General features: G+C 63.9%; 44 protein-coding genes (1 of these 44 running past the window's edge). 28 read left to right on the top strand and 16 right to left on the bottom strand.

From position 1 onward, the window contains the following. A protein-coding gene (locus tag C9F12_RS20625; protein WP_108450057.1) for a retention module-containing protein crosses the window boundary here: on the top strand, positions 1-3,443 show its 3' portion. It extends 3,265 nt beyond the left edge of the window; 3,443 of the gene's 6,708 nt are visible here — the last part of the coding sequence; its start codon lies beyond the left edge, outside the window; its stop codon occupies positions 3,441-3,443. 190 nt (positions 3,444-3,633) lie between these two features. Here the strand turns inward: C9F12_RS20625 and cobO are convergent, their stop codons facing one another. Both cobO and C9F12_RS20615 read right to left on the bottom strand, forming a co-directional pair. Further along, the gene (gene cobO / locus C9F12_RS20620; RefSeq protein ID WP_108450056.1) at positions 3,634-4,239 is read right to left on the bottom strand and encodes a cob(I)yrinic acid a,c-diamide adenosyltransferase; all 606 of its coding nucleotides are present in this window, start codon (positions 4,237-4,239) and stop codon (positions 3,634-3,636) included. Between the two features lie 77 nt (positions 4,240-4,316). Then, the gene (locus tag C9F12_RS20615) at positions 4,317-5,879 is read right to left on the bottom strand and encodes a RimK family protein (RefSeq protein ID WP_108450055.1); all 1,563 of its coding nucleotides are present in this window, start codon (positions 5,877-5,879) and stop codon (positions 4,317-4,319) included. 317 nt (positions 5,880-6,196) lie between these two features. Here C9F12_RS20615 and C9F12_RS20610 point away from each other — a divergent pair, with 317 nt between their 5' ends. The 4 genes from C9F12_RS20610 to pepN all read left to right on the top strand — a co-directional run bounded on the left by C9F12_RS20610 (position 6,197) and on the right by pepN (position 10,641). Beyond that, on the top strand, positions 6,197-6,817 hold the full coding sequence (locus C9F12_RS20610; protein ID WP_108450054.1) for an N-acetyltransferase: 621 nt from the start codon (positions 6,197-6,199) through the stop codon (positions 6,815-6,817). Positions 6,818-6,844: 27 nt separating this feature from the next. Next, positions 6,845-7,330, top strand: coding sequence for a YajQ family cyclic di-GMP-binding protein (locus C9F12_RS20605; RefSeq protein ID WP_108450053.1), 486 nt, complete (start codon positions 6,845-6,847; stop codon positions 7,328-7,330). Positions 7,331-7,503: 173 nt separating this feature from the next. Then, entirely contained in the window at positions 7,504-7,884 is a 381-nt protein-coding gene (locus C9F12_RS20600) for a YbaN family protein (protein ID WP_231498735.1), read from the top strand. Between the two features lie 123 nt (positions 7,885-8,007). Continuing rightward, positions 8,008-10,641, top strand: a complete 2,634-nt coding sequence (gene pepN / locus C9F12_RS20595) for an aminopeptidase N (protein WP_108450052.1) — start codon at positions 8,008-8,010, stop codon at positions 10,639-10,641. Between the two features lie 112 nt (positions 10,642-10,753). Here pepN and C9F12_RS20590 read toward each other — a convergent pair whose 3' ends face one another. Both C9F12_RS20590 and C9F12_RS20585 read right to left on the bottom strand, forming a co-directional pair. After that, positions 10,754-11,047, bottom strand: a complete 294-nt coding sequence (locus C9F12_RS20590) for a hypothetical protein (protein WP_045992573.1) — start codon at positions 11,045-11,047, stop codon at positions 10,754-10,756. Positions 11,048-11,360: 313 nt separating this feature from the next. After that, entirely contained in the window at positions 11,361-12,983 is a 1,623-nt protein-coding gene (locus tag C9F12_RS20585) for a cation:proton antiporter family protein (protein WP_205254743.1), read from the bottom strand. A gap of 258 nt (positions 12,984-13,241) precedes the next feature. On the opposite strand from C9F12_RS20585, the gene yegS reads away from it, so the two are divergent. Both yegS and C9F12_RS20575 read left to right on the top strand, forming a co-directional pair. Then, positions 13,242-14,171 (top strand): lipid kinase YegS, encoded by a 930-nt coding sequence (yegS, locus tag C9F12_RS20580; protein ID WP_045993797.1) that lies wholly within the window; start codon positions 13,242-13,244, stop codon positions 14,169-14,171. A 448-nt stretch (positions 14,172-14,619) separates the two neighbouring features. Next, a complete protein-coding gene (locus C9F12_RS20575; protein WP_108450051.1) occupies positions 14,620-15,180 on the top strand; it encodes a hypothetical protein in 561 nt (186 codons plus the stop codon). A 299-nt stretch (positions 15,181-15,479) separates the two neighbouring features. Here C9F12_RS20575 and C9F12_RS20570 read toward each other — a convergent pair whose 3' ends face one another. Further along, positions 15,480-15,686, bottom strand: a complete 207-nt coding sequence (locus C9F12_RS20570) for a cold-shock protein (protein WP_045993796.1) — start codon at positions 15,684-15,686, stop codon at positions 15,480-15,482. A 357-nt stretch (positions 15,687-16,043) separates the two neighbouring features. Here C9F12_RS20570 and C9F12_RS20565 point away from each other — a divergent pair, with 357 nt between their 5' ends. Further along, positions 16,044-16,469: a TM2 domain-containing protein gene (locus C9F12_RS20565; protein ID WP_045993795.1), complete on the top strand. Its 426-nt coding sequence runs from the start codon at positions 16,044-16,046 to the stop codon at positions 16,467-16,469. Beyond that, positions 16,469-17,122, top strand: a complete 654-nt coding sequence (locus C9F12_RS20560) for a LysE family translocator (protein WP_108450050.1) — start codon at positions 16,469-16,471, stop codon at positions 17,120-17,122. Before C9F12_RS20565 ends, C9F12_RS20560 begins: the two co-directional genes overlap by 1 nt. Before the next feature lie 157 nt (positions 17,123-17,279). Here C9F12_RS20560 and C9F12_RS20555 read toward each other — a convergent pair whose 3' ends face one another. Continuing rightward, positions 17,280-19,223, bottom strand: coding sequence for a transglycosylase SLT domain-containing protein (locus C9F12_RS20555; RefSeq protein ID WP_108450049.1), 1,944 nt, complete (start codon positions 19,221-19,223; stop codon positions 17,280-17,282). 260 nt (positions 19,224-19,483) lie between these two features. On the opposite strand from C9F12_RS20555, the gene C9F12_RS20550 reads away from it, so the two are divergent. From C9F12_RS20550 to htpG, 3 genes are all read left to right on the top strand, one after another. Then, positions 19,484-19,840, top strand: coding sequence for a YkvA family protein (locus tag C9F12_RS20550; protein ID WP_045993792.1), 357 nt, complete (start codon positions 19,484-19,486; stop codon positions 19,838-19,840). Positions 19,841-20,036: 196 nt separating this feature from the next. Continuing rightward, positions 20,037-21,056 (top strand): PaaI family thioesterase, encoded by a 1,020-nt coding sequence (locus C9F12_RS22985; RefSeq protein ID WP_240184312.1) that lies wholly within the window; start codon positions 20,037-20,039, stop codon positions 21,054-21,056. Between the two features lie 261 nt (positions 21,057-21,317). Continuing rightward, positions 21,318-23,222, top strand: coding sequence for a molecular chaperone HtpG (gene htpG / locus C9F12_RS20540; protein WP_108450048.1), 1,905 nt, complete (start codon positions 21,318-21,320; stop codon positions 23,220-23,222). Between the two features lie 117 nt (positions 23,223-23,339). Here the strand turns inward: htpG and C9F12_RS20535 are convergent, their stop codons facing one another. Then, a complete protein-coding gene (locus tag C9F12_RS20535; protein ID WP_108450047.1) occupies positions 23,340-24,245 on the bottom strand; it encodes a tetratricopeptide repeat protein in 906 nt (301 codons plus the stop codon). Then, positions 24,245-24,745 (bottom strand): hypothetical protein, encoded by a 501-nt coding sequence (locus C9F12_RS20530; protein ID WP_045993789.1) that lies wholly within the window; start codon positions 24,743-24,745, stop codon positions 24,245-24,247. The genes C9F12_RS20535 and C9F12_RS20530 overlap by 1 nt, the downstream gene beginning before the upstream one ends. A 370-nt stretch (positions 24,746-25,115) precedes the next feature. On the opposite strand from C9F12_RS20530, the gene pflB reads away from it, so the two are divergent. Further along, on the top strand, positions 25,116-27,392 hold the full coding sequence (pflB, locus tag C9F12_RS20525; RefSeq protein WP_108450046.1) for a formate C-acetyltransferase: 2,277 nt from the start codon (positions 25,116-25,118) through the stop codon (positions 27,390-27,392). Positions 27,393-27,480: 88 nt separating this feature from the next. Further along, positions 27,481-28,224, top strand: coding sequence for a pyruvate formate lyase 1-activating protein (gene pflA / locus C9F12_RS20520; protein ID WP_108450045.1), 744 nt, complete (start codon positions 27,481-27,483; stop codon positions 28,222-28,224). 126 nt (positions 28,225-28,350) lie between these two features. Here the strand turns inward: pflA and sstT are convergent, their stop codons facing one another. From sstT to trpB, 3 genes are all read right to left on the bottom strand, one after another. Next, positions 28,351-29,571 (bottom strand): serine/threonine transporter SstT, encoded by a 1,221-nt coding sequence (sstT, locus tag C9F12_RS20515; RefSeq protein WP_108450069.1) that lies wholly within the window; start codon positions 29,569-29,571, stop codon positions 28,351-28,353. A gap of 455 nt (positions 29,572-30,026) precedes the next feature. After that, complete coding sequence (gene trpA, locus C9F12_RS20510) at positions 30,027-30,854, bottom strand: tryptophan synthase subunit alpha (protein WP_108450044.1); 828 nt, start codon at positions 30,852-30,854, stop codon at positions 30,027-30,029. Between the two features lie 25 nt (positions 30,855-30,879). Continuing rightward, positions 30,880-32,127, bottom strand: a complete 1,248-nt coding sequence (gene trpB, locus C9F12_RS20505) for a tryptophan synthase subunit beta (protein WP_108133831.1) — start codon at positions 32,125-32,127, stop codon at positions 30,880-30,882. A 321-nt stretch (positions 32,128-32,448) separates the two neighbouring features. Here trpB and C9F12_RS20500 point away from each other — a divergent pair, with 321 nt between their 5' ends. From C9F12_RS20500 to C9F12_RS20475, 6 genes are all read left to right on the top strand, one after another. Continuing rightward, positions 32,449-33,390 (top strand): LysR family transcriptional regulator, encoded by a 942-nt coding sequence (locus C9F12_RS20500; protein ID WP_108450043.1) that lies wholly within the window; start codon positions 32,449-32,451, stop codon positions 33,388-33,390. Between the two features lie 195 nt (positions 33,391-33,585). Next, positions 33,586-34,578 carry a GTP cyclohydrolase FolE2 gene (gene folE2 / locus C9F12_RS20495; RefSeq protein ID WP_108450042.1) on the top strand — a complete coding sequence of 331 codons (993 nt, stop codon included), beginning with the start codon at positions 33,586-33,588 and terminating at the stop codon, positions 34,576-34,578. Between the two features lie 520 nt (positions 34,579-35,098). Beyond that, positions 35,099-35,575, top strand: coding sequence for an oxidoreductase (locus C9F12_RS20490; protein ID WP_045993782.1), 477 nt, complete (start codon positions 35,099-35,101; stop codon positions 35,573-35,575). A gap of 24 nt (positions 35,576-35,599) precedes the next feature. Further along, on the top strand, positions 35,600-37,864 hold the full coding sequence (locus tag C9F12_RS20485; RefSeq protein ID WP_045993781.1) for an ATP-binding protein: 2,265 nt from the start codon (positions 35,600-35,602) through the stop codon (positions 37,862-37,864). Between the two features lie 103 nt (positions 37,865-37,967). Then, on the top strand, positions 37,968-38,462 hold the full coding sequence (locus tag C9F12_RS20480) for a molybdopterin-dependent oxidoreductase (RefSeq protein WP_045993780.1): 495 nt from the start codon (positions 37,968-37,970) through the stop codon (positions 38,460-38,462). A 6-nt stretch (positions 38,463-38,468) separates the two neighbouring features. Next, positions 38,469-40,805 (top strand): ATP-binding protein, encoded by a 2,337-nt coding sequence (locus C9F12_RS20475; protein WP_052704432.1) that lies wholly within the window; start codon positions 38,469-38,471, stop codon positions 40,803-40,805. Between the two features lie 54 nt (positions 40,806-40,859). On the opposite strand, the gene C9F12_RS20470 is transcribed toward C9F12_RS20475, so the two are convergent. Together C9F12_RS20470 and C9F12_RS20465 are read right to left on the bottom strand one after the other, a co-directional pair. Continuing rightward, positions 40,860-42,119: a threonine ammonia-lyase gene (locus tag C9F12_RS20470; RefSeq protein ID WP_045993779.1), complete on the bottom strand. Its 1,260-nt coding sequence runs from the start codon at positions 42,117-42,119 to the stop codon at positions 40,860-40,862. Between the two features lie 125 nt (positions 42,120-42,244). Then, a complete protein-coding gene (locus C9F12_RS20465) occupies positions 42,245-42,946 on the bottom strand; it encodes a gamma-glutamylcyclotransferase (RefSeq protein WP_045993778.1) in 702 nt (233 codons plus the stop codon). 295 nt (positions 42,947-43,241) lie between these two features. Between C9F12_RS20465 and C9F12_RS20460 the strand changes: the two genes are divergently transcribed. Continuing rightward, positions 43,242-43,682 carry a YtoQ family protein gene (locus C9F12_RS20460; protein ID WP_045993777.1) on the top strand — a complete coding sequence of 147 codons (441 nt, stop codon included), beginning with the start codon at positions 43,242-43,244 and terminating at the stop codon, positions 43,680-43,682. Positions 43,683-43,889: 207 nt separating this feature from the next. Here the strand turns inward: C9F12_RS20460 and trxA are convergent, their stop codons facing one another. After that, positions 43,890-44,213 carry a thioredoxin gene (trxA, locus tag C9F12_RS20455; protein ID WP_045993776.1) on the bottom strand — a complete coding sequence of 108 codons (324 nt, stop codon included), beginning with the start codon at positions 44,211-44,213 and terminating at the stop codon, positions 43,890-43,892. 334 nt (positions 44,214-44,547) lie between these two features. On the opposite strand from trxA, the gene cysB reads away from it, so the two are divergent. Then, positions 44,548-45,519: an HTH-type transcriptional regulator CysB gene (gene cysB, locus C9F12_RS20450; RefSeq protein ID WP_045993775.1), complete on the top strand. Its 972-nt coding sequence runs from the start codon at positions 44,548-44,550 to the stop codon at positions 45,517-45,519. Between the two features lie 122 nt (positions 45,520-45,641). Here cysB and C9F12_RS20445 read toward each other — a convergent pair whose 3' ends face one another. Beyond that, the gene (locus C9F12_RS20445; RefSeq protein ID WP_231498732.1) at positions 45,642-46,382 is read right to left on the bottom strand and encodes a phosphoadenylyl-sulfate reductase; all 741 of its coding nucleotides are present in this window, start codon (positions 46,380-46,382) and stop codon (positions 45,642-45,644) included. Between the two features lie 467 nt (positions 46,383-46,849). Next, positions 46,850-48,220: an aminodeoxychorismate synthase component I gene (gene pabB, locus C9F12_RS20440; protein ID WP_108450041.1), complete on the bottom strand. Its 1,371-nt coding sequence runs from the start codon at positions 48,218-48,220 to the stop codon at positions 46,850-46,852. A gap of 221 nt (positions 48,221-48,441) precedes the next feature. Here pabB and C9F12_RS20435 point away from each other — a divergent pair, with 221 nt between their 5' ends. The 6 genes from C9F12_RS20435 (at position 48,442) to C9F12_RS20410 (ending at position 57,006) form a co-directional block, all read left to right on the top strand. Further along, positions 48,442-49,179, top strand: coding sequence for a GntR family transcriptional regulator (locus tag C9F12_RS20435; RefSeq protein ID WP_045993772.1), 738 nt, complete (start codon positions 48,442-48,444; stop codon positions 49,177-49,179). 28 nt (positions 49,180-49,207) lie between these two features. Next, the gene (gene prpB / locus C9F12_RS20430) at positions 49,208-50,101 is read left to right on the top strand and encodes a methylisocitrate lyase (protein WP_045993771.1); all 894 of its coding nucleotides are present in this window, start codon (positions 49,208-49,210) and stop codon (positions 50,099-50,101) included. A gap of 75 nt (positions 50,102-50,176) precedes the next feature. Further along, positions 50,177-51,304: a 2-methylcitrate synthase gene (gene prpC / locus C9F12_RS20425; RefSeq protein ID WP_108450040.1), complete on the top strand. Its 1,128-nt coding sequence runs from the start codon at positions 50,177-50,179 to the stop codon at positions 51,302-51,304. A 161-nt stretch (positions 51,305-51,465) separates the two neighbouring features. Further along, positions 51,466-54,057, top strand: a complete 2,592-nt coding sequence (gene acnD, locus C9F12_RS20420) for a Fe/S-dependent 2-methylisocitrate dehydratase AcnD (protein WP_045993769.1) — start codon at positions 51,466-51,468, stop codon at positions 54,055-54,057. Continuing rightward, on the top strand, positions 54,057-55,259 hold the full coding sequence (gene prpF / locus C9F12_RS20415) for a 2-methylaconitate cis-trans isomerase PrpF (RefSeq protein ID WP_108450039.1): 1,203 nt from the start codon (positions 54,057-54,059) through the stop codon (positions 55,257-55,259). Before acnD ends, prpF begins: the two co-directional genes overlap by 1 nt. Before the next feature lie 265 nt (positions 55,260-55,524). Then, on the top strand, positions 55,525-57,006 hold the full coding sequence (locus tag C9F12_RS20410) for a bifunctional 2-methylcitrate dehydratase/aconitate hydratase (RefSeq protein WP_108450038.1): 1,482 nt from the start codon (positions 55,525-55,527) through the stop codon (positions 57,004-57,006). Positions 57,007-57,671 lie beyond the last annotated feature (665 nt).

The raw sequence follows: 57,671 nt of genomic DNA, 5'->3' as shown, positions 1-57,671 counted from the left end.
CCAGCCAGGGTACCGCCAGCGACGCTGTGCAGGACGCCTTCAGCGTGGTGGTGACCGACTCCGACGGTGACGCCAGTGATCCGGCCACCCTGACCATCGACATCAAGGATGACGTGCCCGAGGCCAAGGATGACACCGCCGAGACCGATGAGAACCAGCCGATCACCGTCAATGTGCTCGACGGTACGGCCGGGGGCAAGGATATCCCTGGTGCCGATGGACCGATCACCATGGATATCGACAGCGTGAAGCTGGAGAGTGGCAGCGGCACCATCAGTGGCGTCGACACCAGCGGCAATATCACCTTCACGCCAGCCAATGGCTTCGAGGGTAACGCGGTGATCCGCTACAGCATCCGAGACGCCGACGGCGATACCAGCACCGCGACGCTGACCATCACCGTGGACTCTACACCGGAGGTCGAGATCAAGCCCACGCCTCCGCAAGGTGGTGCTGCAAATCAGGTGGACGAGGCGGGTCTGAACGACGGTGGCAGCCAGGCGTCGACCAACCTCGAGACCACCAGCGGTGAGATCAATATCGATACCGGCAACGACACTCTCGAGTCGCTGAAGATCAAGGACAAGGATGGCACCCCGGTCGACGTGACCGGTGGCGGTACCGTGCAGGGCAACTACGGTACGCTGACGGTGACCACCTCCGGTGGCAACTACACCTACAGCTACACCCTGGCTGACAATACCGAAGACCATTCGACCCAGGGCACCGCCACCGACGGAATCAAGGACGACTTCGCGCTGGTGATCGAGGACAGCGACGGCGACGTCAACGATGACGCTGTCCTGAGTATCGCGATCAAGGATGACGTGCCCCAGGCGTTTTCGAATGCGGAGCACGCTCTGGAGGATGGCAGCGGCACTCTGGATTTCGGGCCCAACGTCGGAGCCGATGGGGTCGGGGAGGTAGTCTTTGCCGCCGCCCTCGACGGTCAGCCGGCGACCGATAGCCAGGGCAACGCGCTGCGGGTGGACGGCAAGCCGCTGAACTACCGTTTGAGCGCCGACGGAACGACGCTGTACGCCGAGAGTGCCGACGGTGCCGAGGACGGCTTCAGCGTCACCCTCAACGCAGCAGGTGATGGCTACAGCGTCGAGGTGATCGGTGCGATCACCAATGGCGAGGCGTTCGACTCAAGCCCGGCAGATGCCCAGACGATCGGTGACTACCTGGCCTTGCACGCCGGTGATGACGTCGCGGTCAACGACCTCTTGCTGTCGGGAACGACCGACCAGGATAGCGACGGCCGTATCGCTCTCGGTACCGACGGGACCCTGCGCATCGATGCGCTCAAGGGCGTTACCGCTTCCGGGGCGACGCCCGAGTGGCAGGACCACGTTGGCCTGACGAGCTATTCGCAGAAGGTCCATGTGACCAACGGTGTCACCGCCGCTCTGTTGCTCTCTGCCGTCGTGTTCGATGCTGAAGGCGCAGGCAGCGGTGATCCAGGGGCGACCAGCGGTGCCGCCATGGATCTCAGCGTCGATGACGTCAAGGTGTTCGACGTTCGGGGCGTGGATGTCACGGTAAGGGTGTCGTTGGTCGATACCGGCGATGGCATTGAGGTCGACGGCTTGAAGGATGGCTGGGAGGTGCGCCTGAGCACCGGTGACGATCGCCCCTTCGAGGCGGTCTCCATCGAGGCGCAGCAGAGTGGCAGTGAGTCCCCTGGCGATCTGTCACTGGGTGACATCAACCATCGCAGCGGCGAGCAGCGCGAGGACTTCGAGGTGCCCCTCGGTCTGGTCGGTGTCGATGGCGACGGGGATAAGCTCGAGAGCACCCTGACCCTTAACGGAGAGGCGCCGGATATCCTGTACGTGGATGACAACGAAGGCAGCGAACAGGCCGGTGGTGATGGCGACGACGTGCTGATCGGCGACGCCGGCGGGGTGACCCAGGCGCAGCCGGAGAATTACAACCTGTCACTGATCATCGACAGCTCGGGCAGCATGGGCAATGCTTCCGGTTCCAGCGGCAAGACGCGCATGCAACTGGCCAAGGACGCCTTGAACAACCTGCTGGAGCATCTCCAGACTTACGGCGGCACGATCAATCTGCAGATCGTGGACTTTGACTCCCTGGTTCGTCCTGGAGTCAATGGCGCTGGCCTGTCGGTCAACTCGCTGATCATCGAGGACTTCGGCCCTGGCGATCTGGCCCTGGCCATGGCATATATCGAGGCCATGGTGGCTTCAGGGGGCACCAACTACGAGGCAGGGTTCAACGAATCCGAGACGTTCTTCGAGGGAATTGCGGGCACGACCTCTGGCTACAAGAACCTTGCGCTGTTTTTGACCGACGGTGAGCCGACTTACCATGTCAATAGCTCAGGTGGCTTCAGCGGCCCCGGAGGCAACAACAGCACCGCGGTGATGACGCAATCGATCGCCGCCTTCAATGACTTGGTCGCCAATGATGTCGAGGTTGCTGCCATCGGCATCGGCAACGGGATCAACGAGGAAACGCTTGAGTACTTCGACAATAGCCAGGTTGACGGCACTGGAAGCCTGACCATCAGCGGTACGACCTTCAATGATTCGGTCGGCCAGGTGCAGATCGTCAACGACGAGGACGGTCTCAACAGTGCCATCCAGGAAGCCGCAGGAGGGCTTCTGCCACTTGGCGATGACGTCCTGTCGGGCGGAGGCGGCGACGACATCCTGATCGGCGATGTGCTCAACAGTGACCATCTGGCCTGGACGAATACCGACACCGGTGAGGTCTTTACCGCGGGCGGGCATGACGGTCTGGGCTACGAAGGGCTCTACGAATACGTCAAGTGGGGAGTCAATGGTGGTACCGAACCCACCGATGGCGAAATGATCGGTTATATCCGGGACAATCTCGATGACCTGATTGACGAGTCGCGTGATGAAGGCGGGATCAACACCCTGGACGGCGGCGACGGCAACGATACCCTGATCGGCGGCGCCGGGGGGGATACCCTCCTTGGCAGAGAAGGTAATGACACCCTGGTTGGTGGCAAGGGCAACGATACGCTCGATGGCGGCGCGGGCAACGATACGCTCGATGGCGGCGCGGGCAACGATATCATCGATCTGGGCACCGGTGCCGATGTGGTCGCCTGGAATGATGGCGACGCTGGGACCAGTGCAACGCCTGCCAGTGATGAGATCAATGACTTTACCCTGGGAGACGTCGGCAGTGACGCCGAGTCCGATCGCCTGGAGATGTCGGATCTACTCGATGGAGCGACCGAGGCAAGCGTCAATGACTACCTCTACGCCGAGGAGGACGGTAGCGGAAATACCGTGTTGTACGTGAAGAGCGACGGTGGCATCGGCAATACAGGAGGCGATGCCGATCAGGTCATTACCCTCAATGGCGTCGACATGGGGGGACAGGACTCGGCGACCTTCCTGCAGCAGATGATCGACGACGGCCAGTTGCAGGTGGAGTAGCAGGTGGAGTAGCTGGGCAGCGGTCTCCCTCGGCGCACCCGGGGGAGGCCAACGCCGGTCCGGGGCGTCCGGTCTCGGCGAACAGAGCCCGGCTGGCGTCGGGCTCTGTGTCGTCGAGACGAGCGGCTCTTGTGGCACGCGGCGCTAGGCGCCTATCGTGGCACGGGACGCGTGCCGGAGTTGGATGTGGTCAGAAGTCGATGCCGCGGCGAGCCTTGAGGCCATCGGCGAAGCCGTGCTTGACCTCCTGCATCTCGGTCACGGTGTCGGCCATGGCAACCAGTTCGCGATGGGCGTTGCGCCCGGTGATGATGACCGTCTGCTCGGCAGGCCGGTTGGCGATGGCCGTTTTCACGGTGTCGATGTCCAGGTAGCCGAACTTGAGCATGTAGGTGATCTCGTCGAGCACCACCAGATAGACCTCGGGGTCGGCCAGCATGCGGCTGGCCTCCTGCCAGACCTCGCGGCAGGCCTGGGTGTCCGATTCGCGATTCTGGGTATCCCAGGTGAAACCGGTGGCCATGATCGCCACCTCGAGGTTGTCGTCGGCCTCGAGTCGGTCGCGTTCTCCGCACTCCCACAGTCCCTTGATGAACTGCACCACGCCCACCCGGTAACCGTAACCCAGGGCGCGGGTAACGGTGCCCCAGGCGGCGGTGGTCTTGCCCTTGCCGTTGCCGGTAAACACCAGCACCAGCCCGCGTTCCTCGTCGGCGGCGGCGACCTTGGCGTCGACGTGGGACTTGAGCTTCTCCATGGCCTTCTTGTGTCGGGTGTTTCTGTCCTGCTCGCTCATGCCGGCTCCCGCTGTCTGGTCAAAAGCGCAGGGTAGCCGAGGCGGACGCTGGCGTCAGCCCGATACGCTTGCCGACATCAGCCGGGGTCATTGGCAGGCAGGCTCTGGCGTCCCGCCTGGGGCGACGCCGTGTTGGCCGAGCGTGCCTGTCGGCGCGCCTCCATGCGCCTGGCGAAGACCTCCATCAGGCGATCGTAGAGCGCCGCACCCAGCACGCTGTCCTCGATGCCCGCATCGATGTTGGGATTGTCGTTGACCTCGATCACCAGCACACGGTCGCCGACCTGCTTGAGGTCGACACCGTAGAGGCCATTGCCGATCAGCCGGGTGGCCTTGAGCGCCGCACGCAGCACGGCGGCCGGCACCTCGTCGATGGGGTGGCTGCTGAAGCCGCCGCTGCGGGTGCGAGAACCGGAATGATCGTAGATCTGCCAATGGCCACGGGCCATGTAGTAGCGGCTGGCGAACAGCGGAGCACCGTCGAGCACGCCGATGCGCCAGTCGTATTCGGTAGGCAGCCATTCCTGCAGCAACAGCAGGTCCGAGCTCTTGAACAGGGTATCGGCTTCCCGCGCCAGCGATTCGCTGGATATCACCTTGACGATGCCACGGGAGAAGGCGCCATCGGGGACCTTCAGCACCCTCGGGTAGCTGAGACCCTGCGTCTGCTCGAGGAGACGTGCTCGATCCGAACGCTTGAGCAACAGTCCCTCGGGAGCGGCGACCCCCCGGGTGCGAAGCAGTTCATGCAGATAGACCTTGTTGGTGCAGCGCAGAATGTCCTGGGGCGCGTCGATGACCACCAGGCCTTCGTGTTCGGCACGTCGGGCCATGCGCCAGGTGGGGTGGTCGAGGGCGGTGGTCTGGCGCAGAAACAGAGCGTCGAACTCGGCCAGCCGGGCGCTGTCGCGATGGGTGATCAGCGAGACATTGATGCCCTGGCGCCGACCGGCGCGGATAAATTGCTTGAGAGCGCCCTTGTTGCTGGGCGGCAGGTGTTCTTCAGGGTCGATCAACATGGCCAGGTCGAAGCGATAGCGCCTCCGCGCCCTGGGGGTACGCCAGATCTTCAGCGAATGGCGATTGAGGGCGCGAGCGAAGGCGTCCTGCTCGTCTTCATGAAGCCGCCCAAGCGCAAGCGGACGCAGCCGCACCAGTCGATAGCCCTGGGCGGTGCGATTCAGGCGCGCCTCCATCAGCGGACAGGGCAGGCGCTCGAACAGGCGGCGGGCGACGCGTGCCAGCAGGGGCTCGACGCATTCGCCGAACAGCACCCTGAAATGGACGTCATCGCCGAGTCGCTCGACTGCAGCGGGCCGGCTCAGCTCATCGAGCAGTCCGGTAAGGCCCTCGAGCTGCATGTCGGTGGTCGACTTGCGGCGCAGGGAGTTGAGGGTATCGACACTGGGGATCACTCTGGCGCCTCGCGCCTGGGCGAGCAGCGAGACATAGTAGCCTCGGCCCAGGTAGCCGAGGTCGGAACACAGGTTGATGACCTGTGCGCTGGTGGCGCCCGAGGTGGCCTTGGCATCGGCGATGTCCGCGGCGTCGACATAGTGGTCGGCGTCGATCACATCGTCACTGGGGTGGTAGGGCTGCCAGTCGCGCTGGCGGTCGACAACGATACGCAGGGCGCACATCGCAAGAATTCCTCGGCAAGGGGCGAGATAGGGGCGACACAAGGGGCGAAACTGGGACGAGACAATGGCGGAGCAAGGGTGAAGCAAGGCCGAAACAAGGTGATAGCCCGAAGCCGGAGGACACCGCACGAGTCGGGGTAGAGGTCAGGGCCGACGGTGGCAGGATGCGCCTGGGTTGGCGGCAAAGCAATACGGCAAGAAAGTGAAAAATATTCATTCTGTCGGCGGCTGACAGCGGCGTGTGGGCCAGACAGAATCAACAGATAACACACGTCGCCCGAGTCGGGCGTCGGGCTGCCGAGACGGGACCTCTCACTATGCCACTTGCCTTGCGTTCGGCCACCCCAAGCGATCTCGATGCCCTGGAGGGACTGGAGAGTCGCGGTTTTTCGGGGGACCGCTTCACTCGTCGCCAATTGCGCCACCTGCTCCAGCGCGCCCATGGGCTGACCCTGATCGCCGAGGACGCCACCGGCCCCGTTGTGCCGCTCGGCTACGGTACCTTGCTGTTTCGTCGCAACAGCCGCGCAGCGCGCCTCTATTCGCTGTGTGTGGCCCCCGAGGCGCGTGGCCAAGGAGTGGGCAAGGCCTTGCTCGAGGCGCTCGAGCGTGATGGGCGCAAGCGTGGCTGCGAGCGCATGACGCTGGAGGTGCGGGCCGACAATCGTGTTGCTCTCGGCCTCTATCGACGGGCGGGCTTTCGCCTGGCTTGCTGGCTCGACGACTACTATGAGGATGGCTGTGCCGCCTGGCGCATGGTCAAGTCGCTGGGCCTGTCTCGAGAGCAGTCTGCCGTCGTGCCTCAGGGTTCACCGTCCGTGGCAGCTCCAGCGACATCTTCGGCGCCGTCTTCTACACCACCTTCCGAGCCGTCCTCCGTGACATCCGGGGAGGACGCGGTAGTGACACCCTGCGGGTCGCCGTCGATGGTAGACTAGCGTTTTTGTCAGCGGAGCAGAGCGAGCATGCCCTCTTTCGATATTGTGTCCGAATTCGATCGCCACGAAGCCCAGAACGCCGTGGACCAGGCTAACCGTGAGGTTCAGGGGCGCTTTGACTTTCGCGGTGTCGACGCCGGTTTCGAGCTGTCCGATGAATCCGTGGCGTTGCACGCCGAGGTCGACTTCCAGCTCAAGCAGATGCTCGACATCCTGCGCAACAAGCTGATCGCCAGAAGCATCGACCCGCGCATCATGGACGTTCAGGACGCTGAGCTGTCCGGCGTCAAGGCGCGTCAGACGGTCGCCCTCAAGCAGGGGCTGGAGCAGAAGGAAACCAAGGACATCGTCAAGCGCATCAAGGACTCGAAGCTCAAGGTCCAGGCCCAGATCCAGGGCGACAAGGTACGCGTGACCGGCAAGAAGCGCGATGACCTGCAAAGTGTGATGGCACTGCTGCGCGGTGATGAGGGCCCTGATCTGGCGCTGCAGTTCGACAATTTCCGCGACTGACGGATCGGCGGCTGACATGTCTCTGTTGCCTGCATCGTGAGGCGAGTGGCCCTGCGGATTCGGCAGGCTACTGGCCTTATAGCGGCGTCCGATTGGCCTCGTCGCACCTGCTGCGTTTCAATAAGTGAATTCTTGACCAATTGGCGTGGCGAGTGCGCCGCCGGAGTTCGCCCTTGATTTCCACCACCCGTCGCCTGGCCTGGCAGTTGCTGGCCTGGACCAGCTTTGCCCTCGGTGTCATCGGGGCCTTCGTGCCGCTGCTGCCCAGCACCTGCTTTCTGCTGGTGGCGGTGTGGGCGGCGTCGAAGGGGTCGCCGCGGTTCGCTCGCTGGATTCGCAGTCATCCTCGGTTCGGCCCTGCGGTGGTGGCCTGGGAAGAATCCGGTGCGATTCCCCGTCATGCCAAGTGGATGGCGCTGGCGATGCTGTCACTGTCGGTGGTGGTGCTGTTGATCACGGTATCACTGTGGTGGTTGAAGCTTGGGTTGACCGTCATGCTGATAGGGATCGCCATCTGGATCGTGACCCGGCCCGAGCCCGCTTCTTCGTCCTGACGTCTGCCGCCCTGATCCGTTTCGCCTGATGGTTCCGACGTGCTCCGGGTCGCGCCGGTTCTTTGAGCCCGGCACGTCCGTACCCGTACAATATTGACGACTTTTCTGATTGGAGCATCCCCGATGTCCGACCCCCAGCCGATCCATCTGAGCGACTATCGTCCGCCGGCCTACCTTGTCTCACGCACCGAGTTGACCTTCGACCTGGCGCCTGGCACCACCCGCGTCAAGGCACGCCTGCATCTGGAGCGTCATCCCGAGCGCGAGGCGGGTGCACCGGTTTGGCTGGATGGCGAGCAGCTTTCGCTCAAGGCCATCGCCATCGATGGCCAGCCGCTGGAGGAAGGCGAGTACGAACTGACCCGCAAGGGACTGTCGATTACCGGTGCGCCGGAGGCGTTTGTTCTGGACACCGAGGTCGAGATCTCGCCCGAGGACAATACCGCGCTATCCGGCCTCTACCGTTCCGGTGGCATGTTCTGCACCCAGTGCGAAGCCGAAGGGTTCCGCCGCATCACCTTCTACCCGGACCGCCCGGACGTGATGGCGACCTTCTCGACCACCGTGATCGGCGACCTGACCCGTGAGCCGGTGTTGCTGTCCAACGGCAATCCGGTGGAGCGGGGAGAGCTGCCGGATGGCCGCCACTTCGTGACCTGGGACGATCCTCATCCCAAGCCCGCCTACCTGTTTGCGCTGGTGGCCGGTGACCTGAAGAAGGTCGAGGACCGCTTTACCACCATGAGCGGCCGCGACGTCACCCTGCAGATCTGGGTCGAGGAAGAAAACCTCGACAAGACCGACCACGCCATGGGCTCACTCAAGCGTGCCATGCGCTGGGACGAAGAGGCCTACGGTCGCGAGTACGATCTGGACCTGTTCATGATCGTGGCGGTCAATGATTTCAACATGGGCGCCATGGAGAACAAGGGGCTCAATATCTTCAACTCGGCGGCGGTGCTGACCCACCCCAACACCGCCACCGACGCTGCCTTCCAGCGGGTCGAGGGAATCGTCGCCCACGAGTACTTCCACAACTGGTCGGGCAACCGCGTTACCTGCCGTGACTGGTTCCAACTGTCGTTGAAGGAAGGCTTCACCGTCTTTCGCGATCAGAGCTTCTCGGCCGAGGTCAATTCCGCGCCGGTCAAGCGCATCGAAGAAGTGTCGTTCTTCCGCACCGCCCAGTTCGCCGAGGACGCAGGCCCCACGGCGCACCCGATTCGCCCCGACTCCTACATCGAGATCGGCAACTTCTACACCCTGACCATCTACGAGAAGGGTGCCGAGGTGGTGCGGATGCTGTCCAACCTGGTGGGGCCGGAGACCTTCCGCAAGGGCTCGGATCTGTACTTCTCGCGCTTCGACGGGCAGGCGGTCACCATCGAGGACTTCGTCGACTGCATGGCCGAGGTGTCCGGGCAGGATCTCGAGCAGTTCATGCGCTGGTACTCCCAGGCGGGTACGCCGGAGATCGACGCCTTCGGCGAGTACGACTACGCCAACTCCCGCTACCGCCTGATCCTGCGTCAGCGCACGCCGGCCACCCCCGGTCAGCCGGAGAAACAGGCGCTGCATATCCCCATTCGCCTGGGCCTGGTCGGCACCAAGAGCGGCCGCGACCTGTCGATGACCCTGGACGGCGAGAGCCTGGGTAGAGACGCCGTGATTCATCTGCGTGAAGACGAGCAGGAGTTCATCTTCACCGATATCGAAGAGGCTCCGGTGCCCTCGCTGCTGCGCGGGTTCTCGGCGCCGGTCAAGCTGTCCTTCCCCTATTCGCGGGAGGATCTGGCCTTCCTGATGGCCCACGACAGCGATGGCTTCAACCGCTGGGACGCCGGCCAGCGGCTGACCCTGCTGGCACTCGATGATCTGATCGCGGCCCACCGCAATGGCGTCGAGAAGGTCATGGATACGCGCCTGGTCGAGGCCTTCCGCGCACTGATCGAGGAAGGCAATGACGACAAGGCGGTGCTGGCCGAGATGCTGCAACTGCCGAGCGAGGCCTACATCGCCGAACAGCAGCCGCTGGTCGACGTGGATGCCATCCACGCCGCGCGCACCTTCATCCAGCAGTCGCTGGCGCAAGAGCTGCGTGACGAACTGCTGGCACTGTATCGCGACAACCAGAGCGACGCCGCCTACGCGCCCACGCCCGAGCAGATCGGCCAGCGTGCCCTGAAGAATGTCGCGCTGTCCTACCTGATGAGCATCGAGGACGAGGTGGCGATCGAGCTGGCCCAGGCCCAGTTCGAGGCCGACCACAACATGACCGACGTGCGCCATGCGTTGACCCTGCTGGTCCACAGTAGCCGCTCGGATATCGCCGATCCGGCACTCAAGGCCTTCGGGCGCAAGTGGTCCCACGATCCGCTGGTGATGGACCAGTGGTTCAGCCTGCAGGTGACCCGTCCCCAGGCGGACGCCCTGGACCGGGTCCGCTATCTGATGGAGCACCCGGCCTTCTCGCTGAAGAACCCCAACAAGGTGCGCGCGTTGATCGGTGCCTTTGCCGGGCAGAACCGGGTCAACTTCCACCGCCTGGATGGCGAAGGCTATCGCCTGCTGGCCGACGTGGTGATCGAGTTGAACCGGCTGAACCCCGAGATCGCCGCACGCATCATCACGCCGCTGACCCGCTGGCAGCGCTTCGACGAGGCTCGCCAGGCGCTGATGCGCGCCGAGCTGGAGCGCATCCGTGGCGAGGAACTCTCGCCCAACGTCTATGAGATCGTGGAAAAGGCGCTGGCCTGATGTAGCGACGACGATCGCTGCTGGAGCCACCGTCACAAATGCCAACGCCGCCCCTCGGGGCGGCGTTGTGCTGTGTGCTACCGGCTCGGCTGGCCTTGGAGACAGTCCCGCGTCAGGGCAGCAGCATGCCCAGGGTCAAGAGGCCCAGCAGAGCCCAGAGCAGGGCGGCGATGGGGGAGCCTGTGAGGATCGCGCGCAGCCCCCGCCAAAGGAAGAAAAGGCCCAGCACCAGCAGCGCCAGGGTGAAGAAGGTCGGTGCGATGCCCAGCGAGCGAGACAGGCCGTCGATAAAGCCGGCGGCGGCGTCATCGATGCTGTTGAAGAAGGTGCCCAGGGTATCGACCACAAAGCGAATCAGGGTGCCAAGGGCCTCGCCCAGCCAGGTAAAGACGTCTTCCACCGCCATGCATCCTTGTCGTGGAGCTTGCAAAGGGCCTCGGCGCGCGCCTTGAGCACGAGCCTTGGCCATGGGAGCCCCGAGTATCCGCATCCGACCTGTCCACGGCAAGCCCCGTGGCCGAGCGCGTCTGGGTGTTGCACAGGTCTGCGCGCGCCACTTGCTAGGGCTTGTCTGAAAAGTGCCTGCGCTCGGTAATACGGCGTTAAAAATCGGCTGGTGCGCCAGCCCGGTCAAAATGCTCATTTACACCCCGTAAACTGCGCTTTCTCACCGATTTTTGCCTTGTCTAACCTTCGCTCGTCGACTTTTCGGACAGCGCCTAGCCGAGTTGTTCGGTACGCGAGATGATTCCCGCTTCCTCCGCCGCGCTGTCGGCCAGGGCGCGGCCGGCCTCGTCGTAGACGTGATAGACCGCGTGGGCGCCCAGTTCGCGGATGGTGTCGATCTCCTCCAGGTACTCGACCACGGCGGTGATCTTGCCCGGGAAGTGGCGGCTTCGCAGCTGCTTCAGGGCGAACAGGTTACCGGCATGGTGGGGCATCGCCAGCACCACCAGTTCGACCTGAGAGGACATCAGCATCTTGTCCCAGAAGTCCGAGTCAACGGCGTCGCCCTCGACGATATTGAAGCCCTTGTCGGCCAGCATCTTCACGCTCTTGGGATTGGAGTCGACCCCCAGCACCTTGAGTCCATACTCCTTGGTCAGGCGACGGTAGACGCTGCGACCGATACGGCCCATGCCCAGCACCACCGCTTCGGCGTCGCCGACCTCGATGGGGCGGTCGCTGGGGGACAGCGACGCCTCGTCGACCGGTGGCAGGCGTGGCTCCAGCCAGCGGTAGAACTGCTCGCTGACGCCATTGAGGATCGCCGATACCACGAAGCTCAGCGCGACCGCGAGCGACACCACCACCAGCCACTGCGGCGCCAGCCAACCGCTGGATACCGCGATGGCGCCGACGATCAGACCGAACTCGGAATAGTTGCTCAGGCTGAGGGTGGCCAGCACCGAGGTGCGGTGGCGCATGCCGAAACGCATCAGAATAAACTGGTAGAGCAGGCTCTTCAGCGGCAACAGCGCCACCAGCAGCAGGGCGATGCCGAACAGCGACCAGCTGGGCAGGGCGGTAAGGCCGATGCTCAGAAAGAAGCCGACCAGCAGCAGTTCCTTGATATTGAACATCGAGCGCGACAGCGTCTGGGCGGCGGGGTGGGGCGCCAGCAGCATGCCGATGATCAGCGCACCGAGATCCCCCTTGACGCCGACCGCCTCGAACAGGCCGTAGCCCAGCACCAGGGCCATCACCACGCCACACAGCATCTGCATCTCGCCGTGGCCCATGCGGTCGAGCAGCCGTCGCAGCAGCGGCGCCAGCGGCAGCAGCGCGAACAGTCCCAGGGCCCAGGGGCTCGGCAGCTTGCCGGTGGAGGCGGTGAGAAAGATCACCGCAAACAGGTCCTGCATGATCAGGATACCGATGGCCAGGCGTCCGTAGGCCGCATGGGTCTCGCTTCGCTTTTCGAGGACCTTGACCACGAAGACGGTACTGGAGAAGGACAGGGCGAACGCCAGCACCAGCAGCGTCGTCAGGTCGAGTCCAGCGAGTAGACCGTTGGGTGACGTCAGCCAGCCGAGGGTGACGATCGCCTTCAGGACAGCCAGAATACCTACGAACAGCACGACGCTTGCCAGCATATGCAGGCTGGCGCCTCCCCAGACGTCCGGGCGCAGCAGGGTCTTGACGTTGAGCTTGAGACCGATGGTAAACAGCATCAGGGTGACGCCAAGGTGGGCGATCAGCGTCAGGACCGGCGTTTCGTCGTAGCCGAGCGCATTGAGGATGAAGCCACCGGCGAGAAAACCCACCAAGGGTGGTAGTCTGAGGGCCATGGCGGCCAGGCCTGAAACAAAGGCGGTCAGCACAAAAATTGGTTCAATCATGCAGGAACTCGGTCGCAAAGGGGGGCGTGTCTTGATCAATTGTAAGGGAAATACGGGTCAAGTCAGCGCTATGGCTGCGATTGTGCCCGTCCCGCAACAGCATAGGTGCGGCGTCGGCAGCAGGATGTGGCTGGAGGCCGGCAGGTGTCGGATCGCCGCTGCGGGCCTCCATGCCGGGGGAAGGATGTGATGAAATAGGCGCCGCACAGGGAGGATGTGCGACTTTCATGAACCTCATGTGAAAAAGGAAGCGTCAGGATGACCCAGCCGCCGGGCACCAATCGGCTGATCCTCAACGGACAATCGGCGCAATTGCCGGAAGTGCGAAGCGCTGTCTTCGCCTGTCGGCGAGGCGGCCTCGATGTGGACGTGCGTGTCACCTGGGAAAAGGGCGACGGCGAACGCCAGGCCACCCAGGCTGGACGCGATCGGGTCAAGCGGGTCATCGCCGGCGGTGGTGACGGTACCGTGCATGAGGTGGTCAACGGGCTGATGCAGTTGCCGCGCGAAGAGCGTCCGGAGCTTGCCATCATGCCATTGGGCAGCGCCAATGACCTGGCCAAGTCCCTGGGCCTGCCGCTCGGCCAGGCAGCGTCGCTGGACGCCGCCTGTCGTCTGCCCAGCCGCTGGGTGGATGTTCCAAGGATGAACGATCGCTATTTCATCAACATGGCCACCGGAGGTTTCGGTGCCGAGATCACCACATCGACGCCGAAGCCGCTCAAGCGCTTGATGGGCGGGGGAGCCTACTCGGTGTTCGGTGCCTTCAAGGCCTGGCGTTACCAGCTCTACCAGGGCCACCTGGCCTGGGATGGCGGGGAGAGTCGAGCGGGCATTTTCCTGCTGGGTATCGGCAATGGCATCCAGGCCGGTGGCGGTCAACAGTTGACGCCGGCGGCGCGACTGGACGACGGCCTGTTCGACGTGCTGCTGGTGCGTGACTTCCGCTCGCTGCGCCAGCTTCGGGCGATGATGCAGGAACTGCGCGCCAGGCCCTACCATGGGCAGTACGTCGACGCCTTTCGCAGCGCCTGGTTGCGCTTTGAAGCAGATGGCGAGGCGCGCCTGCCGCTGACGCTGGACGGCGAAGCCTGCTATCAGCGCGCGTTCGAGGCCCGGGTCATGCCGTTGGCGCTGCGTCTGACCATGCCCGACAGCTGTCGAATGGCCTCACCCCGGGGAGAATGATCAGGGCGGGACCCGCCATTGACGTCGCCCGATAGGCGAGATTGCGGCGTGCTGAAGCGCCGACGCAAGTTGCGTGGCCGGGGTGGCTTTGGTGCAATAGCGCGCGATCAATCATGGAGATTGGGCGCATGGACAAAGGCTTTATGGAGAGAAGACGATGGCAATGACCCCTCGAATGGCGGCGGCCCTGGTGGCACTGAGCGTACCGCTTTGGCTGGTTGGGTGTGATGGAGAGGAGCCCCCGGCGTCTCAGAGTGAGCCTTCCGCAGCTCAGGAAGAGCCTTCAGCTGCTCAGGAAGAGCCGTCAGCAACTGACGAGGAGCCGTCCGCTACTGAGGAAGAGCCCTCAGCTACTGAGGAAGAGCCTTCAGCGACTCAACAAGAGCCTTCAGCGACTCAACGAGAGCCGTCAGCTACTCAACAACAGCCATCCGCTTCCGAGAGCGGGATGTCCGCAGCCCAGTCCGAGTCATCGAGTGAAGCGGCGTCGACCGGGGCCGACGGGGCGGAGACCAACAGTGACGCCGATGGGGCCGATGTAGACCTCGGCAGCAGTGCCACCGACACCCTGGAGCAGGGCCAGGCGCTGCCGGGGGAAAGCACCGAGTCAGATGTCGATGCCATCCTGGAGGAGACCGAGCGTCGCTTCGAGGAAGCGCAACGCAAGATCGACGAGACCTATAAGCAGGCCGAGGCAACGAACGCTAGCCAAGTCACACCGGACAGTGAAGGGCAGCAGAGCGACACAGGCGGAGAAGAAGCCTCGGCGCCCTCGGTGCCTGACCCTGTCGAGGAACCGGTGCAACTCGAGGGATCGAGCGAGGAGGTCGACGCCATCCTTCAGGAAACCGAACGCCGGTTCGAGGAAGCCAAGCGCAAGATCGACGAGACCTTCGAGCAGGCCGAGCGCCAGGTCCCCGAGGAGGTGCCCGCCGACGCGGAGGCGTCCTTCGATGCCGACGTCAACGCCGAAGGCGACGTCGAGACCCGTACCGACAACTCGCCCTGAGCTGGTATTGGCAGGGCATCAGGTCCGGGTGGCTTAATCATGGCTTGGTCATGGCTTGGTCATGGGCCCAAGGCTTGCAGGCAAGCTCTTACGGCACCTGATCGGCCCCCCGGCAGGCTCTGCCGACCAACAAGAAAGGCCCACCATCAAGAAAGGCCCACCATATGGTGGGCCTTCTTGTCGCATGATCGAGGATCGTCACAACTTGCGGCAATCCTGCTCAAGCGCTGTTGCTTCACGGGGTGGCTAGATCACGCAGAACGCGATCTCCCCGTGACAAGGTCAGACAGGCACTAGGCTCAGTCGGCGACCTTGATGTTGGAGGCCTGAAGGCCTTTCTTGCCCTGAGTCACCTCGAAGGAGACCTTCTGGCCGTCCTGCAGGGACTTGAAGCCTTCAGCCTGAATCTCGGAGAAGTGGGCGAACAGGTCGTCTCCGCCGTCGTCCGGAGAGATGAAGCCGTAGCCCTTGGTATCGTTGAACCACTTGACAGTGCCAGTTGCCATTGTCGATTTCCTTAACTCGCTAAATGATGGTGCAGGCTCAACCACCCGGGGAGCTTTTCTCCCGTCGTGTGGTCTGAACCCTGTTGCGTGGGCATGACAAGAAAGAAGGGCGCATTGCGTGTTTCGACAATAGAGCGATCGAACTACCACTGCTGACGTTTCTACTTGCTGTCCTACGCTGCGGTCGAGTTCGCGATTCCGATCACCCGGGAAACGACACCACTGGTGTCGACCACCCCTGGCAGGCGAGAATGGCTTACCTCGACTCGCCAAGTTACTGTAGATCGAAAGGCCAGCAGCGTCCAGCCGGACGCCCGTTGCTGCCTCTTAACGGAAAAGATGACACAAGGAATTCACATGACTGCCCCCGTGATCCATAGCGACGATACCCACTCCAAGGTGGTGGGCTACCTGTTGTGGCTGTTCGGTTTCCTCGGCGCCCACCGGTTCTATTACGGCAAGCCGGTGACCGGCACCATCTGGTTTCTGACCCTCGGACTGTTCTTCATCGGCTGGATCATCGACCTGTTCTTGATCCCGAGCATGGATCGCGAGGCCGACCTGCGGTTCCGCGGTGGTCCCACCAACTACACCCTGGCCTGGGTGCTGCTGACCTTCCTCGGGGTATTCGGCCTGCACCGTTTCTACATGGGCAAATGGGTGACCGGTATCATCTATCTGCTCACCGGTGGTCTGTTCTTGATCGGCATCCTGTACGACTTCTGGACGCTCAACGACCAGATTTCGCTGAAACACTCCGATAGCCTCGAGTCCGTGCGCTGATGGAAGGCTGGATCGATGCCCAGCTGCTGGGCTTCGTGGTGGCGATCACGCTGTTGAGCGTCACTCCCGGGGTCGACACCTTGCTGGTGATTCGCAACACCGCTCGGGGCGGTCTGCGCGACGGTGTGCTGACCAGCCTGGCGATCTGTTCGGGGCTGTTTGTCCACGCCACCATCTCCGCCCTGGGGGTATCGCTGATCCTGCTGCAGTCGGCCTGGGCGTTTTCGGCGCTGAAGATGATCGGGGCCGGCTACCTGGCCTGGCTGGGACTCGCCAGCCTGCGTCAGGCCTGGGCCGGCAAGGGGCTCGCGGTGTCGGCGGCGAGTGGCGCCCGCCGCCAGCGCGTGTCGCCGTGGCGGCCGCTGCGCGAGGGGTTGCTGTCCAACGTGCTCAATCCCAAGACGGTGGTGTTCTACATGGCCTTTCTGCCCCAGTTCATCGCCCCCACGGATCCGGCCTTGCTGAAGTCCCTGTGGCTCGCCGGTATCCACTTCGTGATTGCCAACCTGTGGCAGATCCTGGTCGCGGTATTGGTGGGCAGCGCCAGCCACTGGCTCGCTCGGCCGGCGTTCTCGCGCGTGCTCAACGGCTTGACCGGCGGTGTGCTGGTGGCGTTCGGGGTCAAGCTGGCGTTGACGCGGGCGCCGTCCTGAGCCGACGCGACCGGCGCGTAGGCCAATAGCCCGAGACACAGGCCAGCGAAGCTACCGCAAAAACCGGACCTCGACAGCAAGAACCCCCGACCACAGGCCGGGGGTTCTTGCTTTGCGAGGCGATCTCACCTCATCGACGTGCCGGGGCTCCGCCACATCATCGACGTACCATGGCACCGTCGTAGCGCGAGCTCTTCTCGGCCGCTGTCAGCACCTGCACGCCCTGGGTCGAGCCCTGGGCCAGGCTCTCGAACACTACCCGGTACTCGAGCACCGCGCGCACGTAGCGGCGGGTTTCCTTGAAGGGGATCTCCTCGATGAACAGGTCGAATTCGCCCGGCGCGCGGGCAAGCCAGGTGTCGACCCGGTGGGGGCCGGCGTTGTAGGCCGCCGCCGCGGCGATACGGTTGCCGCCGTAGCGCGCGATCATGTCACGGATATAGGTGCTGCCCAGACGAATGTTGGTGGCCGGGTCGAGCACGCCGTAGGGTCCAGGATCACCGATGCCCACCTGGCGTCCCACCAGGGCGGCGGTACCCGGCATCAACTGCATCAGGCCCCTGGCCCCGGCGGGTGATAGCGCCTCGGGGTTGTAGGCGCTCTCGCGACGGGCGATCCCCATCAGCAGGTAGGGGTCGACGTTGTTGGCCTGGCCCCAGCGGCGGAAGTCCTCCCGGTAGGCTTCAGGAAAGCGCCAGGGCAGGGCGTCGAGCATCTTGCCGACGATGGTCGTCTGCACCAGGCGTACGTGCCAACCGCGTCCTGCGGCGTAGTCCGCCAGGCGCCGGGCGTCGGTGGGGCCTGCGCTGCGTACCGCATGATTCCACTCGAGGTTGGCAAGCCCTTCCTGTCCGACGCGCAGCAGCGCCTCGGTGCGACGCACCGTCGGCCAGCCGGCGACCTGGGCGCGCTCGGCCTCGCTGAAACGCGTGTCTTCCATGTTGAGATCGTAGGGCTGGCCGAGGCGGTCGGCGGCGACGAAGCCGAAGAAGTCGCGTTGACCCGCTGCCCGGGCGTAGGCGGCCTGCGCCTCCGCCTGCTGCCCGCGCAGGGCCAGCGCGCGGCCCAGCCAGTATTGCCAGCGCGCCTTGGCCTGGGTCTCGGCGGGCATGATGCCAACGGTCCGCTCGACGGCGGCCCAGTCGCGATCGCGGATGGCCAGGCGTGCACGCAGTTCGAACACCTCCGGATCCTGCTGGCCGGCCAGGGCGCCGTCGATCCAGCCGAGCAGGCTGCGCTGGTCGCGGCGCAGGGCGTAATAGATGATCTCGCGCTCCAGCGCCTGGCGAGACTGGGCCGGCAGGCTCACACTGCCGGAGACCTGCTGCCAGGCGGACAGAGCCGCCGCCGGGGATGACTCTGCAGTGGCGATGATGGCGGCCCGCACAAAGGAGGCGGTGCCGGCGCAGTCGGGGCCGACGCAGCGCGCTACGCTTGCCAGTCGCGACGGGTTGGCGGCCACGCTTTGCTGCGCTGCTGCAGCGGAGCTCCAGGCGGGTCCCAATTGACGGCCAAGATAGCTGACCAGTCCGTCTTCGCCGTTTTCCCAGGCCAGCATCATGCGCTCGAAGATTTCCGTGCCACCGATCTCGCCGCGGGCGCGCAGGGTGGAGAATAGCGAGTCGCAGGCATCCGGCTGGGAGCGACCCACCAGCCATAGTTCGCGGCCGCCCTGAGCGGCGACGGCGGGGCTCTGACCCAGTTGCGCGGTGTAGTAGTAGCACTGCTCGGCGGTGGTCTCGGGAACGCCGCCGGCGACGGCCAGCAGATCGCCGTAGCGCCCGGCCTTGCCGTAGCGCAGGATGGCCTGCTCACGCATCCAGTCACCCAGCGGTGCATCGGCATTGGCCGAGATGTAGCTGAGAACTTCCTGAGGGCTGGCGTTGGGCAGGCGATCGCGCAGACGATAGTACGCCACATAGCCGGCCAGTGCGTGGCCGCGAATGGCGGCGTCGTTGATGTTGTGGAAGTTGCCGCTACGGGCGGCTTCCAGGGCGCTGCGCATGGCGCCGTCACTGCCCTGGGCGGTAGCCGTCAATGGCATGCACAGTGCCGTGGCTGCCACCAGCGGCACGAGGCGACGAAACAAGGCGAATGGCATGGAGACCCTCCTGGTCTGTGAAGAAGAAGACATTGCTGCCTTTTTGTGCCGTAGACGGCGAATCGATGTCGGATCGAAGCCACATGGTGACCGAACCGGCGGGCCTTGAACAGTTGCCCGGCCAGGTTACGAGACTTGACCCCGGTCAGCTTCGCCCCCATGTTGCGATAAGACGACGTCGACGCCATGAAGATAGCCGTTGACACCCGATAAATACCATCGGCAATCGTTGGTGCTGAATTGAGTCGAGGAGACTATCCATGGCCCTGTTTGATCGAATCCCCGTTATTGGTCGCTTTACCCAACGCACCCGAGCGTTCAAGCATATAATGCGGGCGCTCAAGCTGTTTATCCCGATGCTGCAGGACGTGCTCAGCGGTCGCTACCGCCCGGTGCCCTGGGCGGCTTTCGGCTGGATGGCGGTGGCCTTTGCCTATCTGGTGTCACCGCTGGACCTGATTCCCGATGTGCTGCTGCTGTTCGGTCTTCTCGATGATGTGGTCATCGTCGGCTGGTTGCTGACCAAGGTGGACAATAGTCTGGCCGACTATCGCGCCTGGCGTGGTATTGGCGAGGACGATGCTCCGCGGGAGGAGCGGGATATCCACGACATCTAAGGTGCCTTGTTCTTGATTTTCTGGCTCGAAGTGTGCGGATTCGAGCTTTTTGCGTTTGCTTCAGGGTACGTCGTCTGTTTCTGACGCTTGGCGAGCATTTGGCGGGTAAAAGGTAAAAATGCGGACCAAGGACCTATTGTGGCGTCGGCGGGCTGGGTCTAGATTGTCAGTCAAACGTTTGAATTCGAGCCCGCTCATGTCCTCCTCGCACCGCACCCTGCAGCCACCCTCCGTGTCGCTCTGGCGGCAGGCGCTTCAGCGCTTTGTCGATGTCATTCCACATACCCAGGCGCTCGGCATGCGCGTCGTTGCGGTGGATGCCAGCGGCGTCACCCTATATCTGCCCGGGGGCGCCGAGTTGTGCGGTGATCGCTCGAGAAGCCTGGTGCACAGCGGGGTGCTCAGCGTACTGCTGGACACCGCCTGCGGTGCCTCGGTCCTGCCGGCACTGCCAAGTCCTGAGGTCTGTCCCACCCTGGATCTGCATATCAGTCATCGTCGCCCTGCCTGTCAGGGGGCGTCATTGTGGGTACGTGCCGAAGTGGAGGCCATCACCGACTCGGTGGTGTTCACCGAGGCCCGGGCCTGGCAGCACGAAGGACAGGTGGTGGCCTGCGCCCGCGGGCACTTTGCCCGGCTGGGGCCGCGCAACACGCCAGCAGGTTTTGCCGAGGCCATGTTCGCCGGTCTTGTGGAAGACGAGGGCGATCCCCTTATCGAAGAGAAGGCCCCAGTTGGCGATGCCGACAGTGGTGCGATAGCGGCGGCTCCACACGAGAGTGTCAGCGGCTTGCTGGAACGTGGGCGTGCCAGCGGTGAGATCAACGCCTGGCTTGGCGAGGTGCCCTACGCCGACTTCATCGGGGTGAGGGAGGACCGCGATGAGCACGGCAGGCGCTTTGTACTGGAGACGCGTCCCCACAACGTTGGCAATCCGATGCTGCCGGCGCTGCACGGTGGTGTGGTGTCGGCCTTTCTGGAGACTGCTGCAGCGCTGGATACCCTGGCGCAGACCCGTGAGCCGCGCCTGCCGAGGCTGGTCAACGTCACCGTGGACTACCTCAGTTCGGCCGGGGTGAAGCCAACCTTCGCGCGTTGTCGTCTGGTGCGCGAAGGGCGGCGCATGGCCAATGTCGAGGCATGGGCGTGGCAGGACGACGAAGACGCGCCGGTTGCCCGGGCTCGCTTGACCTACGTGCTGGGGGCGCCGGCGTAGGTGAGTGCCGGCCTGGGCAGCCGTTAGCCGGGTGACCACGGCCAGGGACGTCGGCCCAGGTCCGGGAAGGTCGACCTGCTGGCGCCAGCCTTGACCTGAAGGTGCCTTCCTTGACTTGGTGGTGCCAGCCTTGAAAAGCGCAGCGCGGACCCCATATCGATTGTCATCTTGAATGACGTGCGGCGCGAGCCGTGCACTCTGGACCGCCAGCGACCCATCGCTGGCCCGGAAATCGCCATGTCGAAAGGGGTTCGATCTACCATGACCACCGCTACCCACGAAGAAACCCTGGGCTTTCAGACCGAGGTCAAGCAGCTTCTCAACCTGATGATCCACTCGCTGTACTCCAACCGCGAGATCTTTCTTCGGGAGCTGATCTCCAACGCCGCCGACGCCTGCGACAAGCTGCGTTATCAGGCGCTGGACAATGATGCGCTCTACGAGGGCGACAGCGAGCTGCGCGTCGAGATCGAGCACGACAGCGAGGCCGGCACCGTCACCCTTCGTGACAACGGTATCGGCATGAACCGCGAGGACGTGATCGCCAACCTGGGCACCATCGCCAAGAGTGGCACCGCCGAGTTTCTCAAGCAGCTTTCCGGCGAACAGCAGAAGGACGCCCGGCTGATCGGCCAGTTCGGGGTCGGCTTCTATTCTGGCTTTATTGTTGCCGACGAGATTACCGTGCGTACCCGCAAGGCCGGTGACGCCGCCGATGCCGGCGTCGAGTGGCGCTCGAAAGGCGAGGGTGAGTTCGTGGTCGCCGAGATCCAGCGCGAGAAGCACGGCACCGAGATCATCCTCCACCTCAAGGAGGACGCCAAGGAGTTCGCCGACGACTATCGCCTGCAGAGCCTGGTGCGCAAGTACTCCGACCATATCGAAGTACCGGTGAAGATGCCGCGTACCGAAAAGGCTACCGACGACGATGGCAACGAGGTCGACGGTAGCGAGGTCACCACCTGGGAGACCGTCAACGAGGCGACCGCGCTGTGGGTGCGGCCCAAGAGCGAGGTCTCCGAGGACGAGTACAAGGCCTTCTACAAGCACGTGGCCCACGACTTCTCCGACCCCCTGACCTGGAGCCACAACAAGGTCGAGGGCAACCTGGAGTACACCAGCCTGCTGTACGTGCCGGGCCGCGCACCCTTCGACCTGTACGAGCGTGACGGCGCCCGTGGGGTCAAGCTGTACGTCCAGCGCGTGTTCATCATGGACGACGCCGAGCAGTTCCTGCCGCTGTACCTGCGCTTCATCAAGGGGGTGCTGGACACCCGCGATCTGTCGCTGAACGTGTCCCGTGAGCTGCTGCAACAGGACCCGAAGGTAGAGAAGATCAAGTCCGCGCTGACCAAGCGTGCCCTGGACATGCTCAAGAAGCTGGCCAAGGACAAGGAAGCCTACCAGACGTTCTGGAACACCTTCGGTTCGGTGCTGAAGGAAGGCCCGGCGGAGGACTACGCCAACCGCGACAAGATCAGCGGCCTGCTGCGTTTCTCTTCAACCCACACCGACAGCGCCACTCAGGATCAGTCCCTGGCCGACTACGTGGAGCGGATGAAGGAAGGTCAGGACAAGATCTACTACATCGTCGCCGATGGCTTCAACGCCACCAAGAACAGCCCCCACCTGGAAATCTTCCGCAAGAAGGGCATCGAGGTGCTGCTGCTCCACGATCGCATCGATGAGTGGCTGATGAGCCATCTCACCGAGTTCGACGGCAAGAAGTTTGCCGATGTTGCCAAGGGCGATCTGGACCTGGGGGACGTCGAGGACGAAGACGAGAAGAAGGCCCAGGAGGAGACCGCCAAGTCCAAGGAAGATCTGGTCAAGCGGGTCAAGGAAGCGCTCGGCGAGGAGGTTCAGGAGGTCAAGATCACCCACCGCCTGACCGATTCACCGGCCTGCGTGGTGCTGCCCGAGCACGAGATGGGCTTCCAGATGCGCCGTATCATGGAGGCTGCGGGCCAGAGCCTGCCGGAGGTCAAGCCGATCCTCGAGCTCAATCCGGACCACGCCTTGGTCGCTCGCCTGGAAGGGGCCGACGGTGACGGCTTCGGCGATCTGGCGCGGATCCTGCTCGATCAGGCGATCATCGCCGAGGGCGGTCATCTCGACGATCCGGCCGCCTACGTCAAGCGTCTCAACGCCCTGCTGAGTGCCTGACAAGCTGGCTGCCTACGTCAAGAGCTCAAGCGCCCCAACCACGACGCCACCTTCGGGTGGCGTCGCTGCGTTCAGGCAACTGCAAGGCGACGTCCTTGCCGCGCCGATGGCGGTTGTTCAGCGTTTCAGGCTGGCGAAGAGGTCGGGGCACTGGCGCTGAAGCTCCCTGTCGTCGAGCATGGCCTCACGCTGACGCTGGATGGCGTGACCTCGGCGCTTGAGCACCGCATCGATGTCATCGCCGCTGGCGCAGCTCACCTTGAGCAGGTTGATCAGTGCGTCCAGCCGCTGGGGAGAGCTCGCCAGGGCCGCCTCGATATCCGCCCGGGCCCTGTCGTATTGGCCCAGGCGGTAGTAGGCGTAGCCGCGGTAGGAGAGCGCGTCGTTGTTGTTCGGGTCGATCGCAAGCGCCCGGGTGTAGTTGGCCACCGCCCCCGCGAAGTCGCGCTCGATGCGCTTTTCACGTCCCGCGCTGACCTGCTGCTGGGCCGACTGCATGGGGGCCTGGCGGGTGATGATGGTCAGGTAGCGCGGGGCCACGTCGCTGCCGAGGGCCAGTGCGGCCTCGAAGTAGCTTCGAGCCTTGTCGAGTTCACCGGCGGAAAAGGCGTTGATGCCAGCGTTGTTGAGGGTCTTCAGGCGCACCTCACGCAAGCCGTCATGACCTTGACTCGCCCTGAGTGCCTGCTCGAACAGCGCTGAGGCGTCAGCGTGGCGGCCTTCCCGATAGAGAATCCAGCCCTGGGCGTTCAAGCCCTCCATCCGGGCCAGCGGATCAGGACTTTCGAGCAGAGGACGTAGTTCGCGCAGGGCGGCCTGGTTGTCACCCTGCTGCAACAGCGCCTTGGCCCTGGACAGCGGGGCCTGCTGGGCAACCACCGGCCACGCCACCCCGACGCTCAGCAGCACGATCAGCAGGGCGTTTATCGTAGACGTGGGTTGGCGCCGTCGTTTTCCCTTCGCTGGCCCGGCCAGGTCTGTCGCCATCGCGCGCGACGCCAAGGCGCCCTGCGTGTTCTTCATTAGAAGCCTACCTGCGGAGAATCTCGCTCCGCTGCAGCGATGACGTCGGCCAGTTGGCTCTTCAAGGCGTCGCGCTCCTGCTCGATGGCGATCAGCCGGCCGTGCAGATCGTTGTTCAAGATGCGCAGCACATTGTCGTCCTGGACCTTCAGCACGACCGTGCCCCGGCCATCCAGCGGCATGTCCCGCTCCTGCAGACGGATGACCGGCAGCACGCCTTCGGGCGGGGCGATGGAAAGATTGACCTGGCTCGAGGGTTTCATCATCGCCATGGCCAGCCCACCGACGAAGAACAGCAGACTCAGCGCCATGAACAGCCTGGCGTTCTTGGAGATCTCCTGCAGATAGCGAATGCGCAACTCGGTGCCCTCTCGGGTCTCGCCAGAGCGCTCATTGAGCAACAGGGTGTGGGTCTTGTTGAGCAGGTGGTAGCCGAGGATCAGCAGCACCACGGCGAAGCCTGGCAGACCGTACTCCAGAAGCGTGGGAAAGCTGTTCATCACGGGCACCCGGCGGTGGGACAGGGCTCAGGCCTACGTATGCCCTTGTCAGCATAGCGCAGGCGGCCGTCCTCGCCGCGCGAAATTGGCCTGGTACAGGTTTCTTGGCCGCTTCGCTCGCGCTGTATCGCTGTCCTGTGGCGCCATGATGCGGGTCAAGTAGGGGCGACGGGACTACTGCTAAGGTCGAATTGTGCTCTCGAGGGTAGGTGTTTTTTCGCCGATCGAGAAGCGTGCAGCACACCCGCCGCCTCCGATGCGGCGACCGCTGCTGCCACCGAACAGGCGGGCCGGCTGCCATCTCCGAGGGATGGCCGTCGCTCAGCATGCAGGACTAGCGTTGTCATTTACTCTGTTGAGGTGCAAGTCGATGAAAGAGCAATTCGCGCAAGCGTGGGAAGGGTTTGCCGGGGGCGAGTGGAAGAAGGACGTCGACGTACGAGACTTCTTGCTGGCCAACGTGACCCCCTACGAGGGTGACGAGCGTTTCCTGGTCAGCGAGCCGGCGGCCAGCACTCGCGAGCTATGGGACACTGTGATGGAAGGCGTCAAGAAGGAAAACGCCACCCATGCACCGCTGGACTTCGACACCTCGCTGGTCTCGACCATCACCGCTCATGACGCCGGCTATATCGATCAGCGTCTCGAGACCATCGTTGGACTGCAGACCGACGCGCCGCTGAAGCGGGCGATCATGCCCAACGGCGGCATCAAGATGGTGGAGGGCTCATGCCAGGCCTACGGTCGTGAACTCGATCCTCAGGTCAAGAAGGTCTTCACCGAATTTCGCAAGACCCACAATCAGGGGGTGTTCGATGTCTACACCCCGGACATCCTCAAGTGCCGCAAGTCAGGGGTGCTGACCGGACTGCCGGACGCCTACGGGCGTGGACGCATCATCGGTGATTACCGCCGGGTCGCCCTTTACGGCGTCGACTTCCTGATGCGTGACAAGCAGGCGCAGTTTGCCTCGCTGCAGCAGCGCTTCGAACAGGGCGAGGACCTGGAGGCGGTGATCCAGCTGCGCGAGGAAGTCGCCGAGCAGCATCGTGCACTCGGCCAGCTCAAGGAAATGGCCGCCAAGTACGGCTTCGACGTCTCGGTCCCGGCTGCCAACGCCCAGGAGGCCATCCAGTGGACCTACTTTGGCTACCTGGCGGCAGTGAAGTCGCAAAACGGCGCCGCCATGTCACTGGGACGTACTTCCAGCTTCCTCGATATCTACCTGGAGCGTGACCTGCGCCAAGGCGTGATCGACGAAGCCCGCGCCCAGGAGCTGGTCGATCACTTCATCATGAAGCTTCGCATGGTGCGCTTCCTGCGCACCCCTGAGTATGACGAGCTGTTCTCCGGCGACCCGATCTGGGCCACCGAATGCCTGGGCGGGATGGCACTGGACGGACGCACCCTGGTCACCCGTACCAGCTTCCGTTTCCTCAACAGCCTCTACACCATGGGCCCGAGCCCGGAGCCCAACCTCACGGTGCTGTGGTCCGAACAGTTGCCCGACGGCTTCAAGCGCTACTGCGCCAAGGTGTCCATCGATACCTCGTCGATCCAGTACGAGAACGATGATCTGATGCGCGTGGACTTCGCCTCCGACGACTACGCCATCGCCTGCTGCGTGTCTCCCATGGTGATCGGCAAGCAGATGCAGTTCTTCGGTGCCCGGGCCAACCTGGCCAAGACGCTGCTTTACACGATCAACGGCGGCGTCGACGAGAAGCTGAAGATCCAGGTCGGCCCCAGAAGTGAGCCGATCGCCACCGAGGTGCTCGACTTCGACGAGGTGTGGGCGCGCATGGATGGCCTGATGGACTGGCTGGCACGCCAGTACGTGACCGCCCTCAACGCCATCCACTACATGCACGACAAGTACAGCTACGAGGCGGCGCTGATGGCGCTGCACGACCTCGACGTCAAGCGCACCATGGCCTGCGGCATCGCCGGGCTGTCGGTGGCGGCGGACTCGCTGTCGGCGATCAAGTACGCCAAGGTGCGTCCGGTGCGTGATCCTGACGGCGTGGCGGTGGACTTCGAGATCGAGGGTGACTACCCCTGCTTCGGCAACAACGATCCGCGCGTCGACGATATCGCCTGCGAGCTGGTCGAGACATTCATGAACAAGATCCGCAAGCTCAATACCTACCGTGGCGCCGAGCCGACCCAGTCGGTGCTGACCATCACCTCCAACGTGGTCTACGGCAAGAAGACCGGCACCACGCCGGACGGTCGTCGCGCCGGCGAGCCCTTCGCACCGGGTGCCAACCCCATGCACGGGCGTGACACCAAGGGCGCTGTGGCCTCGTTGACGTCGGTGGGCAAGCTGCCCTATGCCCACGCCAAGGACGGGATCTCGTATACCTTCTCCATCGTGCCGAGGGCGCTGGGCAAGGACGAGGGCGCCCAGCGCAGCAACCTGTCTGGCCTGCTCGACGGTTACTTCCACCACAGCGAACGTCAGGAAGGCGGACAGCACTTGAACGTCAACGTGCTCAACCGCGAAATGCTCGAGGACGCCGTGGTCAATCCGGACAAGTATCCTCAGCTGACCATTCGCGTGTCCGGCTACGCGGTGCGCTTCAACTCCTTGACCGCGGAACAGCAGCGCGACGTGATCTCCCGGACCTTCACCGAAACGCTCTGAGCCGACAGTCGTCTCGCCCGGGGCCGCGACAGCGGTCCCTTTCCGGGCTCCGGGTCTCTCCCGGAGCCCCTTTTCGTGAGGAGTCCAGATGATGATCACTGGCCGTCTCCATCACCTGGAGAGCTGTGGTGCCGTGGATGGCCCAGGCATTCGCTTTCTGGTGTTTCTGCAGGGCTGCGTGATGCGCTGTCAGTACTGCCACAACCGCGACAGCTGGGATCGCCAGGGCGGACGTGAGGTGACGGTGGACGAGATACTCACCGAAGCCAGAACCTATCTGCCGTTCATGCGGGCGTCAGGGGGCGGCATCACCTGCACCGGCGGCGAGGCGCTGCTGCAACCGGCGTTTGTGCGCGACCTGTTTCAGGCGGCCAAGGCCGAGGGCATGCACACCTGCCTCGACACCAATGGCTACGTCTGCCACTACGATGAGGTCCTCGACGAGTTGCTTGCCGCCACCGACCTGGTGCTGCTGGATCTCAAGCATCTCGACGAAAGCGTGCACCGCGAGCTCACCGGTATCCCCCGACGCCGTCCCCTGGCCTTTGCCCGTCATCTGGCGGCGATCGGCAAGCCCACCTGGATTCGTCAGGTGATCGTGCCTGGCTTTACCGACAGCGAGGCATCCATGCACCTGCTGGGGGAGTTCGTCGAGACCATGGACAACGTCGAGCGTATCGAGCTTTTGCCCTATCACGCACTTGGCGAGTACAAGTGGCAGGAGCTGGGAGAGCACTATCCGCTGGCAGGAGTGGCGCCACCGAGTGGCGAGACCATGCAGCGCCTGGTGACGATCGCCTCGCGGTATCACCCGGAGGTCATCGCTGGCTGACGTGGTGTCGTCGCCCGCTCGAACAACGCAGCGAGCCCCTCTCACCCTTTGGTGAGAGGGGCTCGCTGTCGTTTCAGAAGAGCTGTTGTTTCAGGAGATGAGCAAGCGCGGCAGCGCCTCTGGGCGTCAGTCGCTCAGTTCGCCCCTGCGGCTGGCGGCGGCGGTGAACAGCACATCGGTGGAAGAGTTGAGGGCGGTCTCGGTGGAGTCCTGGACCACGCTGATGACGAAGCCGATGGCGACCACCTGCATCGCCACGTCGGCGGAAATGCCGAACAGGCTGGCGGCCATGGGAATCAGCAGCAGCGAGCCACCGGCCACGCCGGAGACGCCGCAGGCGGCCAGGGCGGAGACCACGCACAGCAGCAGGGCGGTGACGAAGTCCACGCTGATGCCCAGGGTATGGGCGGTGGCAAGCGTCATCACGCTGATGGTGATGGCGGCACCGGACATGTTGATGGTAGCGCCGAGCGGAATCGAGATGGAGTAGGTGTCCTCGTCCAGCTTCAGACGCTTGCACAGCTCCAGGTTGACCGGGATGTTGGCTGCGCTTGAGCGAGTGAAGAAGGCGGTGATGGCGCTACCGCGCAGACAGCTGAAGACCAGCGGATAAGGGTTCTGGCGAGTGGCCAGGAAGACGATCAGCGGATTGGTCACCAGGGCGACGAACAGCATGCAGCCGACGATCACCGACAGCAGTTGGGCGTACTCCAGCAGCGCACCGATTCCGGCTTCGGCCAGGGTACCGGCGACCAGTCCGAAGATACCCAGCGGTGCCAGACGAATGACCCAGCGCACCAGGGTCGATACCGCCTGGGACAGGTCTTCGATCATGGCCTTGGTCGCGGCACTGGCGCTGCGCAGCACCAGGCCGAGGCTGACGGCCCACACCAGAATGGCAATGAAGTTGGCGTTCATCAATGCGCTGACCGGGTTGGCCACGGCGCTCAACAGCAGGTTGCGCAGGATCTCTACCACGCCGCCTGGCGGATTGCCGCTGGCCTGAGCGGTATTCAGGGTCAGTTCGGTGGGGAGGGCGAAACTGGCCACCACCGCCACCAGCGCCGCCACCAGGGTGCCGATCAGATACAGCACCAGTACGCTGTGGATCTGGGTCGGCTGGCCGCGCTGATGGCCGGCGATGGCGGCCATCACCAGCACGAAGACCAGCACCGGGGCGACGGCCTTCAAGGCCGAAATGAACACCTGGCCGAGCAGCGATATCGAGGTGGCGAGCTCGGGGGACAGGGTGGCGACGGCGATACCGCAGAGGATACCGATCACGATCTGAGGGATCAGCCCCAGACGATTCAGCGCCTTGAAGGGGGCGCTCAAGGAGGTGGACATGGCTCTGGTCTCGAAGCGTGGAGTGTGCATCGACCGTCGCGACAGGACGGATGGGCGTCGGCTTGTGGCCGGAAGGAGGGCGATTCTATCACCGTCGGCCACACCCAACGGTTCGACTTAAGCATGATATCAGCAGTAAGAATCTGGCATGGATCAGCAGTTGCATAGATGGTGTGGCTGCATTCCTGGTGTCAGCTGAAAATATTGACTGGGTCGGGAAGATGTTCGGCCCGATGGCAGCAAGCCCCGCCTGATCGGCGGGGCTTGCGTGGGGAAGAGACGCTTCCCGGGAGTGGCTCGGCGCAAGGCCTGAGGTGAGTCTCCTCGAGGCGTCTTTATGTCGAGCAGACGCGGACAGGGCCTTTGTACCGGGATCACGCGATAAGGGGCTCTTTCCCGGGGTTCTGTCCCGGCGTTCTTTACCGGAGTTCCTGACCGGGGTTCTTTGTCAGGGCCTAGCGGGCGCCGGTCAGCGCCTGGGCCAGCTCGCGCGTCAATTCGAGCACGGCTTGGGTACCTTCGGCGGGAGTGTCGCCGCTGGCCTGGGCATCGATCAGCGCCGAGCCTACCACCACGCCGTCGGCGAAGGCGCCAATCTCTCTGGCCTGGGCGGCGGTGCGAATACCGAAGCCCACGGCGATGGGAATATCGCTGTGCTCGCGGATGCGGGCTACCTCCTGTTGCACGCGTTCGGCGCTTGGCGCAGCACCGCCGGTGACCCCGTTGCTCGAGACGTAGTAGAGAAAGCCCGAGGTATTGGTGAGCACCCCCGGCAGACGGCGGGCATCGGTGGTGGGGGTCGCCAGACGAATGAAGTTGAGCCCGGCTTGATTGGCAGGCTGGCACAGCTCGTCGTCGTGTTCCGGCGGCAGGTCGACCACGATGAGACCGTCGACGCCGGCAGCCTTGGCCTGATCGAGAAAGCGTGTCACGCCACGGGCGTAGATGGGGTTGTAGTAGCCCATCAGCACGACCGGTGTCTGTTGATCGGTCCGACGCAGTTGGCGGACCATCTCGAGGGTCTTGTCCATGGTCTGGCCGGCATCCAGCGCCCGGCGGGTCGCATGCTGGATGCCGGTGCCGTCGGCCATGGGGTCGGTGAACGGCATGCCGAGTTCGATCACATCGGCGCCGGCCTCGCCCAGGCCCTTGAGAGTCGCGAGGCTGGTGTCGTAGTCGGGATCACCGGCGGCGATGTAGGTCACCAGGGCGGCGCGTCCCTGCTGGCGAGTCTCGGCGAAGCGACGTGCGAGGCGCCCCTCGGCGGTAGTGGTCGTGGTCATGGTCTCTCTCCTGGAATCCGGGGTGTCAGTCCTGCTGGTCGGGCTTTCCCAGGCCCAGTTCATCGGCAAGACATTCGGTGGCGGTGGCCATGTCCTTGTCGCCGCGGCCGCTCAGGTTGACCACCATCAGATGATCCGCCGGCAGTCGCGGGGCGCGCTTGATCACCTCGGCCAGGGCGTGGGAAGACTCCAGCGCCGGGATGATGCCTTCCTTGCGACACAGCAGGGTGAAGGCGTCCAGCGCCTCACGATCGGTGGCCGCCACGTACTCGGCGCGCTCGATGGCATGCAGCCAGGCGTGTTCGGGTCCGATGCCGGGGTAGTCGAGGCCGGCCGAAATGGAGTGGGCGTCGCTGATCTGGCCCTCGTCGTCCTGCAGCAGAAAGGTACGGTTGCCGTGCAGCACGCCGGACCGCCCACCCTTGAGGCTGGCCGCATGGCGTGGGGTGTCGAGGCCTTCGCCGGCCGCCTCGACGCCGACCAGCGCCACTTCAGGGTCGTCGAGGAAGGGGTGAAACAGGCCCATGGCGTTGGAGCCGCCGCCGATACAGGCGACCAGCGAATCCGGCAGGCGTCCTTCCTTGGCGGTGATCTGGTCGCGCACCTCTCGCCCGATCACCGACTGGAAGTCGCGCACCAGCGCTGGGTAGGGGTGGGGGCCGGCCACGGTGCCGATGATATAGAAGGTGGAGTCGACGTTGGTGACCCAGTCTCTCAGCGCCTCGTTCATGGCGTCCTTCAGAGTACCGTCGCCGGCGGTGACCGGAATCACCTTGGCGCCCAGCAGTTGCATGCGCTGTACGTTGGGCTGCTGGCGATGGATATCGGTGCTGCCCATGTAGATGACGCAGTCCATGCCGAAGCGTGCGGCGACGGTGGCGGTGGCCACACCGTGCATGCCCGCGCCGGTCTCGGCGATGATGCGACGCTTGCCCATGCGACGAGCGAGCAGGATCTGGCCGAGGGCGTTGTTGATCTTGTGGGCGCCGGTGTGCATCAGGTCTTCGCGCTTGAGATAGATGCGCGCGCCTCCCAGATGCTCGGTCAGGCGCTCGGCGAAGTACAGCGGGCTCTGGCGACCGACGTAGTCGGCCGACAGCGAGGCCAGCTCGTCAGCGAAGGTCGGGTCCTGGCGTGCGGCGTCGTATTCCTGCTCGAGATCCAGAATCAGCGGCATCAGGGTCTCGGCCACGAAACGACCGCCGAAGTCACCGAAGAAACCACGAGGGTCGGGTCCGTGACGGAGGCTGGGAGTTGGGCGTTGCTGGTTCATGACGGGCTCCAAGGCTGACCAGGCGCGATCTGCGCCCCGAATGGCATGGACAGCAGCGTAGCGCTGCATGAGGCCGGAAAAAATCGAAATAACGGCCAGGATGTGTGAGAAAATCTCACTAGTTGAGGGGCAGCAAGACCACTCGGCCCTTCACTGTGGTCCCGAACTAGGCCGTGAGCCGTGCCCCGGAAGTCCGCACGCACGGCACGCGGTGGCACCATCAGCTGACCTCTGGGCGCCGGGGCACACCAGGCCCAGCCCAGACAAGCCCAGCCCAGACAATACAAGACACCCCATGCCAAGCCGGGAGAGACGTTCGCCATGACATCGCACAACCAGGACGTCCCGTTGCCCTCGCTCAGGGCGCTCAGGGCCTTCGAGGCGCTGGGGCGCCACGGTAGCGTGTCGCGGGCGGCGGCCTCGCTGCACCTGACCCATGGTGCGGTCAGTCGTCAGATCAAGCTGCTCGAGGACCAGTTGGGGGTTGCCCTGGTCGAGAAGGAAGGGCGGGGGTTGAGACTGACCGATGCCGGCCGTGAGCTGGCCGACGCCGCCGGCTTCCATCTTGGCGCCCTGGCACGGGTCTGCGCCGAGGTCGCTCGCACCAGCGTCCAGTCGCCCTTCGTGCTGAGCTGCCCAGGCTCCTTCCTGGCGCGCTGGTTCATTCCTCGACTGGCCCGCTTGAAGCAGGCTCTGCCGCAGTTGGAGTTGCATCTGACCGCCGGTGAGGAAGGTGTCGCGACGCTATCCGGGGTCGATGGTGTGCTGCGCTTTCAGCGCTTGCCGGAAGGGGAGCCGCCGGGCGAGGTCACCCGTATCCTCGGGCAGGAACGCATCGGTCCCGTGCTCAGTCGTGAGCTTGAGCTGCATCGGTCCGGCGGGGCTACAGCAAGCCCGCCCGACCCGCGGGTACTGCTCGGCCAAGCGCTGTTGCATACCCGTTCACGTCCCTCCGCCTGGGGCGACTGGAGTCGCCGCCAGGGGATCGCGCCGGAGCGGCTGACGATGGGCCAGGGCTTCGAGCACCTCAACTACCTGCTGGAGGCGACCCTGGTGGGGCTTGGGGTCGGCATTGCGCCGGACTACCTGGTGGAAGAGGACGTGCGCGCAGGGCGCCTGGTGGCGCCTTGGGGCTTTGTCGCCACCGACGCCTGCCTGGTGCTGGAACTGGCAGCCGGGCCTAGGGGGGCGCGCCATCCGCTGGCAAATGATCTGGCCGACTGGTTGGCGGCAGAGCTGGCCGAAGCGCCGGTGCTGGGCTGATACGAGGTGCTGGGCTGATACGAGGTGCTGGGCTGATACGAGGTGCGAGCCGGCAATGATGTGGCTTGCCGCGCTGTGAACGGGTGCTTGGTCGCGCTGCTGCGTGCTGGTGGTAGGGCAGGAGGTCTGAATGCAGTCTTTGTTAATGTTATGTTATAACGTATTTTTTTATCAGGCTGAACCGGCGGTGAAAGGATGAATTACGCACAGATCGAGGCCAACCAGGCCGTCAACGACACAGTCAGCGATACGGTCAACGACACGGTCGACACAGACGCCCGGGGGAGAGAGCCCATCGACGATCCACAAAGGCTGTCGGATGTGGCCGTGCAGCAGGTGAGCCAGGGCGTCGCCCTGGACTGGGTCGGCATGGAGGGCATCGCGCTGCCCGTCGAACTGGCGGGACAGCGGATCGAAGCCAGGGTGAACGCAGGGGTCAGTCTTGACGCCCCGGAGGCCCGCGGGATTCATATGTCGAGGTTGTACCTGGCGCTTGACGACCTGACCGAAGAAGCGCTGACGTTGCCTCGACTGGACGCCTGCCTGGCGCGCTTTCTCGACAGTCACGAGGGTCTCTCCCGGTCTGCCAGTCTGTCTCTCGAAGGACGTTTGCTGTTGAAGCGTCCGGCGTTGGTCAGTGACCTGGCTGGCTGGAAGGCTTATCCCTTTCACCTTGAAGTCGAGCAACGAGGTGGCCAGCGGTCGGTAATCCTGCGTCTGGAGGTGGGCTATTCCTCCACTTGCCCCTGTTCCGCGGCGCTGGCGCGTCAATTGATCCAGCAACAGTTCAACGGAGACTTTGCCGCAGAGCCTCATCCGGCCCGTGATGAGGTGCACCGCTGGCTGGGGCAAGAGTCGGGGATCGTGGCGACGCCTCACAGCCAGCGCAGCCAGGTGATCGTGGCGCTCAGGCTGGGCCTCGAGGTCGAGGACGTCCCCATGGTCGAAGTCATCGACAGGGTGGAGCAGAGCCTGGGCACGGCGCTGCAGACCGCGGTCAAGCGTCCCGACGAACAGGCCTTTGCATTGGCCAACGGGCAGAACCTGATGTTCTGCGAGGACGCCGCACGCCGCGTGCATGGTTGCCTGATGACCATCCCGGGGATCGATGGCTTCGAACAGAAGGTGATCCATGCCGAGAGCCTGCACGCCCACGACGCCGTGGCCCGCAGCAGTTGGCGCTGGTAGCGTGGGCAAGTACCTGAAGCGGCCTTGCCCTTGTATGGCCGGCCGGCAGGCTAGCGAGGATGCGTGCTGTGATCTGGTAGCGTGCGCAAGGGTCCGAAGCGGCCTTATCCTTGTATGGCCGGCTGGCAAGCCAGCAAGGATATGTGCTTCGGCACGCGTAGGAGACCACTTGGTGGGGGGGCAGGTCGAAACAGGGGTTTGAGACGTGGTTTTATAGGACGGAACACACCGTTCAGGGCGTGGTCATGACAAGGCCATGAAACATCCATGGCGTTGCGATAACAGCACGCCATTGTTGCCTGGTGGGTAGACGCGCCCGTGTCGACTGGTGTCTCCCGAGGGCCGTCTTTCACCATGGAAGGATTGTAGAGATGCGCTTCAGGTTTCTAAACGTGACGGTTTGTGTCTTTTGCTTTACTCTTTTCACATCATCGGTAGCTGATTCAGCATATAAGCGAAGATTGCTTCCACGCCCAAGCAGGAGGCCATAGGGGGAGATGTGAGATATTGCTGGCGACTCATGGTCCTGGGGCTGACACTGGCATCGCCCCTGTCGATGGCGCTCGAACCGCCCTCGGGCACGCCTTTGTTGAAGGTGTCCGGTGACATCGGGGTCACCAATGTCGGTGATCAGGCATGGTTCGACCGCGACATGCTCGAGGCGCTACCCCAGGGCACGATCACGACCCATCTCCCCTGGTTTGACGGTGCCTCTGTCTATCGGGGGCCTCTGCTCGAGGGGCTGCTCGATGCGGTCCAGGCGCGCGGTACCGAGCTGCGTGTTTCCGCATTGAACGATTTCGTGGCGTCGGTTCCGGTGCAGGATGCCTCGACCTTCAACCTTGTGCTGGCGATGTGGCGCGATGGCGAGCGCCTGGAAGTGCGCAATCAAGGGCCCCTGTTTGTGATTTATCCCTTTGATCAGCATCCTGAAATTTACAACGCTGTCTACCTGACGCGGTCCGTCTGGCAGGTGGAGTCCATCGATGTCCACTGAGCCGCCGGTGGCCGAGGTCAGATTATGCTGAAACTGCCGTATCGCTCGAGGGTGGCGGCCACCGCAACGGTGCTGTTTTTTGTCGCGGCACTGGTGGCGGGAGGCCTGACCTTCGATCGGCAGCAGGAATTGCAGCATCGCATCCTCGATACCGTCACCTGGAACCTCTACCAGTTCGATCGCATGGTGCGCGAAATGCGCATTCAGGCCGCCGAGGTCAGCGCGGATGATATCGATAGCCTGGTCCTCGACTACGAGATTCTGCACGGACGAAGCGACTTGTTGCGTCAGGGGCAGACTCGGGACTTTCTGCGTCAGACCAGTGCCTCCCAGGAACTGTATCGGCGCGCGGAGCAATTGATCGACGATCTGGGGGGGCGAGTCGAGCCTCTGGAGCAGGGGGGACGCCTGCTCGACGACGACAGGGATGCACTCAAGCAGACCCTGGGGCAGTTGCAGAACGTCAGTCGCGATATGCTGTTGCAACACAAGGCCAGTGTGGCCGAGTTGCGCACCCGAGATACCCAGTCGATGCTGCGTCTGTATGGTGTCGTACTGGCCTGCATCGTGCTTATCATGGTGACCGGTACCGTGCTGGTGCTGGCGCTGATGCGTGAGGGGCGTGCCCACACCCTCAAGGCGGAGTTGCTGCAGGCCCAGTCGCGAGCACTGAAGGAAGCGGTGGAGCGTGCCGAGAACGCCAGTCGCGCCAAGTCCGATTTCATGGCGATCATGAGTCACGAGATGCGCACTCCGCTCAGTGGCGTCATGGGCATGACCGATCTGCTGCGCGACGAATCCCTGAGCGATCAGGGCAAGCGTCATATCGAAGGCCTGGAGGCCAGCGCGACGGGACTGCGCTCGGTGATCAACGATGTGCTCGACTATACGCGGCTGGAGACCGGCCGGATCGAGGTCGAGCGCGAACTGTTTGCGCTGCGCCATATGCTCGACCAGACCACCCTGGGCTATCGTTCGCAACGCCTGGGCGATGTGCAGTTTCTGATGCGCCTGGCCCCGGACCTGCCCGCTTGCGTGGAAGGAGATCAGCATCGGCTGCGCCAGGTACTGCAGAACCTGTTGAACAACGCCTTCAAGTTCACCCGCCAGGGGTTCGTGATGTTGAGGGTTTCCTGTGCCCAGGATCAGCGCATTGCCTTCGTCGTCTACGACACCGGGTGCGGGATATCTCAGCTGGATGTCGAGCGCATCTTTGAGCCCTTCGAACAATCCGATCCGGTGATGGCCAGGCGTCATGACGGTGCCGGTCTTGGCCTGCCCATCGCACGTAGCCTGGTGCGCGCCATGGGGGGCGACCTCAAGGTGGACAGCCAGCTGGGCAGCGGTTCCAGATTCTGGTTCGAACTTCCCTTGCCGGCCAGCGATCAGAAAGAGGAGAAGGTCGAGGTGGCGTCTGCCCCGGCGCCGCTGGCGCCGCACCATGTGTTGGTGGTGGACGACAACCTTCTCAACAGGGAGCTGGTGGCCAGTATGCTGGCCCGCCTGGGCCAGTCCTGCGAAGTCGTGTCCAACGGCGAGCAAGCGCTGCAGGCGCTGTCACAGCGTGACTTCGATCTGGTGCTGATGGATCTGCAGATGCCGGTCATGGATGGTCTGGAGACGACCCGGCGCTGGCGCGAGCGGGAAGCGGCGATCCACCGTGGTGATGGCGACGACGACGCTCGGCTGCCGATCATCGCGGTGACGGCCAACGTTCTGCCGGAACATCGCCGGGCCAGCCGCGAGGCGGGGATGGATGACCTGATTGGCAAGCCTTTCACGCGTCAGGATCTAGGCCAGGTGCTTGGTCGCTTTCCCTCTCGGGTCTATCCCTCCCTCGACCCCGACGAAAACTTCTGGACGCCGCCGAGTACATCCGCCCACGAAGGGGCCTCCGCGCCCACCCAGACGGCGACGGAAGAAAGAGTCGCCAGTGCCGACCTGCTGTCGCGAACGACGCTTCAAGAGCTGCGCTCGATGGTCTCGGCGGATGCTCTGGAGCGCATGGTACGCGGCTACCTGGCCCGCTTTCCTGCTCGCATCGCGAGGCTCTACACGGCCCATGAAGAAAGGGACTTCGACATGCTGGTCGGTGAGGCCAGGGAGCTTCATCATGCGTCAACCACCCTGGGGTGCACGGCAGTGGTCGCGGTGGTGGAGGCGATCATCGAGCATGGTGAGATGGGCCGTCACGAGCCGCTGGTGCCTCTGATCAAGGAACTGGAGGACATCGGCACTCGCACCGGTCTTGCCTGGCGAACCACCGGAGTGCTCGACAGCTTTCGCTGAATCCTGAGCGTGAATGCCTTCCCTGGCCGTTGAACTGGCAGTAGCATGTCGCTGGTACGGCAAAAATTCGTCGAGAATGCCGATTTTCAATGGGAGAGGCGTCATGGGATGGCGAACCATCGCGTTGGTGATGCTATGGGGAATGGTCGGACAGGCTCTTGCGCTGGACGCCCCCGGTGGCAGGGTGATCCTCGAGGTGGGTGGGCGCATCGCCGTGACCAATGTGAGTGATGAAGCCCACTTCGACCGCGCCATGCTCGAGGCGCTGCCCCAGCATGTCGTGGTGACCGGCAATCCCTGGATCGATGGTCAGTCTCGCTTTGAGGGGCCGCTGCTCAGCGATGTACTGGCTGCGGTGGAGGCCGAGGGCGACGAACTCAGGGTGGCCGCCATCAAGGACTACGAGACGCTGATGCCGGTGAGCGACGCCCACGAACATGGCGTGATCCTCGCCATGCGCCGCGATGGAGAGCGCATGAGAATCCGCGACAAGGGCCCCTTGTTCGTGGTCTATCCTTTCGACGACCAGCCGGAACTCAAGACCAATATCTACTTCAGTCGATCTGTCTGGCAGGTCGCCCGCATCGACGTCAACTGAGTTCTCATGGCCCATCGTCTGCGCATCAGGATTCCTGCGATCGCTGCCGTCGTCTTCATTGTCGCCGTGATGGTGACAGGAGGGCTGATCTATGACCGCAACAAGGCGATCTACCACCGAGACGTCGACACCGTCACCTGGACCCTGTATCAGTACGATCGCTCGCTGCGCGATCTGCGGCTGGCCATCTGGGAGCGCGGCGATAGCCGGCTGGACGAGACCCTTTTGGATTTCGAACTGCTGTACGGGCGCTTCATGGTGCTGCTGGAGGGCCAGACGAGCAACTTCCTGGATCGCTACGCGACCGGTCGTGAGCTGATCGACGAGCTGGATCGTGGCATGCAACGGCTGGATCGACGCTTCATTGCGGTGGCCGATGGAGACGTTGCCTATGACGCTGCACTGCGACGCGAACTGATAGAGCGTCTCGGCGAAGCGCAGGAACTGAGTCGGCAATTGATGCTGCATCATGGTCGAATCGCCGCGGAAGAGCGCAGCGCGGACATGGGCGTGCTTGGGCGATTGTACATCGCGGTGCTGATCTCGATCCTGCTGTCGCTGATCGCCGGTGGCGTGCTGATTCGTGCGCTGGTGAAGGAGGCGCGTCAGCATCGCCACAAGACCCATTTGCTCGAATCCCAGTCCGAAACCCTGCGCGAGGCCTATCAGCGCATGGAAGTGGCGAATCGCGCGAAGTCCGACTTCATGGCCATCATGAGCCATGAAATCCGCACGCCACTCAACGGCGTGCTGGGCATGGCCGAGCTGCTGCACGACGAACCCTTGAGTGATCAGGGACGCCGCCAGATAGAAGGGCTGCGTGACAGCGCCGCTGGGCTGCGTTCGGTGATCAATGACGTGCTCGACTACACCCGTATCGAGGCAGGGCACCTGGCGGTCGAACGTCAACCCTTCCACCTGTCGAGAATGCTGGAGCAACTCGCGACCGGCTATCAGACCCAGAGCCGCAGCGGGGTGCAGTTCCTGATGCGTGCCGCTCCCGCCTTGCCCACCTGGGTCGATGGCGACGTGCATCGGCTGCGCCAGGTGCTGATGAATCTGCTCAACAACGCCTTCAAGTTCACCGAAAGTGGCTTTGTGATGCTCAGGGTCTCCGACAATGGGGACGGCCGGCTGACCTTCATGGTCTACGATACCGGCTGCGGTATCGCCCAGCAGGACCAGCAGCGCATCTTCGAGCCCTTTGCCCAGACCGATACCGCCCTGTCACGCCGCCATGAAGGTGCCGGCCTGGGGTTGGCGATCTGCTCGCAGCTGGTCGCGGCCATGGGCGGAGAGCTCAAGGTGGAAAGCCAGCCGGAGTCCGGCAGCCGATTCTGGTTCGATCTTCCCTTGCCGGTGGTGGCGGGGGTGGAAGAGGGTGCTGCCAGCACCGGGCAGCAGGAGCCGCTGGAAAGCCAGCACGTGCTGGTGGTCGAGGACAATGCCCTCAATCGTGAGCTGGTGGCCGCCATGCTGACCAGACTGGGACAGACCTGCGAACTGGTGGGCAATGGCGAGCAGGCGCTGGAGGCCCTGGGCCAACGACGTTTTGATCTGGTCTTGATGGACATGCAGATGCCGGTAATGGACGGGCTGGAGACCACGCGTCGCTGGCGCCAGCACGAAGAGGCTCTACGCGAACAGGGCCAGCGGGTCCAGCGTTTGCCGGTCATCGCGGTGACCGCCAACGTCATGCCCGAGCATCATCGCGCCTGTCTCGATGCGGGAATGGACGACGTCATCGGCAAGCCGTTCTCGCGCAAGGAGCTGTCTGCTGCGCTGCGCCGTTACAGCCGGGTGCACGCGGCACCGAGCTCCGCTGACGCGAGTCCATCAGGTGGCGACAATGCCGGCAGGGGGGGCGATGGCAGGGGTTGCGATGTCAGGGCGAGCGATCCGGATCGCGACCTGGATAGCGAGACCTTCGGCGATACTGTCGAAGCGGCACCCGCCGTCGTTGCCCCGATGCTCGAGGATCGGCCCCGGATCGACGAGACGCTGCTCGCCGGAGACACGGTAGAGGAGCTGCGTCAGGTGATGTCGCCCCAGGGCCTGAGTCGCATGGTGGCCAACTATCTGCAGCGTTTCCCGGAGCGGCTCGAGCAGATGCGAGAGGCGCTGTCGGTCGGCGACCACCAGGCACTCGGTCAGATTGCTCATGACGTCAAGGGCGTCTCTGCTTCGCTGGGCTGCCAGGCCCTGGAGGCGCAGGCCGCCCGAGTGGAGCGCATGGCAAACGAAGGCCAGCAGGCGGAACTCGAGACTCAGCTCGAGATACTCGCCCGGCTGGGCCCGGCGACCGGCCAGGCTCTGCGATCGGCGGGGCTGTTGCAGACCTGAAAGCGGCCCTGGGCGGGACCCTTCGATGAGGTGACGTCCCGCCGCTGGCGGGGCCTAGACGTCGCCGGGAGCCACGCCGCTGGCCCAACGTTCGTCCGGATGCACCTCATTGGCCGGCATCACCGGATCGTAGCCCTCGTGGCGCAGGGCCTCGATGACCTCTCGGGTATGTTCGCTGCCCAGCGTCTCCAGGGTGGCTTCGACCTCGGTGGCGCGCAGCGACAGGTCGGTGAAGGTACGCTGGTGGGTGATGCTGATGACGTTGGCGCGCTGCTCGGCGAGCAGTTGGGTCAACTCCGACAGCGAGCCGGGTACGTCGGAGATGCCCACGCGAACCCGCACGATGCGACCAGAGCGCACCAGGCCGCGCTGGATCACCGACGACAGCGCCTGCATGTCGATATTGCCGCCGCACAGGACCAGCCCCACCTTGCGACCGCGGAAGCGCTCCGGCTGGCTCAATACGGCAGCGAGTCCCGCCGCACCGGCGCCTTCCGCGACCGTCTTCTCGATCTCCAGGAACATCAGGATCGCCCGCTCGATGGTGGCCTCGTCGACCAGCAGGATGTCACTGACGTGCTCGCGCACCAGTTCTCGCGTGATCTTGCCGGGCTGCTTGACCGCGATCCCCTCGGCAATGGTAGCGAGGCTGCAGTGGATCTTTTCACCCGCCAGCGCCTGCTGCATGGCGGGAAAGCGGGCGGTCTGCACCCCGATGATCTCGATGTCGGGATTGAGTCCCTTGGCGGCCACGGCGTTGCCGCCGATCAGGCCGCCGCCGCCGATGGGGATGACCAGCGCATCCAGATCCGCCACGTCTTCGAGCATCTCCAGCGCGATGGTGCCCTGGCCGGCAATCACGCGCTCGTCGTCGTAGGGGTGGACGAACACATAGCCGTGCTCCTCGGCCAGGCGAGCCGCGTAGTCTCCGGCCTCGTCCACCCCCTCACCGACCAGGTGCACTTCGGCGCCAAGGGCCCGGGTATTGCTGACCTTGAGATTGGGAGTGTGGCGCGGCATCACGATGACCGCCCGGATGCCGAGCCTTGAGGCGTGGTAGGCCACCGCCTGAGCGTGGTTGCCGGCCGACATGGCGATGACCCCCCGCTGGCGCTCGTCTTCGGACAGGGACAGCAGGTGGTTGAGGGCGCCGCGTTCCTTGAAGGCGGCGGTGAACTGGTGGTTCTCGAACTTGATGTACAACTCGCAGCCGGCCAGCCGCGACAGCGTGGCGGAATGCAGAAAGGGAGTACGGGCGATATGGCCGACGGTCGCATCGGCGGCACGTCGAATGTCTTCAAGGGTCACACTCATCCGGGATCTCCAGCGGGTAACAGACAGATGGCCGGAGGTCGTCCGGCACAAGGTGTCGCCGGCGGGGTCGCCGGCTCGATCCGAGAGCCAGGCGTGGCCGGCATTGCCGAGGGGAAGGGCGGCGCTCAGTCGGTGGTAGCCGGGTGAGTCGCCGCCTGGCGCATTCGACGGCGCAGGGCGGCCGCCAGGCCGAAGACGTGGTCGTCTTCGCCACCCATGGCGTGCAGGGCGTCTGCCAGGTGCAGCAGGTAGTCTCTGTTGGGGCCGCTGGGGCCATGGGCGTGGGCGATCTGCTCGGCGATGCTGTCATCGGAGGCGTCACCGAGATAGGCCGGGTTGGCATCACCGGCGATGTAGACCAGCCCCTCGGCGGTCCTGGCGGTGGTCAGGCCGTCATCGTCGAGCGGGTCATCGACATCAGGCTGATCATTGTCGGCGAGATCGTTGTCCAGAAAATGCAGCGTGACACGCTCACGCAGATAGCCGTTCTTTTCACGCAGGTCCAGGGGGGCCAACACCTCCGGCCCGATCAGGTAGGCCATGCCCAAACACCGCGAGCCCGGCTGGTGGATCAGCGTCGCGACGCGACCAGGAGCCTCAGGAGTGCCGCGATGATCGTGGGAGCCCTGCCAGAACCGGCGGGCGTAGCCTTCGATCAGCGCTGGACGACGTGCGCGATAGGCGAAGTCCGCCTTCCAGATCAGCGAGCCGTAGCCGAACAGCCAGATCGCCTCGCGAGAGCCGAAATGGTCCTGGCGTCGATTGGCTTCCCGGGTGTCCGCGCTGACAGGCGTTGGCCGGTTGGAAGGGGAGTCCTGCGGGTGCATCGAAGATCCTTGTCGAATGAAGTCAGACGGACTGGTGGCGCTCGAGTCGATACCGCCACGCCGACACTGCGCCGGGCAACCGGTTTGTCAGTACAGGAGGCGCGGGTATGATGGTGAGCGCCACGCAAGAAGCCACGAGGGCCAGGTGCCTTGGACCGCCCATAGGCAAATTATCAGCTCCGAAGGCCAGGATGAAGTCCGAATGTCCTGGTCCCTCTTTCGGGTGACGGCCGGTGGCGGCGTCCTGGCACTCCGACAATGATTCATGCAAGACCGAGAAAAAGGAAATGAGGCCATGAGTTTTACCGTCTATCTGTCCGGTGAGATCCACACCGACTGGCGTGAAGAGATCAAGCAGGGAGCCAGAGACGCCGGGCTCGACGTGGTGTTCACCCAGGCGGTGACCGACCATGATGCCAGCGACGCCGCCGGAGACATGCTGGGCGTGCCGGAAAGTGGCTTCTGGCGGGATCACCAGTCTTCCAGGGTCAACGCCATCCGGACCCGGACCCTGATCGAGCAGAGCGATCTTGTGGTGGTGCGCTTCGGTGACAAGTACAAGCAGTGGAACGCGGCCTTCGACGCCGGCTACTGCTCGGCTCTCGGCAAGCCCTATGTGACGCTGCACGGCGAGGACATCGTGCATCCGCTCAAGGAGGTCGATGCCGACGCCCAGGCCTGGGCCACGACCACCGACCAGGTGGTAGAGATCCTGCGCTACGTGCTGCGGGACTGATGTCGGCGCTGCCTCGAGCCTCGCACGATGGCATCCACTGGCGAGGGCGGGCACTGCCATTGCCCAAGGCCGTGGCTTCAGCGATAACGCTCGGGGCAATAACGACATGGCCCGGGAACCTGAAGGAGGATCCCGGGCCATGTTTCAGGGGCCTTGGCCCCTGGCTGGACGTCCCGTCTGGTGACGGCAGCGGTCGACAGCGCTGTATCAGGCGTTCTGGTCGATGAACTGGGTCAGCTGGGACTTCGACTGGGCACCTACCAGGGATGCCACCTTGGCACCTGACTTGAACAGCATCACGGTGGGGACGCCACGTACGCCCTGCTCGGCGGCGATTTCCGGGGCATCATCGACGTTGATGCTGACGACCTTGAGGGCGCCGTCACGCTCCTCGGCGACTTCATCGACCACCGGTGCCATGACCTTGCAGGGGCCACACCAGGGAGCCCAGAACTTCAGCAACACCGGGGAGTCGGCCTGCAGAACTTCCTGCTCGAAGTTGGCATTGGTGACATCGACATTGTTAGCCATGTGTTTCTCCATCTACGTTGCGCTTCATCGAGCGGAATGTGGGACATGTCTGCCATGTCCGGTGGGACGATGGTAGCGGTCGGCCCATACGCTGGCAAATATTGGGTCGATAGTTTCTTAGTCAGCTTACGAATCGCTGCATCTCATCTCATTATGCTATAAAGTAATCACAAAGGTGGTTTTTTATGGCGCTTTGGCATGTTGTCATGCCCGAGGTCCAGTGCTTGAACCCGGGCAAGGACGCTGTCACGCCGCCAACGCGATGGCTCCAGTCTAGTCCGCTTCCGCGACCACCGTGCCAATCCGTCGACTTCGGACGAGGTAAGCCCCGGCCATGAAATTACAGCAGCTGCGCTATATCTGGGAGGTTTCCCGCCACAACCTGAATGTGTCGGCTACCGCTCAGAGTCTTTTTACCTCTCAGCCAGGCATATCCAAGCAGATTCGTCTGCTGGAAGACGAGCTTGGCGTGGAGATCTTCGCGCGCAGCGGCAAGCACCTGACTCGCGTGACACCCGCAGGGGAGGCGATCATCGAGCTGGCAGGCCAGGTGCTCAGGCTGACTGCCAACATCAAGGATGTGGCCCAGGAACACAGCGACGAGCGGCGGGGCAGCCTGTCCATCGCCACCACCCATACCCAGGCGCGCTACTGCCTGCCGCCGGTGATCCAGAACTTTACCCAGCGCTACCCGGATGTCGCTCTGCATATGCAGCAGGGGACGCCCAAGCAGATCGCTCAGATGGTCAGCGAGGGACAGGCCGACTTCGCCATCGCCACCGAGTCGCTGGAACTGTTCAACGACCTGGTGTTGCTGCCGTGTTATCGCTGGAACCGCTGCATCCTGGTGCCGCGGGATCACCCCCTGGCCGAGGTCGAGCGTCTGGGACTCGACGAACTGGCCAAGCACCCGCTGGTGACCTACGTGTTCGGTTTCACCGGACGCTCGCAGCTCGACGACGCCTTCCGTGCCCGTGGACTCTCTCCCAATGTGGTGTTGACCGCCGCCGACGCCGATGTGATCAAGACCTACGTGCGTCTGGGGCTGGGGGTCGGCATCGTGGCGCACATGGCGGTGGACGAAGTGCTCGATGAGGATCTGGTAGCGCTGGACGCCAGCCATCTGTTCGAGAGCTCCACGACCAAGATCGGTATCCGCCGCGGCACCTTCATGCGCGGCTACATGTATGACTTCCTGCAGCAGTTTGCCGACCATCTGGACCGTGATCTGGTCGACGCTGCCCTGGCAGCGGGACCGCGCCATGAACACGCGCTGTTCGAGAAGATCAGCCTGCCGGTGCGCTGACCGCGGCGAGGTGGCGCCAGGCGAGCTTCACTGACGTCGTCATGAACCGAAAGGCCCCGGACTCAAGCGAGTCCGGGGCCTTTGCGATCTTGTGAGGCTGTGCAGCCAGGTACCTCAGAACGTCAGCTGGTGGCCGCCTGGGGCAGGTTGAGGGCATGTAGCCCGCATTCCTTGCCACCCTGGTCTTCCCACCACCAGCGACCCTCGCGCTCGTGCTGGCCAGGCAGAATGGGCCGGGTGCAGGGCGCGCAGCCGATACTGACGTAGCCCTTTTCGTGCAGGGCGTTGTAGGGCACATCGAAGGAGCGAATGTAGTTCCACACGTCCTCGCTGGTCCAGTGGGTCAGCGGGTTGATCTTGTAGAGCGGTTGATCGTCACTGCCGAAGGCGGTGTCGCGCTCGGCGATCTGCAGCTTCGAACGGGTGCCCGGGCTCTGGTCCCGACGCTGGCCGGTGACCCACACCGGCAGGCCTGCCAGGCGCTGGCGCAGCGGCGCTACCTTGCGAATGCCGCAGCACTCGTGGTGACCATCCTGATAGAAGCTGAACAATCCCTTCTCGCTGGTCAGCGCCTGCACTGCCTGCTGATCGGGGAAGCGAATATCGAGCTCGATATCATAGTGATTGCGGACTCGTTCGAAGAACTCGTAGGTCTCGGCGTGCAGACGCCCGGTGTCCAGGCTGAACACCTTGACCTTGTCCTTGGGCGCGACCTTGAGCGCCAGGTCGACGAGCACCACGTCCTCGGCGCCGGAGAATGACACGGTCAGTTCGCCGAAGGCCTCGTAGGCGGCTTTCAGGATATTCTTGGGTGTCGCCTGGTCATTGGCCAGGACGAACGCATTGGGGTCAAAGGACGTCACGGCGACCTCCACTGGGGGTTTTGCCGATACCCTACCAAAACCCGCCGCCATCGCCCCAATATCGATTGGTTCGGTTCTTATATAGCGTTTATCGATTAGCGGTAAGGTTTCTTATTACTATTTGGCAGGTGTGCCCAGGGCGGCCATCAGATGGCGAATCTTGTCCTGGGTTTCTTTATGGTAGGTCGGCCTGTTCCTGTCTAGCGCGAGTCAGTCGCAGTGCCCAGGGCGGCCATCAGATGGCGAATCTTGTCCTGGGTCTCTTTATGGTAGGTCGGCCTGTTCCTGTCTAGCGCGAGTCAGTCGCAGTGCCCAGGGCGGCCATCAGATGGCGAATCTTGTCCTGGGTCTCTTTATGGTAGGTCCGCCTGTTCCTGTTTAGCGCGAGTCAGTCGCAGTGCCCAGGGCGGCCATTAGATGGCGAATCTTGTCCTGGGTCTCTTTATGGTAGGTCGGCCTGTTCCTGTCTAGCGCGAGTCAGTCGCAGTGCCCAGGGCAGCCATCAGATGGCGAATCTTGTCCTGGGTTTCTGTGTACTCGGCCTGTTCCCGAGAATCCGCCACCAGGCCACCACCGCCCCAGATGTGCAGTCGGCCGGCATCGGCGACCAGGGTACGGATGGCGATGGACGTATCCATATGGCCACGCACATCGACGTAGCCGAGGCTACCGCAGTAGGCGCTGCGTCGATCCGGCTCCAGTTCGTCGATGATCTGCATGGCGCGAATCTTGGGGGCGCCGGTGATCGAGCCACCGGGGAAGGCCGCTTCCAGCAGCTTGAGCGGTGGCGTCTCGTCGGGTAGGCGTCCCTTCACCACGCTCACCAGATGGTGAACATTGGCGTAGCTTTCCAGTCCGCACAGTTGGGGGACCTTCACCGTGCCGGGCTGACACACGCGACCCAGATCATTGCGCAGAAGGTCCACGATCATCACGTTCTCGGCGCGATCCTTGATGCTTGAGGACAGCTCCTGTGCCAGGGCTGCATCCTCCTGCTCATTGGCTCCCCGTGGCCGTGTTCCCTTGATCGGACGCGTCTCCACCTCGCCCTGGCGGCTTTCGACGAAGCGTTCGGGCGACAGCGACAGCAGCGCCTGTTCGCGCCCTGCGCACTGCCAGGCCATGAAGCCGGCGAAGGGGGTCGGCGTCGCGTCACGCAGGCGGAGATAGGCCTGCCACAGGTCTCCTCGGTAATCCGCCGAATACCGTTGAGCCAGATTGATCTGGTAGCAGTCTCCGGCACGGATATAGTCCTGCACCCTGGCAAAGCGATCGCGGTAGCCCGCTTCGCTCAGGTTGGAGGTGAAGGCGGAGTTCAGCGAAAAGTCGCCGGCAGGTGTCGCTGTCGCCAGCCAGGTCTGTACCTGCTGGCGCCGTTCGGGGGAGGCGACGAGAAGGCAGCGGCGCTCCTGGTGGTCCTGGATCAGCGCCCAGTCATACAGGCCAAGCCGGGCCTGAGGCAGTGCGGTGGCGGTCTGTGAAGGCCCTTCGATTCCCGCCAGTTGCCGGCCCAGGTCGTAGCTCCAGTAGCCGATCAGCCCGCCGACGAAGGGAAGATCAAGCTCCTGGCGTGGACGGGGCAGGCGTTCGAGCAGGCGCTGCTGGGCGTCGAAGGCGGAACCCTCGAGGGCCCTGCCGCTCGAGTCTCTGGGCAGACCATGCTGATCGACTTCCAGCCATTCGATGGGGTCGCTCGAGAGGATATCGAATCGTCCGCCGGGGGCCTGGGGCCGGCCGCTGTCCAACAGCACCGCCCCGGGCCTCGAGCGCAGAGCCTCGAAATAGCGCAGGGGGGTCGCGTGGTAGGGCAGGGAGGTGGTCTGGAGCTCGGCGTTCATTCGGGGCCTCGGGCGTTGCAGGCGGCATATTCTACGGGCAACGACAGGGCTTGTCGTTGTGGAAGGATGGCGCGAGTCAACGCTGCATTGTCGACAGGACAAGGAAGATGGATGGCATTGTCTACAACCAATGGTTAAGGTTATGAGCCTGATCAGGCCATTGACCCGCGCCTTGGCGTATCTTACATTTCCGTTATCCCAACATTGTCGACAATGATCCCATGACCAGCGCCGAATACGAGACCCCCGCCACCCCCGAAGTCAGAACCCTCGCCGAGCGGGTCTTTCATCAATTGCAGGACGCCATCGTCCGGGGAGAACTGGCGCCGGGCAGCAAGATCACCGAGCCGGGACTGTCCAAGGCCTACGGTATTTCTCGTGGGCCGCTGCGCGAGGCCATGCGACGACTCGAGGCTCACCGGCTGATCGAACGGGTACCTCATGTGGGTGCCAGGGTGGTCAAGCTGTCGATGAAGGAGCTGATGGAGCTGTTCGACGTGCGCGAGGCGCTGGAAAGCATGGCCGCCAGGATCGCCGCCGAGCATATGACCGCCAGCGAGATCGCCGGCCTCCGAGAAGTGCTGGCAGTGCACGAGAAGCAGGCTGATCTGGCCAGCGGTGAGGCCTACTATCAGCGCGAGGGCGATCTGGACTTCCACTATCGTATCGTGGTGGGCAGCCACAATCGCATGCTGATGGCCCTCTTGTGCGACGACCTCTATTACCTGGTCCGGATGTACCGCACCCAGTTCAGCGCCAGCGGTGCACGTCCGCAGAAGGCCTTCGTCGAGCACCACCGTATCGTCGACGCCATCGAGGCGGGTGACGCCGAGCTGGCGGAGCTGCTGATGCGTCGCCACGTCAGCGCTTCCCGCGAGAACGTGATGGCGCGCTACGCCGCCTCGCTGGAGGGGCGCGACGAACCCCAGGTGGTCGCCGGCAACGGCCTGGTGACCTGATCTTACTTTCCCCTGACTGGAGCCCCCCATGACATCCTCGTCCACTTCGACCCCTGGTGCCCGCTTTCGTGCGGCGCTCAACGCCAATAGCCCGCTGCCCATCGTCGGCACCATCAACGCCTACACCGCGATGCTGGCCGAGCGGGTCGGGCATCAGGCGATCTATCTGTCCGGCGGTGGCGTTGCCAATGCTTCCTTCGGGTTGCCGGACCTGGGCATGACCACCATGAACGATGTGGTGGAAGACGCCCATCGCATCTGCGGGGCCAGTGACCTTCCGCTGTTGGTGGACATCGATACCGGCTGGGGGGGCGCCTTCAATATCGGGCGTACGGTCAAGGAGATGCAGCGGGCCGGGGTCGCTGCCGTGCACCTGGAAGACCAGGTGGCGCAGAAGCGCTGTGGCCATCGCCCGAACAAGGCCATCGTGTCCCAGCAGGAGATGGTGGATCGGGTCAAGGCGGCTGCCGACGCGCGCATCGATCCGGAGTTCTACCTGATCGCCCGTACCGATGCCTTCCAGAAGGAAGGACTCGACGCGGCCATCGACCGTGCCAACGCCTGCATCGAGGCCGGTGCCGATGCGATCTTCGCCGAGGCGGTGCACACCCTCGACGACTATCGCGCCTTCTGCGAGCGGGTGGATGCCCCGATTCTGGCCAACATCACCGAATTCGGCGCCACCCCGCTGTTCAGTCAGCAGGAACTGGCCGAGGTGGGGTGCAGCATGGTGCTCTACCCGCTGTCGGCGTTCCGCGCCATGAACGCTGCCGCGCTCAAGGTCTACCAGAGCATTCACGACAACGGACACCAGCGCGACGTGGTCGACACCATGCAGACCCGCGACGAACTCTACGACGTGCTGGGCTACCACGACTTCGAGCGCAAGCTCGACGCGCTGTTCGACGAGGGCAAGGACTGAGAGACCCTCGGGCGTCCAGCACGCCTTTCATGCCTTTTTTATAACAACGACCAATGACGAAAATGGAGATACGCCATGGCTGATAAACCGATTGGAGGAGCCGGTCTGCGGGGACAGAGCGCCGGTGCGACCGCACTGTGCACCGTGGGCCAGAGTGGCTCGGGCCTGACCTATCGCGGCTACGACATCAAGGAACTGGCGGACAAGGCCCGCTTCGAGGAGGTGGCCTACCTGCTGCTCAAGGGCAAGTTGCCCAACCAGAGCGAGCTGGATGCCTACATCACCAAGTTGAAGGGCCTGCGCGGTCTGCCCGAGGCGCTCAAGACGGTACTCGAGCAGATCCCGGCGGACGCCCACCCGATGGACGTGATGCGTACCGGTGCTTCGATGCTCGGCAACCTGGAAACCGAGGCCGACTTCAGCCAGCAGCAGGACGTCTCCGATCGCCTGTTGGCGGCGCTGCCCTCGATCATCTGCTACTGGTACCGCTTCAGCCATGATGGCGTGCGCATCGACACCGAGACCGACGACGAGTCGGTGGGCGGGCACTTCCTGCACCTGCTGCGTGACGAGCCGGCCTCCGAGCTGCATGCCAGGGTGATGAACGTCTCGCTGATCCTCTACGCCGAGCACGAGTTCAACGCCTCGACCTTTACCGCTCGTGTCTGTGCATCGACCCTGTCCGACATGCATTCCTGCGTCACCGGGGCCATCGGTTCCCTGCGTGGCCCGCTGCATGGCGGCGCCAACGAGGCGGCGATGGCGATGATCGAGAACTGGCAGAGCGCCGAAGAAGCCGAGCGCGAAATCCTCGGCAAGCTCGAGCGCAAGGAAAAGATCATGGGCTTCGGACACGCCATCTATCGCGAGTCCGACCCGCGCAACGCCATCATCAAGCACTGGTCGAAGAAGCTCGCCGACGACGTGGGCGACACCCGCCTGTACCCGGTGTCCGAGCGGGTCGAAGCGGTGATGTGGCGCGAGAAGAAGCTGTTCTGCAACGCCGACTTCTTCCACGCCAGCGCCTATCACTTCATGGATATCCCGACCAAGCTGTTCACCCCGATCTTCGTGTGTTCTCGGGTGACTGGCTGGTGCGCCCACGTGTTCGAGCAGCGCGAGAACAACCGCATCATCCGCCCCAGCGCCGACTACACCGGCCCGGCCCACAGCGAATGGGTACCCATCGAAGAGCGTGACTGAGTCCGGGGCTCTCCTGAACGTATCTTGAAGATATCCCGAGGCTCGAGCGGCGGGGCGCGCGCATGGTCATGGTCATGCGCAGGCACAAGTGGCTCCGCCGCCTTCCTACCATATTCGCGCCGCGAGGGCCGTGCCCTCGGGCGCCCGAGACCGTGACGCCCATGAACACCGACTATCGCAAGCCCCTGCCGGGGACCGACCTTGACTACTTCGATACCCGGGAGGCGGTGGACGCCATCTCTCCCGGCGCCTACGACCGACTGCCCTACACCTCCCGGGTGCTGGCCGAGAACCTGGTGCGCCGCTGTCCGCCGGAGGATCTCACGGCGGCGCTGTCCCAGATCATCGAGCGCAAGCGCGAACTCGACTTTCCCTGGTTCCCTGCGCGGGTGGTGTGCCACGACATCCTCGGGCAGACGGCGCTGGTCGACCTGGCCGGCCTGCGTGACGCCATCGCCGAGAAGGGGGGGGATCCGGCCAAGGTCAATCCGGTGGTGCCGACCCAGCTGATTGTCGACCATTCGCTGGCGGTGGAGCACCCGGGATTCGAGGAGGGCGCCTTTGACAAGAACCGCGCCATCGAGGATCGGCGCAACGAGGACCGCTTCCACTTCATCAACTGGACCCGCGAAGCCTTCGAGAACGTCGACGTGATCCCCCCCGGCAACGGCATCATGCACCAGATCAACCTGGAGAAGATGTCGCCGGTGATCCAGGCCCGTGACGGCGTGGCCTTCCCCGACACCCTGGTGGGCACCGACAGCCACACGCCCCACGTGGACGCCCTCGGCGTGATCGCCGTCGGGGTGGGCGGGCTCGAGGCCGAAAGCGTGATGCTGGGGCGTGCCTCCTACATGCGACTGCCTGACATCGTCGGGGTGGAGCTCAGCGGCAAGCCCCAGCCTGGCATCACCGCCACCGATATCGTGCTGGCGCTGACCGAATACCTGCGCAGCGAACGGGTGGTGTCGAGCTATCTCGAGTTCTTCGGTGAAGGCGCGGGGCACCTGACACTGGGTGATCGTGCCACCATCTCCAACATGACGCCGGAGTATGGCGCCACCGCCGCGATGTTCTACATCGACGATCAGACCCTCGACTACCTCAAGCTGACCGGGCGCGAGCCGGAGCAGATCGAACTGGTGGAGACCTACGCCAAGGCCGCCGGCCTGTGGGCCGACAGCCTCGTCAACGCCGACTACGAAAGGGTGTTGCACTTCGACCTGTCCAAGGTGGAGCGCACCCTGGCGGGGCCTTCGAGTCCGCACAACCGGGTCTCTACGCGGGAGCTTGCCAGTCGCGGTATCGCCGCTCCTTACGAGCAGAAGGACGGCGAGATGCCCGATGGCGCGGTGATCATCGCCGCCATCACCAGCTGTACCAATACCTCCAATCCGCGCAACGTCATCGCCGCGGGGCTTCTGGCCAAGCGCGCCAACGAGCTGGGCCTGACCCGCAAGCCCTGGGTCAAGACCTCGCTGGCGCCGGGGTCCAAGGCGGTGCAGCTGTATCTGGAGGAGTCGAACCTGCTCGGTGAGCTCGAGCAGCTAGGCTTCGGCATTGTTGGCTTTGCCTGCACCACCTGCAACGGCATGAGTGGTGCGCTCGATCCGGTGATCCAGAAGGAGGTGGTCGAGCGTGATCTCTACGCCACCGCCGTGCTGTCGGGTAACCGCAACTTCGATGGGCGTATCCACCCCTACGCCAAGCAGGCGTTTCTGGCCTCTCCGCCGCTGGTGGTGGCCTACGCCATCGCCGGCAGCGTGCGCTTCGATATCGAGAAGGACGCCCTGGGCGAAGACGCCGAGGGCAACCCGATCACCCTGAAGGATCTGTGGCCGGCGGATGACGAGATCGATGCGATCATCGCCGAGAGCGTCAAGCCGGAGCACTTCCGCGACGTCTACATCCCGATGTTCGACACCACCTTCGACAGGTCGAAGGACATCAGCCCGCTGTACGACTGGCGCGAGATGAGCACCTATATCCGGCGTCCGCCGTACTGGGAGGGTGCGCTGGCCGCCGAGCGCTCGCTGACCGGGCTGCGCGCCCTGGCGGTGCTGGGGGACAACATCACCACCGACCACCTGTCGCCGTCCAATGCCATCCTGCCGACCAGCGCGGCGGGGGAGTACCTGGCCAAGATGGGCCTGCCGGAGGAGGACTTCAATTCCTACGCCACCCATCGAGGTGATCACCTGACCGCCCAGCGGGCGACCTTCGCCAACCCCAAGCTGATCAACGAAATGGCGGTGGTCGACGGTGAGGTCAAGCAGGGCTCACTGGCTCGCCTCGAGCCCGAGGGCGAGGTCATGCGCATGTGGGAGGCCATCGAGACCTACATGGCGCGCAAGCAGCCGCTGATCGTGATCGCCGGGGCCGACTATGGTCAGGGTTCCTCCCGTGACTGGGCCGCCAAGGGGGTGCGTCTGGCCGGTGTCGAGGTCATCGTGGCCGAGGGCTTCGAGCGCATCCACCGCACCAACCTGATCGGCATGGGGGTACTGCCGCTGCAGTTCGAGGAGGGGACCACACGCAAGACCCTCGGCATCGACGGCAGCGAGACCTTCGATGTCCGCGGCGACATCCAGCCGGGGGCCAGCCTGACCCTGGTGATCAAGCGGCGTGACGGAGAAAGCGTCGAGGTGCCGGTGACCTGTCGTCTCGACACCTTCGAGGAGCTGTCGATCTACGAAGCCGGTGGCGTGCTGCAGCGTTTCGCCCAGGACTTCCTCGAATCGGAGGTGGCGTGATGGCCGCTTTTGCTCCGCAGCTCCGCATTCCCGCCATCTACATGCGTGGCGGCACCAGCAAGGGCACCTTCCTGCGCAAGGACGACCTGCCCGAGGCCGCGCGTGAGCCCGGCCCCGTGCGCGACGCCCTGCTGATGCGTCTGGTCGGTAGCCCCGATCCCTACGCCAAGCACACCGACGGCATGGGTGGCGCCACCTCCAGCACCAGTAAGGTGGTCATCGTCAGCGCCAGCGAGTCGCCGGATCACGATGTCGACTATCTGTTCGGCCAGGTGGCCATCGACAAGGCCTTTGTCGACTGGAGCGGTAACTGCGGCAACCTGTCCTCGGCGGTCGGTCCCTTCGCCATCGAGAGCGGACTGATCCCGCCTGAGCGAATTCCTGCCGACGGCGAGGTGGAGGTACGCATCTGGCAGGCCAACATTGAAAAGACCATCGTCGCCCGAGTGCCGATACAGGACGGTCAGGTGCAGGAAAGCGGTGACTTCGAGCTCGACGGCGTGGCCTTCCCCGCCGCCGAGATCGGCCTGGCCTTCAAGGATCCCGCCGACGGCGAAGGGCGGATGTTCCCGACAGGCCAGGTGGTGGACGAACTCGAGGTTCCCGAGGAGGTGGTGGCCGGAGGTCGCATCCAGGCAACCCTGATCAATGCCGGTATTCCGACCATCTTCGTCAGCGCGGCCGACCTTGGCTATGACGGCACCGAGCTTCAGGACGATATCAATTCAGACCCCGCCACCCTCGATCGGCTCGAGACGTTAAGGGCCCACGGCGCGCTGAAGATGGGCCTGATCTCGAGACTCGAGGAGGCCGCGAACCGTCAGCACACGCCTAAGCTGGCCTTCGTCGCCTCGCCTCGTGGCTACCGGGCCTCCAGCGGCAAGCAGATCGACGAAGGCGATATCGATCTGCTGGTGCGGGCCATGTCCATGGGCAAGCTGCATCACGCCATGATGGGCACCGCGGCCGTGGCCATCGGAGTGGCTGCCGCGGTGCCGGGGACCCTGGTCAGCCAGGCCGCCGGCGGCGACGAGGGGCGCAGTTCGGTGGTCTTCGGTCATCCCTCCGGTACCCTGCGGGTCGGGGCGCGAGCTGAACAGCTGGACGGGGAATGGACCGCCACGGAGGCGACCATGAGCCGCAGTGCCCGCATTCTGATGGAGGGCAAGATCAGGGTGCCGGCGGACGTCCTCGATTCATAATGCTCTCGACCGATGAAGCCCGCCTGTGTCGATACTGGCGCCAGTGGCGCACCACGACGATACTGACAACGGACCTTTTGCATTAGCGCCGCCGCCAGGCGGCGCTGTCGTTCTCCCCCCATTCTCGAACCTCTCGCCATCCGCCCACGCTGGTCCTCGGACTCCCGGCCCCTGTCCCTGCCCTGATACAGGCTCAGGCTCAGGCCCTGGCTCAGGTTCAGGCACGCCGGCAGCGGGCGATAGCGCTCACTGGAAGGAGGCAGACATGAGCACCGTCGAATCCAATGTTCGTCCCGACTACGACGACGAACTCAAGGCCATCGCCGACTATGCGCTGGACGCCGTCATCGATAGTGACGAGGCCTTCGATACCGCACGCCACTGCCTGATGGATACCTTGGGCTGTGGCCTGCTGGCATTGCGCTTCCCAGAATGCACCAAGCATCTGGGGCCGCTGGTGGAAGGCACCCAGGTGCCATGTGGCTCGCGGGTGCCTGGCACGTCCTATCGACTGGACCCGATCAAGGCGGCCTTCGATATCGGAGCCATGGTGCGCTGGCTGGACTACAACGATACCTGGCTCGCGGCGGAGTGGGGGCACCCGTCGGACAATCTGGGCGGTATCCTGGCGGTGGCCGACCATCTCTCACAGTGCCGCGTGGCCAGAGGCGAAGCCCCGTTGGTCATGCACGAGGTGCTCGATGCGATGATACGGGCACACGAGATACAGGGCGTGCTGGCACTGGAGAACTCGTTCAATCGTGTCGGACTGGACCACGTGTTACTGGTCAAGGTGGCGTCCACTGCCGCTATCGCCAGGCTGCGCGGCGCCAGTCGTGAGCAGACGCTGTCGGCGCTATCCCATGCCTTCGTCGACGGTCAGAGCCTGCGCACCTACCGCCATGCTCCCAATGCCGGTTCGCGCAAGAGCTGGGCCGCCGGTGACGCCACCTCGCGGGCGGCGCGTCTGGTGGACATCGCGATGCGCGGGGAAATGGGCATACCCGGCGTCCTGAGCGCTCCCCAGTGGGGCTTCTGTGATGTCTCCTTCAGTCACTCCAATCGTGATCTCTCGCTGAAGCCCGAGGACACCCGGCGTCTACGTCTGCCTCAGTCGTTTGGCAGCTACGTGATGGAGAACATCCTGTTCAAGCTTTCCTTCCCCGCAGAGTTTCATGCCCAGACGGCCTGCGAGGCGGCGGTCACCCTGCACCCCGAGGTCAAGGGGCGGCTGGATGAGATCGAGCGCATCGAGCTGACTACCCATGAGTCGGCAATACGCATCATCTCCAAGGAAGGGGCGCTGGCCAACCCGGCAGATCGAGACCACTGCCTGCAGTACATGGTGGCGGTACCGCTGATGCTGGGTGAGCTTCAGGCCGAGCACTACGAGGATGACTTTCATCAGGCTCATCCGGAGATTGATGAGCTGCGGGAAAGGATGGTGGTCGTCGAGGACGAGGGCTATACACGGGACTATCTGGACCCGGACAAGCGATCGATCGCCAACGCGGTCAGGGTGGTGTTCACCGATGGTAGTGCGACCGACAAGGTGGAGGTGGCCTATCCCATTGGTCATCGCCGTCGTCGCGAAGAGGGCATGGCGGTGCTCGAGGCCAAGTGTCGACGCCACCTGGCCACCCGATTCGCCCCCGGACGTTGCGACGAGATCATGGCGCTGTATCAGGACGCCGAGCGCCTGGCGGCGACGCCGGTCCATCGCTTTGTCGATCTGCTGGTGCTGTAGAGACCAACGAGGGGAGGGCGGCTTGGGCAGCGCTGTCCCCGGGCGTACCCATGGGCCTGCAAAATCCGTCGCCGGGCAGGCTTAGCCTTTGGTCGAAATTTTTTTACACGAAGTGCTTGCCAAGGCCGGCCCCGATCCGTAAAGTACGCATCCGCTGCCGGCGACGAGCAAACGTCACAGGCGGTGAAGGGTGGTAAAAGTGATTGTTTTGAAAAGGCTTTTTCAAGTCTTCGAGAAATTCTCCACTTGACGGGCAGCGAGAAATCGGTAGAATGTTCGCCACTCGATCGGAGTCGCCGGGACGGCATCGCAGGATGTGCGTCAGGCTCGCTTCGCTTTCTCTTGGGTCCTGCAGGCATCGCTTGCACGGCGAAAAAAGAAAGCCTTGACGAAACGCTTCGATTCTGTAGAATACGCCTTCCTCGCAGGGCGCTGTGACAAGCGCTCGGGTTAAAGATTCGGGCTGCGGCGCAGCAAAGCGAGACGCTCTTCCGGCCAGGTGTCGCAAGAGCAGCTCTTTAAGCTCTCTATAGAGCCCAGAGCACGCTCTTTAATAATTTGATCAGGTAATTCATGTGGGCGCTTGCCGATGAGTCAGTGACACTGTCACTGAAATATCAAGGCAAGCGACTCGTCAAACGAGACGTTTGAACCTTGAGCCAAGT

It is taken from the genome of Halomonas sp. BN3-1 (assembly GCF_003056325.1).
Classification (GTDB): domain Bacteria; phylum Pseudomonadota; class Gammaproteobacteria; order Pseudomonadales; family Halomonadaceae; genus Halomonas; species Halomonas litopenaei.
Note: the sequence above shows the minus strand (reverse complement) of the source record. Positions and strands in the feature narration are given on the sequence as shown.

Excerpts from the sequence above, each read along its gene's own strand:
- cobO (WP_108450056.1), bottom strand. The coding sequence starts at position 4,239 with ATGAGCGAGCAGGACAGAAACACCCGACACAAGAAGGCCATGGAGAAG.
- C9F12_RS20615 (WP_108450055.1), bottom strand. The coding sequence starts at position 5,879 with ATGTGCGCCCTGCGTATCGTTGTCGACCGCCAGCGCGACTGGCAGCCC.
- C9F12_RS20610 (WP_108450054.1), top strand. The coding sequence starts at position 6,197 with ATGCCACTTGCCTTGCGTTCGGCCACCCCAAGCGATCTCGATGCCCTG.
- C9F12_RS20605 (WP_108450053.1), top strand. The coding sequence starts at position 6,845 with ATGCCCTCTTTCGATATTGTGTCCGAATTCGATCGCCACGAAGCCCAG.
- pepN (WP_108450052.1), top strand. The coding sequence starts at position 8,008 with ATGTCCGACCCCCAGCCGATCCATCTGAGCGACTATCGTCCGCCGGCC.
- C9F12_RS20590 (WP_045992573.1), bottom strand. The coding sequence starts at position 11,047 with ATGGCGGTGGAAGACGTCTTTACCTGGCTGGGCGAGGCCCTTGGCACC.
- C9F12_RS20585 (WP_205254743.1), bottom strand. The coding sequence starts at position 12,983 with ATGATTGAACCAATTTTTGTGCTGACCGCCTTTGTTTCAGGCCTGGCC.
- yegS (WP_045993797.1), top strand. The coding sequence starts at position 13,242 with ATGACCCAGCCGCCGGGCACCAATCGGCTGATCCTCAACGGACAATCG.
- C9F12_RS20575 (WP_108450051.1), top strand. The coding sequence starts at position 14,620 with ATGTCCGCAGCCCAGTCCGAGTCATCGAGTGAAGCGGCGTCGACCGGG.
- C9F12_RS20570 (WP_045993796.1), bottom strand. The coding sequence starts at position 15,686 with ATGGCAACTGGCACTGTCAAGTGGTTCAACGATACCAAGGGCTACGGC.
- C9F12_RS20565 (WP_045993795.1), top strand. The coding sequence starts at position 16,044 with ATGACTGCCCCCGTGATCCATAGCGACGATACCCACTCCAAGGTGGTG.
- C9F12_RS20560 (WP_108450050.1), top strand. The coding sequence starts at position 16,469 with ATGGAAGGCTGGATCGATGCCCAGCTGCTGGGCTTCGTGGTGGCGATC.
- C9F12_RS20555 (WP_108450049.1), bottom strand. The coding sequence starts at position 19,223 with ATGCCATTCGCCTTGTTTCGTCGCCTCGTGCCGCTGGTGGCAGCCACG.
- C9F12_RS20550 (WP_045993792.1), top strand. The coding sequence starts at position 19,484 with ATGGCCCTGTTTGATCGAATCCCCGTTATTGGTCGCTTTACCCAACGC.
- C9F12_RS22985 (WP_240184312.1), top strand. The coding sequence starts at position 20,037 with ATGTCCTCCTCGCACCGCACCCTGCAGCCACCCTCCGTGTCGCTCTGG.
- htpG (WP_108450048.1), top strand. The coding sequence starts at position 21,318 with ATGACCACCGCTACCCACGAAGAAACCCTGGGCTTTCAGACCGAGGTC.
- C9F12_RS20535 (WP_108450047.1), bottom strand. The coding sequence starts at position 24,245 with ATGAAGAACACGCAGGGCGCCTTGGCGTCGCGCGCGATGGCGACAGAC.
- C9F12_RS20530 (WP_045993789.1), bottom strand. The coding sequence starts at position 24,745 with ATGAACAGCTTTCCCACGCTTCTGGAGTACGGTCTGCCAGGCTTCGCC.
- pflB (WP_108450046.1), top strand. The coding sequence starts at position 25,116 with ATGAAAGAGCAATTCGCGCAAGCGTGGGAAGGGTTTGCCGGGGGCGAG.
- pflA (WP_108450045.1), top strand. The coding sequence starts at position 27,481 with ATGATGATCACTGGCCGTCTCCATCACCTGGAGAGCTGTGGTGCCGTG.
- sstT (WP_108450069.1), bottom strand. The coding sequence starts at position 29,571 with ATGTCCACCTCCTTGAGCGCCCCCTTCAAGGCGCTGAATCGTCTGGGG.
- trpA (WP_108450044.1), bottom strand. The coding sequence starts at position 30,854 with ATGACCACGACCACTACCGCCGAGGGGCGCCTCGCACGTCGCTTCGCC.
- trpB (WP_108133831.1), bottom strand. The coding sequence starts at position 32,127 with ATGAACCAGCAACGCCCAACTCCCAGCCTCCGTCACGGACCCGACCCT.
- C9F12_RS20500 (WP_108450043.1), top strand. The coding sequence starts at position 32,449 with ATGACATCGCACAACCAGGACGTCCCGTTGCCCTCGCTCAGGGCGCTC.
- folE2 (WP_108450042.1), top strand. The coding sequence starts at position 33,586 with ATGAATTACGCACAGATCGAGGCCAACCAGGCCGTCAACGACACAGTC.
- C9F12_RS20490 (WP_045993782.1), top strand. The coding sequence starts at position 35,099 with ATGGTCCTGGGGCTGACACTGGCATCGCCCCTGTCGATGGCGCTCGAA.
- C9F12_RS20485 (WP_045993781.1), top strand. The coding sequence starts at position 35,600 with ATGCTGAAACTGCCGTATCGCTCGAGGGTGGCGGCCACCGCAACGGTG.
- C9F12_RS20480 (WP_045993780.1), top strand. The coding sequence starts at position 37,968 with ATGGGATGGCGAACCATCGCGTTGGTGATGCTATGGGGAATGGTCGGA.
- C9F12_RS20475 (WP_052704432.1), top strand. The coding sequence starts at position 38,469 with ATGGCCCATCGTCTGCGCATCAGGATTCCTGCGATCGCTGCCGTCGTC.
- C9F12_RS20470 (WP_045993779.1), bottom strand. The coding sequence starts at position 42,119 with ATGAGTGTGACCCTTGAAGACATTCGACGTGCCGCCGATGCGACCGTC.
- C9F12_RS20465 (WP_045993778.1), bottom strand. The coding sequence starts at position 42,946 with ATGCACCCGCAGGACTCCCCTTCCAACCGGCCAACGCCTGTCAGCGCG.
- C9F12_RS20460 (WP_045993777.1), top strand. The coding sequence starts at position 43,242 with ATGAGTTTTACCGTCTATCTGTCCGGTGAGATCCACACCGACTGGCGT.
- trxA (WP_045993776.1), bottom strand. The coding sequence starts at position 44,213 with ATGGCTAACAATGTCGATGTCACCAATGCCAACTTCGAGCAGGAAGTT.
- cysB (WP_045993775.1), top strand. The coding sequence starts at position 44,548 with ATGAAATTACAGCAGCTGCGCTATATCTGGGAGGTTTCCCGCCACAAC.
- pabB (WP_108450041.1), bottom strand. The coding sequence starts at position 48,220 with ATGAACGCCGAGCTCCAGACCACCTCCCTGCCCTACCACGCGACCCCC.
- C9F12_RS20435 (WP_045993772.1), top strand. The coding sequence starts at position 48,442 with ATGACCAGCGCCGAATACGAGACCCCCGCCACCCCCGAAGTCAGAACC.
- prpB (WP_045993771.1), top strand. The coding sequence starts at position 49,208 with ATGACATCCTCGTCCACTTCGACCCCTGGTGCCCGCTTTCGTGCGGCG.
- prpC (WP_108450040.1), top strand. The coding sequence starts at position 50,177 with ATGGCTGATAAACCGATTGGAGGAGCCGGTCTGCGGGGACAGAGCGCC.
- acnD (WP_045993769.1), top strand. The coding sequence starts at position 51,466 with ATGAACACCGACTATCGCAAGCCCCTGCCGGGGACCGACCTTGACTAC.
- prpF (WP_108450039.1), top strand. The coding sequence starts at position 54,057 with ATGGCCGCTTTTGCTCCGCAGCTCCGCATTCCCGCCATCTACATGCGT.
- C9F12_RS20410 (WP_108450038.1), top strand. The coding sequence starts at position 55,525 with ATGAGCACCGTCGAATCCAATGTTCGTCCCGACTACGACGACGAACTC.